Raw genomic sequence first — 57,105 nt, 5'->3', positions numbered from 1 at the left:
ATCCTAAGGCGCCAGATGCGGTTCTCCTGTGCAACAATGGGTTGCATGTCGAACTGGTATTTGACCGCACGCATGTCATTGGGGCGCACGATCAGGCCGGGTTGGCCGATGTGCGGCTGGAAAGTGCAGTTTCTGCAATCATGGATTGCGAAGATTCCGTGGCCTGTGTGGATGCTGAAGACAAGGTTCAAGCCTACAAGAATTGGTTGGGCTTGATGCGCGGTGATCTCACCGAAAGCTTCCAAAAAGGCGGGGCATTGGTCGAACGCAAGCTGAACGCTGACCCGGTTTATACCGGCGCGGATGGCGGTGAAATCAGCCTCAAGGGGCGCGCTTTGTTGCTGGTGCGCAACGTGGGCCATCTGATGACCAATCCGGCGATTTTGCTGCGCGATGGGAGCGAGATTTTCGAAGGTTTGATGGATGCGATGATCACCGTGATGATCGCCAAACATGACCTGGGCAAGACAGACGGGATGCGAAATTCGCACCATGGGTCTGTTTACGTTGTCAAACCCAAGATGCATGGACCTGAGGAGGTTTCCTTTGCAGACGAAACCTTTACCCGTGTTGAATCCGTTCTCGGTTTGCCTGCGAACACCGTCAAGCTCGGGATCATGGACGAAGAACGCCGCACGACGGTGAACCTCAAGGAATGTATCCGAGCGGCAAAATCACGCGTGGCGTTTATCAATACTGGTTTCCTGGATCGCACTGGCGATGAAATCCATACTTCGATGGAAGCTGGGCCGTTTTCGCGCAAGGATTTCATCAAACGCAAGGCTTGGATCGGCGGCTATGAAAACCGCAACGTCGATATTGGCTTGGAATGTGGCCTGTCTGGTCGGGCGCAAATTGGCAAAGGCATGTGGGCCATGCCCGACAAAATGGCCGCAATGCTAGAGACAAAGATCGAGCACCCCAAGGCAGGGGCAAACTGTGCTTGGGTGCCGTCGCCAACGGCTGCAACCTTGCATGCGCTACATTACCATAAGGTGAGCGTTTTTGCGGTTCAGGAGCAACTTCGCAAGGGGGGCCGCCGCGCCCATGTGGATACTGTTCTTGAGATTCCTTTGGCGACTTATCGCAATTGGTCCGAGGAACAAATTCGCCGTGAAGTTGAAAACAACGCACAGGGGATTTTGGGCTATGTTGTGCGCTGGGTGGATGCCGGTGTGGGCTGTTCCAAAGTGCCAGACATCAATGATGTCGGTTTGATGGAAGACCGGGCGACCTGCCGGATTTCCTCGCAGCATATCGCCAATTGGCTCCACCACGGGGTGATCTCACAAGAGGCGGTGATGGCGATCATGAAGCAGATGGCCGAGGTTGTGGACCGTCAGAATGCGGGTGACGCCAGCTATGTTGCCATGGCTCCTGCGTTTGATGGGATAGCGTTTAAGGCCGCCTGTGATCTGGTGTTTGAGGGCCGGGTTCAGCCCTCTGGTTACACCGAGCCTGTGTTGCACCGACGCCGGTTGGAGTTGAAAGCCAGCACCTAAAAAGCGGCACAGTCCGAGATCGAGGGCGACCACCGCGCGTGGCTGTGGTCGTCCTCAAATGTCAAAAGAACCAATATCTTCCATTCAAAACAAGGGGCTCCTTAAATGATTAGCTTGGAACAGGCTCGCGGGATTATTCGTGGCGCAATGGATGCCGGGGACGCGGCAGGAATGAAGCCGCTTTCTGTGATTGTGGTGGATGCTGGCGGGCATGTGTTGGCCTTTGAACGCTCTGATGGAGCCGCGCCGGGCCGGTATGAGATCGCGATGGGCAAAGCCTATGGATGTGTCATGCTTGGCATGGCCGGAACGGCTCAAATGGCGCGGGCAGAAGCTCAGGCCTATTTTATCGCAGCGGCAAATGGTGCCTATGGCGGACGGCTCATCCCGGTGCCCGGCGGCATTTTGGTGCGTGGCAGTGATGGAAGCGTGATCGGTGCCGTTGGGGTGACCGGGGACACATCGGAGAACGATGCCCTTGCCGGAACCACCGGGATCGAAGCCGTCGGACTAACTGCCGAAGCCTAAACAGGACTCACGCGCTGCGTTTCAAAAGAAAACGCCCTCCGGGATAGGAGGGCGTTTTTTGGTTTGCTTGGCAATAGGTTAAGGCAGATAGGCCATTGGGTCCGTGCTTTCAAAGCCCTTGCGGACTTCGAAATGCAAGAACGACGGATCGCCCGAGCGGACCTTGCCAATAGATTGTCCACGGCTGACGGCGTCGCCCTTTTTCACAGTGATATTGTCGAGATGGGTGTACACGGTGATCAGATCGCCGGGGTGACGCACCAGCAGGAATTTCACCCCTTCGGCAGTGGTGCTGATCGAGGCAACCTTGCCCGACGCGGCGGCTTTGACTGGGCTACCGGCGCTGGCCGAAATATCAATACCTTCGTTCCGCCCCTTGGCATAATCGCGGATAATGCTGCCTTGGACTGGCATCACCATGTCCGAACCTGAGGGTTTGGCCTCACCTACATCTGCGACTGGTTTTGCAGGTTTCGGATCAGGCTTGGTGACGGCGGTTGCGGCACCTGCCGCCGCTGTGGCGGGCGGCGGTGTCACATCTGGAAGCGGCTTGGACGCTGAAGGTGGGGTTGGCGTCGGCGTGCCTGTGCCGGGTTCGGGAATTTCGCGTGTCCTTGGGGCGGCCTCGGGCGCTTTTTGAACCACAGGGATCAACAGGAATTGGCCTTCGCGCACTGCGAAGCTTTTGTCGAGCCCGTTCCATTCGGCCAGCGAGCGCGGCGATACATCATAGAGCCGGGCAATCGTAAAGGCGGTTTCGCCACGAGCGACCTGGTGGCGAACGGGTTCAACACCGCTGATGCCATCTTTGACCACCGGCGTGGTCGAGGCCGCGCGCTCAATTGCGCTTCCGGCGAGGGTGGCAACATCAACAGTTGCAGCGGGTTTGATCGGGCCCGCGATGTCAGCGCCTGTCGCAGCCGAAGGTTCGGTCACACGGCGGGGCAGGGCAACCAATTCCCCCTTGCGCAGCGGGTCGTTGATTTTCATGCCATTATACTTGGCCAATTCGTCTGCTGGCAGGCCGATACGTTCCGCCAGACTGGCAAGCGTGTCACCGCGTTTGGCCAGAGCAACCTGATAATTCGGATAGGAAATAATGCCGCGATTGTCGGGTTTGGGCCGATTTTCAGTGGCTTTCAGGGCGGCTGCCGACGTGTCAACCGATCCGCCGATTTTGCCGCGCAAATCCAGATCAATGGGTTGGGAACAGGCGCTGAGCGCTATACCAAGGACGACGCCCAAGACGGGGGCCGATACATTTCGGGTTCTGGCTGTCATCTCGATTTCCTCATACGCGCCCCTTGTTGCCGGAGCGTCCTTTCACCGCCTTAAGCGATGGATCAGTCTTTGCCCAAACCTTCGACCAGCGGCACAAAACGCACTGGGCGCAACTCGTCGTAGTCAAAGCCGTCTTCGTGCCGCGTGACACGGATCAGGTGCTGGACGGTGTCCGACTGGCCCACCGGTACAACCATGATACCGCCAATCTTGAGCTGCGCCAAGAGCGGTCCGGGCGGGTCTTCGGCGGCGGCGGTCACTATGATGCGATCAAACGGGGCCTGATCGGGCAACCCAAAGCTGCCATCGGCCGTAAAGGCGGTGATATTGCTCAGCTCCATTTTGTCAAAAGCCTTGGAGGCGGCTTTGACAAGGCGGCGATGGCGGTCGACTGTATAGACCCGGCGCGCCAACAGCGCGAGCACAGCCGCCTGATAGCCCGAACCGGTGCCCACTTCGAGCACCTTGTCACGCGGTCCAACATTCAGCGCCTGGGTCATCAGGGCGACAACAGAGGGCTGAGAGATGGTCTGACCGCAGGCAATCGGCAGCGGCATGTCTTCATATGCGCGATCGGTGAAATAGCCTTGGATAAAATCGCCACGATCGACGCGTTCCATCACTGACAGGACTTTGTTGTCGGTCACCCCTTTGGATCGCAACGCAAAGAGGAACTGCATCTTGGCTTCGGCGTCGAAACTCATGCGAAGGCGTCTTTCAAAGCAGAGAGGGCATCGTGGGCGGTCAGATCTGCACGCATCGGAGTGACCGAGATATAGCCTGCCAAATTGCGCTCTGCATCGCTACCTGCATCGGATGGCGCGCGTTGATCGCCGCCCCGCACCCAAAGAAAACGTCGCCCGGACGGGGCGTTATGGGGTTCGACCGAGAAATTCGTATCAGCGCGCAGCCCCTGTGGGGCGATGGCAGTTCCTTTGACCTCAGAGGCCGGAATGGGCGGGAAATTAACGTTGTAGAAAAGCCGATAGCCGGTTTGATTTTGGGGATCAGCCGCAAGAATCTTGCGGACAACATCGGCACCGTGGATCGCCGCCGCCTCAAACGGGTTGTCCAATGTGCTGTTGTCGGGGCCATAATACTGCGACAAGGCAATGGCGGGCAGCCCCTGGAGGGCGGCTTCGAGGGCTGCGCCGATGGTGCCCGAATAGAGCGTGTTTTCCGCCGAGTTATTGCCTCGGTTCACCCCGGATAACACCAGGTCGGGCGGCGTGTCTTTGAGCACGTCGTGCACACCTGCCAGCACGCAATCGGCCGGGCTGCCTTCGGCGGCGTAGCGGCGTTCGCCCATTTGGGCAATCATCGTCGGGTGGGTGTAGGAAATGCAGTGACCCACGCCCGATTGCTCGAAAGCGGGGGCCACGGTCCAGACTTCTCCCTCCGGGCCTGCGATGTCTTGGGCGATAGCGTCAAGAATTTTGAGACCCGGCGCGTTGATGCCGTCGTCATTGGTGATGAGAATGCGCATGGGACTGCCTGTTTGGTGTTTGCTTCTCCATAGGCAATGATTCGCTGTGGGGCAAGCCTGCAAGGCCCAAGCGGCTCCTTCAAGTTGTCACCCGGATCGGGAAGCGTCTTTTTCAGACCGCAAGCTGTGATTTGCCCGCGCGGCTGTGTCACGACTTTGGCGCATCATTATCATTATCATCATTGAGGCGAGAGCGGATTTGTCAGCTATGGTGGCACATGAGGGCACAAGCGGAGACGCATGTCGCCCACACAGAGTGCAAAAACCTAAGGGATGGGTCTGCCTCTGCTCAGGCCTGCGCAGATCGCATGTGTGTGAGCAAGCGCTGCGCTTCGTCATGGGGAGAGGCCAGCGGTGCGCGATCTTCGCCGGGATGGAACCGGGCGCGCAGGGCTGTGGCCATAGGGGCAGGTTGCTGGATCACCACCCGAGGGCCGGTCTTCGCCGTTTCGGCCGCCCATGTTCGCGCCAGCGCCATTTGGGCGGTTTTGGTGGTGCCGTAATGACCGTAATACTGCTCCCCGCCATGCGGATCGTCAAAGAACATCGCGTGACCTTGGGTGCCCAACAAGGGCGCAACAAAGGGGATCATATGGGCCATGGCATCGACATTGATCGACAGGGATTTGGTCCAATCCTTTTGATCCATATGTGACGCAGGTGTCAGCGGTGCGGCGTGAATGGCAGTGTGGGCCCAAAGCGCAATTTGCCCCCAACGATCAAAGATCGAGCGGCACAGATGCGCCATCGCATCGCGATTGGTGATATCCATAGGAGCCAACGTCGCATCACCGCCTTTGGCCTTGATCCGGTCATCAAGATCTTCAAGACCACCAACGGTGCGGGCCACCGCGACAATATGATATTCAGGCGCAAGCGCTTCGGCGAGTGCGAAACCAAGCCCGCGTGAGGCACCGGTGATAAGGGCGATTTGTGTCTTTGGCTCTGTCATGCGCCGGGTTTGTCGCGCTTTGGCGCAAAGGTCAAGATGGCGCAATCACCACAGGCTAGGGCTTTGCAAAGCAGTCGCGTCGCAAAATTTGCAAGTTTTGCAGCCAATGGGCACGCTAACATGCCTCTGAGGGCCAGTGCTTGCCTTGACACCTGCCACGCCCGCCCGCATGACAGAGGGGTCTTTAATTCAAAGAAGGGGGCGCGCATGTCTAGCCTTTCTCACTCCGTTCTGGGCCAACAGTCTGTCATCAAACAGGCCGGGCTCGTTTTCGGTGCATCACTTTTCATCGCTATGGCGGCACAAATCAGCGTTCCAATGTTCCCGGTCCCAATGACCTTGCAAACATTGGCAATCTTGCTGGTTGGCTTCACGCTTGGCGCACGTTTGGGGGCCTTGGCTCTGATCACTTACCTTGCCGAAGGCGCGATGGGCCTTCCGGTTTTCGCAAATGCAGGTAACGGCGCGGCCTTCTTTGGTCCGACCGCTGGTTTCCTCGTTGGCTTTGTTGGCGTTGCGTTTCTGGCGGGCCTTGCGGCTGACCGTGGCATCGCCAAAGGCGTTGTTTCTACGGCGCTGGTTGCCTTGGCTGTCTCGGCTCTGCTCTATGTTCCCGGCATCGCATGGCCGATGGCCGTTGCCAAAGTGACGGGCCTCGAAGGCACATGGATCGGCAAAGAGTTCGGTGCTTACTACTGGGCCTATTTCATTCAGCCGTTCCTGATCGGTGACGCTGTCAAAGCTGTTTTGGCTGCTGTGATCATGGCCGGTGGCTGGAGCTTTCTTGCCAAGCGTTAATCGCTAAGCAGAGATCAATAATAGCGCCGTCCCATGGCTTTGGGGCGGCGTTTTTTGTGCGTCTCGCAATCGCCAGAGGTGGGCGGAAAGGGGGCGCGCCCTCTTGGCCCGATGCGCAAATTCGCCCAAAGATACCTATCGAAAGAAGAAACCTTTGGCACGTGTAGCCGAGAGAGACGTGCCAAGGGTTTGGACTTATTAATTATTCGGTCTCAGCAAAGAAAACTCTGTAAGGTCGGTGGTTTGCTTTCCCAAGCCACGATTTTGTCATGGCGAGGCGCGCGCGCCGCTGAGGTTGTGCCGTTGCCTTTGCCCTTTGGGGCGGCGCACAGTGAATGGGTGCTGGCCCTAGCCTTCGTCTTGGTCATGCAGGCGTTGCAGAGCGTCTTCGCAGAGGCCGTATTCGAGCCATTGGCAGCCCGCGCAAATCGTTGAAAGCGAGCCGGGCGGGACGTTATCTTTGATCCGGGTGAGGGCCTCATCCCAAGTAAGAACCTCGTGCGGTTTGAGATTTAGGGCCGCGGCGTGGGCGCGATCAAGCTGGGCGATGGATTGTTGATTTGTGCAAAGCCGACCCTGACGTTTGGGGCAGGGGCCACAGATGTCGTCGGCAAAACCAGTCAGCTTGATCTTGGTGTCTCGGCCTCCGGGTGCGCGCAGGCGGCCCATGACAATGGCGCGCATATTGGCTGTGAAGGCGTCCGAGTACCCTTCGCCCTGAAACCCGAGGGAACACAGGAAATGGTGGGGGCGAAAGCGGATCGGATCGTCTGACATATCAATCTTGGGTCAAATGCGGACGCAAGTCATTGCCTGCGGCGGCATAGATATCGAGCAACTCGTCAAACGAGATGCCATTTGCTTGTGCCTCGGCCAAATCCCCGTCGATTGCAGAGAGGGCGGGGCGCTCCGCCGGGGATGTTCCGGCCAAGGTTACAGCGGTCTGTGCGCTATCCTCAAAGCCGGGTAAAGCATTGGCCAAGAGGCCCTCGCCACCCGAAAAGGGTTTGGGATCAGCCCCATAAGTGGCGCTATAGGCCTGCACGGTGTCTTCTGAGACTTCGGCCCAGGGGCCAAAACTCATGTGATCGTCAGCACCGCGAACCGGTAGCGGCAAGACGCAGCGCAAAAAGTAGCGGCCATCAAAACGGCACATGTCGCTGTTAAGGGCATCGTCCCCCACTTGCACCACATCCTGATCCTTGCGCGGACCATGCGGCCAGTCATCCGGGTGGTCATAGCCAAGGTCGTAAATCCCGCTGAAGGATTGACCGCAGCAGGGGCATTGACGGGTGTCATCGTTGAAACGCCGCCAGCGGCTATCAAGAGCAAGAAGGGACATCAGATTACCCGCCTGTCAGTTTCAAATCGCCTAACCGGTCGGCGATGTCGAGAACCTCGCGGCTCGATAGCGGAATTGATGTCCTGTTCGACAATTTAAAGGCCTTTGAGCGCGTATGATGGTAATGCTTGATCAGTGTCTTGTCGGTCTTCACATAGGAAAAAACTGCGATTTCGCCTTTGGATGGCTGGTGCCGATATGCCTCGCAAAGGATAACAGCGACCTGATTGGTTCTTTTCTTTACCAGTTTCTGAACACCGATTTTGGTGCATGCTTTCTTGTAGGTTCGGATCTGCCCATCAAGATAGGCTTCGACTGTGCCGGACAAAGGCGTTTCAGCCGTGATCGCATAAAGCTGCGACCAGTTACTAAAACTCTCGCCTTTAGGGATGAATTCCAACAGGAAGAAGTTCGTACCATTCGCTGATTTGCCGTTTTGGCGTGCCGTCTCGAAATCTTTAGCCTGCTTTGCATCGAGGTCTCGCGAGTTGACCCATGGCGGTGGTCTGAACTGCGCAGTTTGACCAAACAAATCAACGACCATTTTGGGTTCGGCCATGGCGGCCTGCGTGGTCGCCATGGTCAAAAACAATGCTATCGTCAGGCTTTGGAAAGCAGCAAATCGTGAAAACATACGCGCCTCGTACAAATGGTGTGACCCAAGGGGTTACTCGGCGGCCTTCATCACAAAGCCCTTCTTGATCATATCCGCCGGTTCGACCGGATATTCGCCCGAGAAGCAGGCGTCGCAATACTGCGGGCAATCGGCTTTGCGGCCTTTGGCTTCGCCGACCGCGCGGTAGAGACCATCAAGCGAAATGAACTTGAGGCTGTCGACACCAAGATGCGTGCGCATCTCTTCTTCGGTCATTGTCGCCGCCAGTAGTTTTTCGCGTTGGGGGGTATCAACACCGTAGAAACAGGGCCAAGCCGTCGGGGGCGACGCAATGCGGAAATGCACCTCGGCAGCACCGGCATCAAGGATCATCTCCTTGATTTTGCGCGATGTTGTCCCGCGCACAACCGAGTCATCCACCAGGATCACCCGCTTGCCTTTGATCAGCGCGCGGTTGACGTTCAGCTTCAAACGCACCCCCATGTTGCGGATGTGTTCGGTCGGTTCGATAAAGGTCCGGCCCATGTATTGGTTGCGGATAATACCCATGCCGTACGGAATACCGCTTTCGTGGGCAAAACCAATCGCCGCAGGCGTACCGCTATCGGGCACTGGACAGACCAGATCGGCTTCTACCGGATTTTCGCGCGCCAATTCGACACCAATCTGACGGCGGGTTTCATAGACCGATTGACCGCCTATGATGCTGTCAGGACGCGAGAAATAGACGTGCTCAAAGATGCAGAATTTCGAGGGTTGCGGGCGGAAAGGATGATGGCTTTGAACGCCCTCATCGGCGGTGATCACCACCATTTCGCCCGGCTCAATTTCGCGCACATAGTCGGCACCAATGATGTCGAGCGCACAGGTTTCTGAGGCCAGACACCAGCCATCGCCAACTTTGCCAAGTACCAAGGGGCGCACCCCCAAGGGGTCACGCACACCGATCAGTTTGGTGCGCGTCATGGCGACGATGGAAAAAGCACCTTCGACACGGCGCAGCGCGTCTTCCATCCGCTCAGGGATGTTGCGCTGTAGGCTGCGGGCCATCAGGTGGATGATACATTCACTGTCCGATGAGGACTGAAAAATGGAGCCACGCTCAACCAATTCGCGACGCAGGGCATCGGCATTGGTGATATTGCCGTTATGGGCAATCGCCGCGCCCCCCATGGAGAATTCGCCAAAGAAAGGCTGCACATCCCGGATGGCGGCCCCCTTGGAACCGGCGGTGGAATAGCGCACATGACCGATGCCAATCGGGCCAGGCAATGTTTCCATAAGCCGTTGAGAAGTAAAGTTGTCCCGGACGTATCCAAAGCGTCGCGCCGAGTTGAAACCATGCTCTGGGTCGTGTGTCACGATCCCGCCAGCTTCTTGGCCTCGGTGTTGGAGGGCATGTAAACCGAGCGCCACAAAGTTGGCAGCGTCAGTCACGCCAACAGCACCGAAGATGCCGCATTCTTCTTTGAGTTTGTCTCCGTCGCTGTTTACAGCGTCGAAATCGAACGGGTGGGCGGGGGGCATTATACCGTCGGGCAAGGGCAGCTCCGAATCCTGTCGCGAGTGTTCGGCCCCGTCATAGGCGACCCTGAGGCTGGTGTCACGAAAGGATCACAATTCTTTCGGATAGGGTGCGGTTTTTCTGCACTGCAATATGGTGAATGCCTGTATTTAAGGGTTTTGCGGGTCTGTCTTAGGATTTTGAAGGACATCACCCCCCCCTGAGGACACGGCCCTTCGCCCCCACAAGAACAGGGGCTGTCGACAAAAATGGCCTGATGTGGGTCACAAAAAACCGGGGCCGGGTCAGGCCTTGCGCGGTTTGAAGGGCAAAAAGCTTGCCATCGCGTGGCCCCAATGGAGCGCACGACGATAGGGCAACGGGGGCAATACGGAAATTGGCAAGCAGAGGGGGGGGGCGTATCGGGCATGACAGCGTCGCGCATGAAAAAGCCTGCCGAGGTTTCCCTTGGCAGGCTTTGGACTGTTTTAGGGCCATGTTTTTGAGCTGTGTCGTTGGCCTGTTGGGGCTTACAGGGTTGGGGCGTCGCAGGTGCCGACGAGGCTTTCGTACTGGGCGGTGATCCAGCTGACGGCCTGTTCTGGGTCTTGCTCTTCGACCTTGTCGGTGAACTGGCTGAACACCGCAGCCGAGCGGCTGTCGTCGATCATGGGAATGTCTTGGGAGGTGATGGCGACTTCGTAGACAAAGAAGGCCACGGCCACCAAGACGATGCCACGGGCGACGCCAAAGAAGAAGCCAAGCGCCTGATCAAGGCCGCCGAGCACCGAGCGTTGCACCAGCGAGGCAAAGAACGGGTTGAACAGCGACAGGACCACAAGGGCGACTGTCATGATCGCAGCAAAGGCGGCGATGAGCGAGAGGATGCAATTGTCGCCGAGGAAGTTGCCGACAACGGGCACTTCTTTGACCAGCGGTTGCACCTGATCGACGAACATAAAGGCCAGCACCCCGGCGACGATCCAGCCGCCAATGGCGAGGCATTCGCGCACCAGCCCGCGTGAATATGCCAAAAGCGCTGAGAGGACGATGACCGCCACAACCACGCCGTCTACGATTGTAAAACCTTCCATGAGCCTGCTCGCCCCTTATCCTGTTCGCGCCTTATCCGGCGCCAAAAACCTCGCCCACGAATGTGGTTAAGTCGCCCATCCGGGTCAGCGCCATGTCCTTCGTCGCGGTGGCTTTGCCCCCGGTTGGAATGATTGCTTTGCTGAAACCAAGTTTTTGCGCTTCTTTCAACCGATTTTCGGTCTGTGACACCGGACGCAACGCCCCAGAGAGGCTTATTTCCCCAAAAACCACAGTTTCAGCCGGAAGAGAGGTGTCTTCGCGGGCGGAAAGCAGCGCAGCGGCGACGGCCAAATCAGCGGCAGGTTCGTTCACACGCATTCCACCGGCGACATTCAGGTACACATCAAGCCCGGCAAAAGGAATGCCACAGCGCGATTCGAGCACCGCGAGGATCATCGCCAAACGCGAGCCATCCCAACCAACGACCGAGCGGCGCGGTTGACTGTGGGGAGAGGGTGAGACGAGGGCCTGGAATTCCACCATGACCGGGCGGGTGCCTTCGATGCCGGAAAACACCACCGAACCGGGGGCCGGTTGGCCGCGTTCCGATAGGAACAGGGCGGACGGATTCGTGACTTCGGAGAGGCCACCGCCGGTCATTTCAAACACACCGATTTCGTCGGCAGGCCCAAAGCGGTTTTTGACGCTGCGCAGGATGCGGAATTGGTGGCCGCGTTCGCCTTCGAAATACAGAACCGTGTCGACCATATGTTCGACAACGCGCGGGCCAGCGATTTGGCCGTCTTTGGTGACATGGCCCACCATGATCACCGCCGAGCCGCGGCTTTTGGCAAAGGTGGTGAGCTCATGCGCGGCGGCGCGAACCTGCGAGACCGAGCCGGGGGCGCTGTCGACATTGTCGGCCCACATGGTTTGGATCGAATCGACGATGGCGAGATCGGGTTCTTCTTCGTCGAGGGTGGTGAGAATGTCGCGCAGGCTGGTTTCGGTGGCCAGTTTGACCGGCGCATCGGTGAGGTTGAGACGCTGGGCGCGCAGACGGACCTGGGCCGAGGCTTCTTCGCCGGAAATATAGATGACTTTGAGACCTGCTTTGGCAAAGGCCGCCGCCGCCTGAAGCAGCAGAGTCGATTTTCCGATGCCGGGATCACCGCCGACCAAAACAGCACTGGCAGGCACCAAACCGCCGCCCAAAACCCGGTCGAGTTCGTCAAGTTTGGAGGCGGTGCGCGGCGGCGGGGCCTCTTTGGTGGAGAGATCGGTCAGGGGGATGGCCCGGCCACGCATGGCCCCAAGCGACTTTTTCGACGGGCCTTGGCTTAGCGGTTTTTCTTCGACGATGGTGTTCCATTCACCGCAGGCCTCGCAGCGCCCAGACCATTTGGAACTGGAGGCACCGCAGGATTGGCACACAAAGGTTGTCGCAGATTTGGCCATGTCACGTCCTGTTTTGACACACCCCGATGGGTCAGGGCAGGGCGGTTATGCCTGATTGCGGCGGGCGCGCCAATGGGGGCTGGGGTTATTCCGCAGCGCGGGGCAGAACGGTGATGTTGTCGGTGGCCAGGGCCATGTCCACATCATCCTGTTGAAGCGCGGTTTCGGCCGAGTGAGACGTCAGCGCCGGTGCCGCAGCGGGGATGAAATCGCCATCAAGGGCGCGCTGCAGCTCTGGCATCAGGTCGGACAGCTCATCTTTGAGGCGGTCCAATTGGGCGCGGGCGATGGCTTCGTCCATCTCGACCTGTTCGCTCCAATTGCGGATTTCGATCGCGGCAGATTTGGCGCTGTCGAGGCGTTCATTGAACAGGGCGATCTCTTGTTGTCGGGCAATCAGGAAATCACGGGCGCGTGCAACTTTGGCGTCGGAATAGGTGATGGCCAATTCGCGACTGACGTGGCTCATCTGGGAGGCGAGTTCGAGAACCGAGGGTTCCAGATCGGCCAAATCCGGGTGATCGCGCAAAAAGGCGATGCGTTCGCGGATTGAATCGAACTCTCCCTTGAGTTCAAAAACGCCTTGGCGATCCGATTGGTGAGACAGGGCATAGGCCGAGGCGACGTCCTTCATGCCCATGTGAAAACTGCGATGGGAGGCTTCGAGCGTCATGATCCGGGCATTGGTCGGCAAGAAGAAACACAGCGCCAAAGCCAGCACGGACAGGCCGATTTGGATATATTTTCCAGCCTCCAGATAGATTTGATCGCCAAAGCCAAGGGGCAGTTCGAGCCAAGGTGCCAGATCAAAGGCACAGGCAATAGAATACCCTGCCAGCCCAAGTGCCAGAGCAATAATCAGTCCAAAAGCAAGGCGTTGCATGACATCACGAAACAGCCCTGCAACAGGGTGCGTGGTCGACATAGGATCAAAATCCCCCAAAATACTCACAATAGAGCGGCAGCTCATCGGCGAGTTTATGCCGATCCTGATAAAAAGGGGGAAATATTTGAGGGGAATTATTCTATTTAAGATACCTGTTTGATCGGCGCCACAGGTTTGCGGGCCTCAAAGGCACCCAAAAGGATTGATCCGAGGATGCAGGCGGTGAACAAATAGAGGCCCCAAGCGGTTTCGATTGTGCCAACCCCCATACCCTTGGACAGCGTGATGTAGAGCGCCACAAGGAAGATATCCGCCATGGCGAATTTTCCCAAAAGATTTAGGATTGGCAGGGTCTTGCGGTCTAGAAGGCTGAATTGGACCAGAGCCAAGCCGATGGCTTTGAGCATCGGTGCAAAGAGCGCAAACAGGGTGACGATCAGGGCCAGAAACACGTCGGTGCCCCAGAGAGACTGCAGGCCAGAAATCACACTGATTTCGGAAAGCCCAAAGAATGGTAGCAAGCCAGCGCGCAGCAGCGGCGCGAACCACGAGATCGGGTACAAGACCAACAGGAGAAGATTTAACCAACGCATGTCAGGCACTTAAGCGCAGGAGTGCCCGGTTTCCAGACCCTGTTTTAGTTTGTCCACCACCACAGGCCAAGAAGGATGGCCAGCAAGGCGATGTGAAGCACATCAAGCCAGCGCCAGCGCGCCCGCGGTGTCATGGTGCAGATCAGGAAAAGCGCAGAGGGCACCAAGAGAGCCGCCATGCCCCCGCCTTCGGCCATGAATTGCGCGGCAGAGACATAAAGATCGCCTTGGGCGATGCCTGCGGCGGGGGCAAAGATGGTGGCGATGCCGCCAAGTGACATCAGGAGCGCAAAGAGCGCGGGCCAACGCGCAATGCCAGGCCCAACGAGGACGCGAATGAGCGCAAGGACAGCAAGCAGTTCTAAAAACACGAACTTTTTGTAGAAGATGAAGGCGAGCAGCACCGGGCTTGGTTCGAAAAACGTCATTTTGTCACCCTTACCTGATGGCTTCGATCGGGCCTTCGGCGCGGCCCGAGATGAATTGCTCAACAAACGGATCACCGCTTTGGTCGAGGTCGGTGACCGGACCGGTCCATTGAATAACCCCGTCATGAAGCATGGCGACATGGTCGGCGATGGCGCGCACGCTGGTCATGTCATGGGTGATGGTCATGGCGGTGGCGCCCATTTCAACGACAATCTCGCGGATCAAATCGTTGATCACGCCGGACATGATGGGATCGAGGCCGGTTGTTGGTTCGTCGAAAAAGATGATTTCGGGTTCGGCGGCGATGGCGCGGGCAAGGCCGACACGCTTTTGCATGCCGCCCGAGAGTTCGGCGGGGAAGCGGTCAGCCACATCCGGTTTCAGGCCGACGCGGCGCAGCTTTTCGATGGCGATGTCGCGGGCTTCGTCCTTGGGGCGTTTGAGCGAGCCGCGCAGCAGGCGAAAGGCGACGTTTTGCCAGACCGTGAGGCTGTCAAAGAGCGCGCCGCCCTGAAAAAGCATGCCAAAGCGCGCCAGAAATGCGTCGCGGTCGCCGGTGGTGACGTCTTGGCCATCCAGCGTGATCACACCGGCATCTGGGCGCACGAGACCAAGGACAGATTTGAGCAAAACCGATTTGCCGGTGCCTGATCCGCCGATGACGACCATCGATGATCCTTGTTCAATCGTAAGATTAACCCCGCGCAATACGTGGTTCGCCCCAAAGGATTTTTCGACGTGGATGAGATCAATCATAGTGAGAAAAACGCTCCGGTCAGCAGGAAGTTGGCCGCAAGGATTAGGATGGCGGCGGCTTCGACGGAGCCTTTGGTGGCGCGGCCCACGCCTTGGGCTCCGCGACCGGAATGCATGCCGTAATAGCAGCCCATCAACGCCGCGATGCCGCCAAAGACGCAGCCTTTGACCAGCGACGAGATGATGTCGAGTGCCTCAAGAAAGTCGACGGTGTTTTTCAGATAGGTGGCGGGGTTAAAGCCGAGCGAGCCAGTGGCGACGATCCAGCCGCCAAAAATGCCGATGGTGTCACCGACGCCAACCAACACGGGCACGACGATGAGCGCCGCAAGAACGCGCGGGGCCACGAGGTATTTCATCGGGTTCGTCGACAGGGTGACAAGCGCGTCGATCTGTTCGGTGACCTTCATCGTAGCGATTTCAGCGGCGATCGAAGAGGTGACGCGCGCCGCGATCATCAGGCCGACAAGCACCGGCCCCAATTCGCGCACCATGCCGATGCCAACGATCTGAGGCACCACGGCTTCGGCGTTGAAGCGCGCGCCGCCGGAATAGATTTGTAAGGCCAAAGCCGCGCCAGTGAAAATTGCGGTGAGACCAACAACAGGCAAGGACAGCCAGCCGATATTGAGCAAGGCCAGCGCAAATTCGCGTCCGTAAAACGGCGGGCGGATGATGTGGAACAGCGCCTGAAACGCAAAGATCGACACCCGGCCAATGGCGGCCAAGCTTTGCAAAAAGGCGCGGCCCAAGGCTCCGATTGGATGCAACAAAATCATGCGGGCAGATAGCGGCGTTTGTAGCGCCCGCCCAAATTCGTGAGGATCTCATAACCGATGGTTCCGGCCCAATCTGCAACAGAATCAACACCTTGGCGTGAATTTAGCAGGTCGAGCGCGAGAGGTTCTTCGTCGAGATCGGTGACGTCAACGGCGATCATATCCATGGAGACGCGTCCCAAAACCTTGCAGCGCACATCACCAGCCCAGAGCCAGGCATCCTTGCCAATGGCGCGAATGATCCCATCGGCATAGCCTGCGGCAATGGTTGCGACGCGGGTGGGTTTGTCGGCGGTCCAGGTGTTGGAATAGCCAACGGTTTCGCCGGGCATCACGTCGCGGGTTTGAATGACCGGAACCGAAAGGGTCGCGACCGACCGGGCATCGGTATAGGGCAAGCCGCCATAGAGGCCAATGCCGGGGCGGGTGAGGTCAAAATGGTATTCTTCGCCCAGCAAAATGCCACCCGTCGCCGCAAGAGAACGCGGTGCGTCAATCTCATCGGTCATGTCGACAAAGTTTTGCAGCTGATGGCGGTTCATCGGATGGGCCGGGGTGTCGGCGCAGGCCAGGTGGCTCATCACCAAGGCCGGGCGTTGGGCCAACGCGATGTCGCGCAAGGCGCGCCATTCGGCGTCTTCCATGCCCAACCTGTTCATGCCGGTGTCGAGTTGGAGGCCGAAACTATGGCCCGGCAGAGCCTCGACATGGCGCAGCATTTGGTCGATGGAATTGAGCAGGGGCGTCAATTTCGCATTGCGGATCAGATCGGTGTCGCCCTCCATATGCCCGGAGAACACAAAAATCTCGGGCCCTGAGCCGAGAATGTCGCGCAGGGCGGAGCCTTCTTCACAGGCGGCGACAAAGAATTGCCGCGCCCCGGCCTGAGCCAGAACGGGCGCCACCTGTGCCAAGCCAAGCCCATAGGCATCCGCTTTGACCACCGCGCCGGTGTCGAGTTGCGACAGGGAAGAGAGCGCGCGCCAATTGGCACAAAGCGCCCCGAGATCGATTGTAAGTTCTGCAACAGCCATGCCCCTGTCTTTGGCAGGTCGGGCGGGATGGTCAAGTGAAAATGACGCAAAGTTGCGCTTCCCCAGCGGGTTCTGGCGCAGGTTTTGGTTGCATGTGGGCGGATGGAAAACAAAGATTAACACCTGCGCCGCTAGGATGAGCGCCCAAGGAGGATAAAATGACCCCTGCGTTGCGTCTGGAAGGGCAGCTGTTTCAACTGGCGGTGCGGTTCCTGACAAGTCTGCCGGTGTCGCACGACTTGCCTGAATCGGATGATTTGGGGGTCCGGGCGAACAAGTATTTTCCGCTGGTCGGTGGGCTGGTCGGGGGGATTGGGGCCGGTGTTTTCTGGCTGTGTTGCCTGTGGTTGCCGCAATCGGGCGCTGTGATTGTGTCGCTTATTGCGACGCTTTTGGTGACCGGCGCCTTTCACGAAGAGGGGCTTGCCAATGCCATTGAAGGCATCAGCCGGGGCTCGGGGCGGGGGCAAGTGCTTGAGATGATGGCGCAGCCGGGGCTTGGGCTGTTTGGGGCCTTGGCGGTGGCACTCACCCTTGGGCTCAAGCTGGTGTTGTTGGCACATTTGTCGGTTGAGGTGGCTGGCGGGGCGCTGATCTTGGGGCATATGATTGGGATGATGGCGGTCGTGCATATCATTGCGACCACCCCCTATGCGCATAGCAACGGATTGCAGGTTGCGGCCCCCTATATCACCGGTGACGGCTACCGGTTTGCCCTTGCCACTGCGGTTTTGGTTCTGGTTGTTTCTGGCTATTGGTTTGGATTTTGGCCGCCCGTTTGTGCGCTGTTTGGCGGCGTGGTGTTGGGGCAGATGTTTCGATCTGCCATGCTGCGCAAGCTGGGCGGGTATAATGGCGACTGTTTGGGCGCGGTTATGCAGCTTGCGGAGCTTGGGGCTTATCTTGGGCTAACCATTTGGTTCTAAACAGTTGTATGGTGCGCCTTGGGGGCAGGGGGCCAGGACTTAGTAGTCGTCACCGCCACCCTGCCAGGTTTTCGCCAAGTTGCCAAAGCGGGTGAATTGCGCTTCGAAGGACAGCTCAACCGTGCCAATCGGACCGTGACGCTGTTTGCCGATGATGACCTCAGCTTTGGCATGCAGGCGCGACATGCGTTCCTGCCATTCGGCCATGCGATCCAGCTGATCTTCTGAAGGTTTTTCACGTTCCGCGTAATATTCTTCACGGAACACGAACATAACCACGTCGGCATCCTGTTCGATTGATCCCGATTCACGCAGGTCCGAGAGCTGAGGGCGTTTATCGTCACGGCTTTCCACCTGACGCGACAGCTGGGACAGGGCGATGACCGGGATGTTGAGCTCTTTGGCGATGGCCTTGAGGCCCATGGAAATTTCGCCGATCTCTTGAACCCGGTTGTCGGATGTCCCGCGCAGCAGTTGGAGATAGTCAACGATAACAAGGTCTAACCCATGGGTCCGTTTCAAACGGCGGGCCCGCGCGGCGACCTGCGAAATCGGCAGGGCGGCGGTGTCGTCGATATAAAGCGGGCAGGCTTCGAGCGTTTTGGCGGCTTCGACAAACTTGCGGAATTCGGCTTCGTCCATGTCACCTTGGCGGATTTTGTGGGACGAAATTTCCGACGCTTCGGCGAGGATACGGCTGGCGAGCTGTTCGGCGCTCATTTCCAAGCTATAAAACGCGACGATGCCGCCATCAACGGTGCCCTCGGTGCCATCGGGGCGGATGCCCTTTTTATAGGCTTTGGCGACGTTAAAGGCGATGTTGGTGGCCAGCGAGGTTTTGCCCATCGACGGACGCCCCGCGAGGATGAGCAAATCCGACGGGTGCAAGCCGCCCAATTTACCGTCCATGTCGATCAACCCGGTGGAGACCCCGGCTAGGCCACCCTCCCGCTGGTAGGCGGCGTTGGCGACGTTCACCGCATCGGTGACCGCCTTGAGGAAGGAGACAAAGCCGCTTTCGACCTGGCCTTGTTCGGCCATATTATAGAGCGCCTGTTCGGCTTCGATGATCTGCTCTTTGGGGTTGGATTCGACATCCACCTTGGCGGCTTTGGACGAGATGTCCTTGCCCAAGCGGATCAAATCGCGGCGCACCGCGAGATCATAGATCATCTGAGCGTATTCACGCACCGCAAAGCTGGAGACCGAAGAGGCGGCGAGGCGGGCCAGATAGGCGGGGCCGCCGAGTTCCTTGAGGCCTTCGTCGTCTTCCATAAACGCCTTGAGCGTCACCGGAGAGGCGAGGTTGTTTTTGGAGATTCGGGCGGCGGCGACTTCGTAGATGCGGGCATGAACCGGGTCGTAGAAATGCGAAGCACCGATGATGGCGGTGACTTTGTCAAAGACCTCGTTGTCGGTCAGAATCGCGCCCAGAAGCTGTTGTTCAGCCTCAATAGAATGCGGCATCGTTTCTGCTGCTTCGACCTGAATTCCGGTCGGATTTATCGTAGTCACTTCGTTCATGCCGTCCCCCAACTGCCCCGAATATTTCCTAAGCGCGCTTGGTAACAACAAGCGCGGCCAAGGGGAAATTGTATGTTTTTGTGGATAAGCTGTGGGCCGATCCAGTTGCTCGATAGTGTGGTAAGTGACGAACGCCTGTCAACATGTAGTGTCCATTCGAGCACTGAGTGACAGGAGTACAACAGGCAAGGCAAAGCCTGCCTGATCTATACCGATGCGTGGTGATTTAGGTTTTGTTGGCGTCTTGCCACTCACGCGGGGCCTTCATGAAGGCTTCGACCTGCGCCAGTTTCTCGTCCGAGAAGGTGCCCATGTCGCGCGCGGCTTCAAGCACATCCCACCATGTACACAGGTGATGCAGCGCAACACCGTGATCGCCCAGAGTTTTGATCGTTTCGGGGAAAATCCCATAGTAGAAAATCACCGCGGTATGGGCGCAGGTGGCACCGGTTTCGCGGATCGCGTCGACAAAGGACAGTTTGGAGCCGCCATCGGTGGTCAGATCTTCGACCAACAACACGCGCTGGCCTTCGCTCATCAGCCCTTCGATCCGGGCATTGCGGCCATAGCCTTTTGGCTTTTTGCGCACATAAGTCATCGGCAGAGCCATGCGCTCTGCAACCAGCGCACCAAAAGGAATGCCCGCTGTTTCGCCCCCTGCAACGTTGTCAAAAGCCTCAAACCCAGCATTGCGCATCACGGTGACAGTCAAGAAATCCATCAAAGTGCTGCGAATGCGTGGAAAAGAGATCAGCTTGCGGCAGTCGATGTACACCGGCGAGGGCAGACCCGAGGCCAGTTGAAACGGCTCATCGCCCATAAAATGCACCGCTTCGATTTCCCACAACATGCGGGCGGTCAAACGGGCCATTTCTTCGGCGGATGGATAAGACGTCGGAATCATCGGGCAGCACTCCTGATTTTGGGCGGGGTTTAGCGTGAAACCGGGCGAGGCAAAACCCCGCCCATGTTTTCTTTGGGCCTAAAATTTGGTCGAATTGGGCGGCTGGCCACTTAGGGCGCGACCGACCAATGCAGTGGCATCATCGGATCAAAAACCGTGACATCCCCGTCTGGCGTTTCAATCTTGGCCGGGTACGTGACCGGGTCGCCCTTGGTCAAAACCATCCGGGCCTCATTGGGCGCAAGGCCGTAGAACTTGGGGCCATAGAGCGAGGCAAAGCCTTCGAGCTTGTCCAAAGCGCCTTCTTGTTCAAAGACTTCGGCAAGAATGCTCATGGTATTGGTGGCGGTGAAACAGCCCGCACAGCCACAGGCGCTTTCCTTGAGCGGATCCACATGCGGGGCGCTATCGGTGCCAAGGAAGAAGCTTGGATCGCCGGAGGTCGCGGCGGCGCGCAGGGCAAGCCGATGCTCTTCGCGTTTGGCAACGGGCAGGCAGTAATAATGGGGTTTGATGCCGCCAACCAAAATGGCGTTACGGTTAATCACAAGGTGATGCGTGGTGATTGTCGCGCCAAGGTTGTCGCCACCAGAGCGGGCGTAATCCGCGCCTTGTTTGGTGGTGATATGTTCCATGATCACCCGTAAATCCGGCACAGATTTGCGCAGCGGATCAAGCACACGGTCGATAAAGACGGCTTCGCGATCAAAGATGTCGATGTCAGCATCAACCACTTCGCCATGCACACAAAGCGGTAGGCCAATCTCGGCCATGGTTTCTAACACGTTGCGGACATTGTCAAAATTCGCAACTCCAGAGGCGGAATTGGTTGTGGCACCAGCGGGGTAGAGCTTGACCGCACTGATCAGGCCTTCGTCCTTGGCACGTTTGACATCGCTGGGATCGGTGTCTTCGGTCAGGTACAAGGTCATCAGCGGTTGAAAATCGCTGCCCTTGGGCAAGGCGGCTTGAATCCGGCTTTTGTAGGCCGCCGCGTCGTCGCGGGTGACGACGGGGGGAATCAGATTTGGCATGATAATCGCACGGCCAAAATGGCGCGCGGTTTCAGGGGCAACGGCGTTCAGCATTGCGCCATCGCGCAGATGCAGGTGCCAGTCATCGGGGCGGCGGAGTGTGATCTGTTGCATGAGGCTGCGCCTAGCATGCGTCGCGATGGGATTCCAGTATTTCCGGCGCTTATTCGCCAGAGCGTTCTTCGGGCTGAGCCCCGGATGGATGCTGTGCCTGAGGTTTGGACGCCTGAGGTTTGGGCGCCTGAACTCTGGAAGGATGTCGAGCTTGATCGTCTTGGGCTTCGAGCTCGGCCAGGCGGCGACGGAACCGAGGCGCATGCATCCGCGACACGACGTTTTGGCACAACAGCCGGGACAGATCAGTGCGACCGTCCGCATCGAGACGGGCCAAAAGGCGGCGCAGGTAGGGCGGATGATTGCGGCGCGCCCGCATCATTTGTGCAAAGCTGAGGGAGGTGAGGCGATCTTCGGCGACGGCTGTCAGCAACGAGGGCAGAAGATCGAGCGCGATCATGTCTGTTTGCAACGCACCGCCCATAAAGGGCAGGCGGTGGCGGCTGACGTTGCGACGTTCAAACAGGGCTGAATGCATGGCGTCCATGCGTTCGCGCGGATCATAGAGCACATGGGCGTGATGCGCGGCTTCGATCATATCGGGGGCAAACCCATAGCGTGTGGTGAAATCACGGCGGCGCAATTCGGGAAACCGGTCGTCCCATTCGGTGACGCGCGGATCGAGCGTGGCTTGGGGTTGCAGCATCAGGACACGGGCACCGGGCGCTGCGACGGAATAGGCGGCGGCGGCGTAGCCACAGGGGCCCGCGCCATAAAAGATGACGTTTTCGAATTCGTCAAAGAAGCCATCGTCCAGGATTTGGTCGAAGAAGGCAAAGACGCGGGGATCGCGGAACCATGTGTCGCCGTGGCTCAGAACCGACAGGGATGACCATCCATTGCTGCGCACCATGTCAAAGCCAATCGGTGTGCGGGTTGGGGACAGGGCTTCGATCCCGGACACGGATTCGAAACTGACCAGCAAGGTGTCGCCGTCTTCGATAAAGATGCCGGCATGGTGTTTGCCCAAGGGTTCGGAAAACCCCTTGTTGTTCCCGATGTTGCGCAATTGCGCCAGCCATTCGCCGCGCGACAGCTTGCTTAGGTCTGGGGGAAAACTGGTTTTCGTTTGTGCCATGCCCGTATGTCCTCATTGGCGCTGTACCCTGATCAGGGGGTTACGGCGCTTATTTTGAAGCAAATTTGACCGGCATTTTGGGCAAAATTGTGGTTAAGGCAGGGTCATAATGCGCAAGTTTTGCAGTTTGCTCTTGTTCGTCTAAGGCATTTGTCTGGGCGATTGTCTGGGCAAAGATCTGGGCGATTTAGTTTTGCTGATTGGAATTGGCATTTGCATTGGGGTTGGGCACGCGGTTGGCGTGGGCGGCGAGAAATTTCGCCGCTTGGTGAGAGACTGGCCGAGCGGGGGGCGTCATCAACAGGCGGGCAAAGAGCGCGCGATAGGGTTCTTGTTCGAGCAGGGTGTCAAAGCGGGCTTTGCGCCAATCAACGGCAGTTTGATGGAGCTCGGAGAGCGTCGGATCAGAGCCAAGGTCGGCGCGATGCTTGGCTGTCCCGGAGAGTTTTTGGATACTGTCATCGTGATCGTCGCACCAGTTGCGTTCGACCCAGTAATCCATGCCAAGCACATGGTCTGAATGGACGGCACGGCCGCGATCAGCCTTGAGCACATAGCTCTCCATGGCCCCAAGCGGGTAGTGGTTGAGCTGGGCCAAGCCGTAATTGGGCCGACCGTAGTTGGAAAAGATGCGGCGATTGCGAAATTGCGGGCCAAGGGCGCGCGCCTCACAATCAAACCAGGCGGCCGTGTCGACGCGGTCAGGATCAGGGTTGCGCGGGCGGTGAACGCCGAGTTTGCGGTAGATTCCGTTGTTTTTATAGAGCGTTTTGAACATGGCGGCGCGCCAGGGCCAATGCATGATGGTGGGGGCCGCTTGGGTGAATTGCTGGGGGATCGGGATGTCGTCGTAGCGAACAACTCCGGCATTGCCAAACAAGCGCCATGTCAGTGTGATGGCGTCGGCATCGGGCAGCGCGGCGATCAGATCGGGCAGGGTGCGGGCACCCGTGTGGATGTTGACGAACTCATCAATATCCAGCGCCAGCAACCAATCGGCCTGTTTCACAGCGTCATGTTTGTCGGCGATTTTCAGGCCGGTAAACTGAATGCCACCTTTGTCATAAGGGCCATTGTTGCGAATATGGGTGACGTGGCCCATCTGTTGCAGCCGATCCAGCATCATGTCTGTACCATCGTCGCAATCATTGCTGATGGCCACCACATGGGTGACCCCGCAGGCAAGATGATGGGCGAGCCAATCCAGCAGAAAGGCGGCTTCGTTGCGAACACAGAGGATGGCGGTGATGTTCATGGCGCGCGTTTGATCCCGTCTGGGCGGCGAATTTTCGGCGAAAATTCTATCATCACCAGTCTTTTCGGAAGGTGACAACCTTGGCTTCTGAGGCTTTGGGGAAATAGGTCAGACCGGCCTTGTGCATGGCGTCAAACACCTGTTGCACACCGGTTTGACCAATCCATTGCGGGTGCAGTTCAATGATTGCGGCGCGCAGGCCGGTCCAATCCGCAGCGGGCAAGAGCATCGCTTCGGCCCCTTCGATATCACAGACCAACACATCGGGTTTCAGATCCTCCAAAACCGGGGAGATGGCGTGTTGCGGGATTTGGGCTGTCTCTGTCACGGTCGCCGGTTCGGCGTTGTAATCCATTGACGAACCTAGAAAGTTTTCACGAATATAGAAATTGACCGGCTCCCCCGCGGTGGGTGACAACAGGGCGTTGCGTACCTCAACATTGGTGACATTATTGGCGGCGTGAACCGAGTGGATATAGGGAATGAGCGCCGGATTGGCCTCATATGTGACGACCTTGGCGACTTGTTTCTTCACCGACAAAAGCGTCGACATATAGCCCAATCCGCCGCCCAATTCCAAAACCCGGTCGCCTTTTCGCACGATGCGCATCACCGCGTCGCATTCTTTGCGCTCATATGTCCCTTCGCGCAGCGCGCCCCGCACCCGGCCCGTGGTCAGTTGCGGATGTTTGGGGATTTTCAATCCGCGCGAACGGATGAAGGGTTTGCGTTCCGTCACAGCACTTGCGTCCATGTCAGTTCTCCATATCGAGCGCGAGAGCATAGGCCACCCGCTCGGTTTCTGTCAGGTCAAGTTTCAGGGCCTGTTGATACAGGTCTTCGAACTCCGGCATTGCGTGTAATTCAACGGCCTTGGCACGGTGCCAATCGACACCGAACTGATGCCATTTCGACAGCTCAGCATCGGCCATAAACCGATCGAATTCGGCGCGCAGCCGTGGAAGATTGCGTTTGATTGTCAGGTCGCGATGCACCGACCAATCCATGCGAATCCAATAGTTTAGACCGATTGAGCGATCCACATGCAGCGCCCGGCCACGTTGGCGTTTGATCAGATAGCTTTCGGCGCTGCGCAGTGCATAATGGTTCAGCTGGATCAGATCATAGCCAATGGTTTTCTTGGAACTGCGCCAGCCATTTTTCAACGCGTCCGAGGTCATATCCTGCCCCGATCCGTTGATCCATTTCACTTTTTTCTCGGCCCCTTTGGTCAGCTTATTGGGCCGGTGGCAGGAGATTTTGGCATAGGCCCCGTTGTTCTTGAACAGGGTCTTAAAGCCCCAGACCGTATGTGGTTTGGGGCAGAATTTCGGGGCGCAGGTGTCAAATTGTTCCAGCACAAATTTGTCGGCCAGGCGCGTGACGCCATTGTGACCAAACAACCGCCAGGTCATGGCAACATTGGTGGCATCTGGCACGCGGTCAAAGAAATCGTCCAACGTTCCATTGCCACAGCGAATGTTCACAAATTCGTCGACGTCAATATGGGCGATCCACGCGGCATTTTTGATCACAGGTTCTTTGAGCGAACTGTCGAGCGCAAATTGTTGCGGCGAGTTGCCGGTCCAGTTTTCATTGCTGCGATGCTGGAGAATGCCCATATCTTGCAACCGATCCAGCAGCTCGGTTGTGCCATCGGCGCAGTCATTGGTGTAAATGATGAAATTATCGAACCCGACAGCGCGATGATAGGCGACCCATTCGAGGATATAGGGGGCCTCGTTTTTCATGCAGCCAACGATCACATTGCCGCTTGATCCCTTGGACAACTTGCGCGGGGTGAGGGCGGTATAGGGCGCGGCCAGCTCGTCTTCGGTGACACGGCCGAGTTTGTTATGGGGCGCAAAGGTGGAGTTTTGCAGCTTGGCAAAATTCTGAATGGCGAGGGGCGGTAGAACGCGGCGCGCAGTGGCGGAGAGTTGCGATTTTGTGCGCTGGTCTTCGGCGGTTTCCTCTGGCGACTGGCCGTTCAATTGGGCCAAATCCTCGGCCTTGCTGGCCAGTTCTTCTGTGGTCGCCTGATTGATACGCCAGCGAAAGGCCATCAGGTATTGCGTCGCGCGAAAGCCGCGGGTTGGGTCGGTTTCCTGCCAATCGGCGCGGGCCGGGTTTGGTGCGATTAAGTCGGGGTTCAGGCCGGGATGCGCCGCACATAGCGCAGCAATATCAGCGGCGAAATCTCTGGACAAGGCGTGGAGGCTGCCTGGGTCAATGGGGTCACCGGGCACTTTGATTTCGCCGAGAAATTTGCGCCATAATTGCCGGGGCAAGATCACGTCTTTTTTGGCCAACAGCCGCAGGGTTGCATCGTTGAACAGGCGCGATCTGGTTTGCCATGCGGCGGCGGGCAGGCCGGGGATGTCTTCGGGGGTGGCCTTGCCGATTGTGCTCGAGATGTCGAAAGCTGCGCGCAGCTCGTCGGTGGCTGTTGGGCCGTAAAACAGCGGCATGTCGATGCTACGAAACCGCATTGCTTGGGGGCCGAACGTGTCTTGCCAAAAGCGCTGAAGGCGTTTGTAATCAAGCCAATAGGCCGCGCCTTGGATTTCGCCAAACTGCCCGGCCTGTGGGTCAGGGTCGGGGCGGGTGGCGAGGGCTGCGGCCCAAAAATCCGGCGCTTTCAGGCAATCGAGTTCTAGGTGTAACGAGCGGCTGCGCCCTTCGATCAATTGCCCGGCATAGCGCCGGATCAGCATGCGGGCTGGATCATCAATATGGGCGACGATGCGGATGTCCGTTGAGAAGGGGGCCAGGAGGCTGCGCAGGCGCTGTAGCTCAGACGGGCTGCACAAGGAGGAGCCGAGTTGATGCGCTGATAGGATCAGAACGTCGGGGCTGTGCCGGGTGATTTCAGCCTGCAGTTTTTGTTGCACATCTTCGCGCAGAACCTGTTGTTTTTCGGCGGAAATATAGCCGCGATTGTAGCGCAGGCTGTCGATGTTGTCAGGATCGGTGAGGGCGAGAAACAGGCGGGTGTGATTGCGCGCACCCGGTGTGCGGGCATAAAGCACACCCTTGCCCAGCATCTGATCGCGCTTGGCATCCAACACACGCTGGAGCCTGTCGCTGCTGGCGGCGTCGGGGCCGATATGAACGTAAATCCGCATCACGTTGGCCCCGAAGATGTCGTGTCGTGAGATGTCGTGTCGTGAGACGTCGTGTCAAGTGAGGCTGCGTCATCCCCGCCTGTGTTGACGTTCATTTTGCCCCACCATGGCAGTTCCAAACCGACATGCTCTGAGAGGCGGTTTTGCGCATCCGCATCCGCCATTGGAAGTTCCAAATATCGTGGATCATCGCCGAAAATGTCGCGCAGCATGTCATAATGGCCTTGGATCCAACGCACCCGCTGGGCATCGGTTTGACCATAGCCCATTGGCAAGCCGGGAATGGCCCCAGTCGGGAGACGATCCGTGCCAAGATTGTTCCAACGCCGCATGCTGTCCGAGGTGTCCTGGGCCGGGCGCCATGTGGCGATAAACAAAAGATCGGGCCGCGCCAGGCGCATGGCTTTGATCAGCGCATAATCGCATTGCGGCCAAAGCGACGTCTCGCCCTTGAGCACACTGATTTCTGACAACGCATCATAGAGGTCGAGGTATTTGAACGGGTCACCTTCGAAATAGCCGTTGTAGAGCTGACGTCCGACGAAGGTCCCGCCGAGGCCGGGCGGGGGCTTGTGGGCGCGCCGCAATTTGTGATCGGCCACCAGCCATCCCGCCTGTTCCAAGGCATAGGCCAGCGTTGTCGTACCGGTTTTGGGCAGGCCCAGATTGACGCATTTTACCCCGCTCATAGGGTCAGTTCCTTGTCCAATCCCAGCTCGGTCATCAGGTCGAATTCTCCCGGCGGGTAGGGGGGCAGATCACGTAAGTGACCGTAAAGGCCGGCATAAGTCGGGTCTGTCATCAGCTGATCGCGTTTGTCGCGATGCAGGCGCACGCAGGTGTCATGCAGGGGGCCAAGCACCGGATCGGCGCGCAGATCGGCGATGGCTGCGTTGAGCTGGGGCAGGTAGCGCAAGATCGAGCGATCTTCGTAGGAGCGATCATTGCGCTCCCTCCAATAGGTATCATCAAAGTTGCGATTTTCGCGATTCACATCCCCCCGGTCATTTTTGACCAGATAGCTGTCGAGCGAGCGCAGGGCGTAATGGTTGAGCGTGGCGAAGGCGCGTGCGCCATGGGCCGGGAATTTGCGGATGCGGCGCGGGTTGGCGGCGACAAGGAATTTATGCGGCACAGGACGGCCCGCGCCATCGCTCCAGCTTGGGCGTTTACGAGGCGGGAGCTTTGCGCGGAAAAACGGCCGATGCGCCCCGTAATATTGCAAAGGAAAGTCGTTTCGGACCAGCGTTTTGACCTCAATCGCGGTTTCCGCGCACCACAGATCGGGGTTGTGGCTATGGGTGAATTGTTCGATCACCGGCCGATCTTGGAAGTCCGCCACATCGCAATTGGCAAAGAACTGAAAGTTGACGGAAATGGCGTGCGGGGACTGGCAGGCGTCGATCAGCGCCGGAATGGTGTGATCGCCAACATGGATGTTGAGAAATTCATCAACATCGGCGACCCAAACCCAATCAGCTTTTTTAACCACGCTTTGATGGGCGGCGTTTTTGAGCGCCTCCATCTGGTAATTGCGCCCCTTGGCCGGGTTTGGAAGATGTGTGACCCCTCCCTTGTCTGCCAACGCGTCCAGAAGCCTGTCGGTGCCATCGGTGCAATCATTTGAATAGAATAAGAAATCCGTCACACCCAAGAGACGGTTAAAGGCGACCCATTCCAACAGAAAGGGCCCTTCATTCTTGACGCATGTGATCGCGGTTATGCGCATAACCCGGCCCTTTTTGACTGCCACGCGCGCAAGATAGCGCATCCTCGCAAATCAGAGGTTACGATCCTGCGGATTTCATCCACAGAGACCCGCGCGACCACATCGTGCGGTTGTGTCTTGTTCACTGGCATGTCTGCTCACTCGCCATGGATCCGGTTTTCCCGGTTTTTGTTGGTCGAATCATCGCATCCCCCACCGCACCCGTCAATGCAAAGCCCATGTTTTCGGATGCTTGTGCGACTTTGGCGCTATTGACCACCGCCGCTGGGCCGGGCATCCGAAGGGGGCGAGGGAGATTTATCATGGCGCTACCAACATCTATCGACGAGGTGCAAACCCAATTGGCCAGCACGGGCTATGTCTGCGGGCGGGCCTTGGCCACGGTTGTGTTCTTGTCATTGCGGCTTGGACGGCCCTTGTTTCTGGAAGGCGAGGCAGGCGTCGGCAAGACCGAGATCGCCAAAGCGCTGGCGCTGATGCTCGGCCGCAAGCTTATCCGGCTGCAATGTTATGAAGGGCTTGATGCGTCCTCGGCGGTGTATGAATGGAACTTTCCGGCGCAGATGATCGCCATCCGCACCGCCGAAGCGCAGGGGGGTGCCGACCGTGGCGCGCTGCAGACCGAATTGTTTTCGAAAGATTTTCTGATCGAGCGCCCGCTGCTTGAGGCGATGCGCCCTGATGAAAACGGCGCGCCTATCCTGTTGATTGATGAACTGGACCGGACGGATGAGCCGTTTGAGGCGTTCCTGCTCGAAGCCCTGTCGGATTTTCAGGTTACAATTCCCGAGATCGGTACGATCAAGGCCCCTGAACCGCCCATCGTGATCTTGACCTCAAACCGGACCCGCGAGGTGCATGACGCGCTGAAACGACGCTGTTTGTACCATTGGGTTGATTACCCAGATTTCGCCCGCGAGGTTGAAATTTTAACCGCGCGCGCGCCCGAAGTTGCCGAAACCCTATCGCGTGAGATTGTGAGTTTTGTGCAAAAGCTGCGCACCGAAGACCTGTTCAAAAAGCCCGGCGTGGCCGAGACGATTGACTGGGCCAAGTGCCTGTTGGCGTTGGATGTTGTTGATCTGTCGCCGGAAGTGATCAGCGACACTTTGGGCGCGATCCTGAAGTATCAGGACGACATTGCCAAGATCCAAGGGTCGGAAGCCAAACGGCTGTTGGACGAAGCCAGTGCCGAACTGGAGCCCGCATGATCTTGTTTCGGCCAACAGGGTTGAGGGAATTGCAGTTGGTTCGGGATTTGGCCTGGAAGGGCTGGCCGCCGCGCCTGCCTGATCAGCCGATCTTTTACCCCGTCACAACGCAAAGTTATGCGGATAAAATCGCACGGGATTGGAACTCTGTTCTCAAGGCCCCTGACAATCTTGGGTTTGTGACCCGGTTTGAGGTTAACGCAGAGATGGCGGCCAAATACCCTGTGCAGCAAGCGGGGGGCAAAGATCACGAAGAGCTTTGGGTACCTGCCGAGGAGCTTGCTGAATTTAACTCCGGAATTGTTGGGACAATTGAGGTCGTGGCCGGGTTCAATGATGGCAAGACGATGGACGCGCAGACGCTTGGCGCGACGTTGGAGACGATCTGATGCTTCGTCTTGTCCAAAAGGGTTCGGGGGGTTTGGGCCCCAAGCCGTGCCCATGCGGGGCCCATATCGTGCCCATGCGGTGCCAAAAGGGTGATTAATGGCTGAACACATCCCTTTGGACATTCCCGAAAATCCACGTCTGGCGCAGAATATTATCCATTTCGCGCGGGCGCTGCGGCGGGCCGGTCTGCCGATTGGGCCGGGGCGGGTGATTGATGCGATCCGGGCGGTCGAGGCCGCTGGGTTTTCGGACCGAATGGATTTCTTTTGGACGTTGCATGCCTGTTTTGTGAACCGCCCCGAGCATCGGGTTATTTATGCGCAGGTTTTCCGGCTGTATTGGCGCGATCCGCGATATCTTGAACATATGATGTCGATGATGTTGCCAGCGGTGCGCGGCGTGCAGGAAGACAAGCAGGCGCAATCGGGGGAAAAGCGGGCGGCGCAGGCGTTGCTGGGCGATGAGATGCCCGACATTCCCGAGGCCGAGCAAGAGGAGGACGGCACGCAGATCGAAGTTGATGCGTCGATGACCATCAGCTCTGAGGAGCAATTGAAATCACTGGATTTTGAGCAGATGTCGACCGAGGAAATCGCGCAGGCCAAGCGGATGCTGGCGCGCTTGACCCTGCCTGTGAAGCCTTTTGCATCGCGCCGGTCTGTGGCGTCGGCCCGAGGGGCGCGGACGGACTACCGCAAGACAATGCGGACGGCATTGCGGCAAGGGGGGGAGATCAGGGCGATTGCCCATGCCAAGCCACGTCTACGTTGGCCGAACCTTGTGGTGTTGTGCGATATTTCCGGGTCAATGAGCCAATACAGCCGGATGGTGCTGCATTTCCTGCATGCAGTGGCCAATGAAAAGGGCGCGGGCTGGGCCAAGGTGCATGCGTTCACCTATGGCACGCGGCTGACCAATATCACCCGCCATTTGGCGACGCGCGACGTGGATGCGGCGCTCAAATCCGCCGGGGCGGAGGCACAGGATTGGGAAGGCGGGACGCGGATTGGCGATTGTTTGCATGAGTTCAATCGCGATTGGTCGCGCCGGGTGATGGGGCAGGGCGCAGTGGTGCTGTTGATCACCGACGGGTTGGATCGTGGAGCGCCTGCGGATTTGGCCCATGAAATGCAGCGGCTGCACCTGTCGTCGCGACGGCTTATCTGGCTGAACCCTCTGTTACGATGGGATGAATTTGCCCCCAAAGCGACGGGGATCCGCACCATGCTGCCCCATGTGGATAGTTTCCGAGCCGGACATTCCATTCAGTCGCTGGAGGATTTGGCCCTGGCGATTTCAAAGCCCGATGACGCCGGTGAAAAGGCCCGATTGATGGCGATGTTGTAGCGGGCGGGGGGCGCGGGCTGGCATGACCAGAAGCGAAACGGCTGGGTTAACCTCTTCTGGCAAAAGTGATTTGCCGAACTCTTGGCAGGAATTGGCACGGCGGGTTGTGCGTCATGGGCCCATTCGCGCGTAAGGATTTGTGTAAGCCCTATGAAGATATCGCTGTTCTGCACCGGGCGGAAAGCGGTAGTTCGCGGCAGTTGCAAAGGTAGCACTTCGCCCAGGTTAAAGCGGCCATTCAAGCCCTATCGGAGCGGATCCCACTTACTGCGCCGTGCATCAAGGTCCACAATGCGCAGGGAGCGGAATTTGCAAAGTCGGCCCCACGCCCTAGAAGTTAACCGGAGTATGCTGCGTCGCGGTGTAAGTACCGGTCATTGGTGAAGGTTGCAGCGAAATTCTAGGATGAAGGGCTGCCGAGCGAACTCGGGAATGTCCGCTCATCGAAAAGAGTACTTACTTTTTTGCCCCAGCTTGGGGTTCTTCGAGGGCGTGATGGTCAACGAGGTTCCAAGGCAGTCCTATGTTTCTGAAAATCCGCTTGCCCTTATTTGGGTAATCACCAACGTCATGGGCTAGACGTTCACCTACCACGATGCATCGCAGGGTTTTTGATCCAGTATTTCTTATCGAATGCGCAAACCCACCCCTACGGTAGCCTAAGAAATCCCCGGGCCCGATCTGGATCGCCTCGTTACCGATCAGCGCGGTTGCATTGCCCTCTAGCACATAGACGCATTCATCTTCGTGATGGTGGACGTGATGCTCAGTGGTGTCTCGTCCTGGCTCTACTTCAATGATGTGAAACCCGAAGCCGGTGAGACCGGTGAGATCTCCTAGACTTTTGTTTATTCGTTGCGCGTTCGGATTCAGAAAATGCTTTTTTGAGAGGCCCTTCTCTGAAGCAATCTCGGCGGCGGTGACCAAATAGCGATTGTTATCTTCTGAGACAGACATTGCATTCCTTTCAATGGTATATGGTTTCACTATAGCCCCGACATGTCGTCGGAGGCTACCCTGAGATAGCGGACACTCGCGCAAACAAGCAGCATTGGTCACTTTAGGCTCAGACCGGTCATCTCAGGCTGAAGCGAACGGCCCTGGGCGAACTTGGATCGTGCGTAGGTCCGGTTGGCGCAGGTAGTGGAGTTTGCAAAGTCAGGCCAGAACTGGAGGAGTTCGGAGGTGACGACCTAATCTAGCTATTTTCGAAGGCTAAAATGCAGCGCTGAGGCTTCACCGAAGCAGACATCAAATACCCTTAGCAACAGCTCGATCAATTGACAGCAAACATTCCTCGAAGCAATGAGTTGTTTTACCGAACTGGAGATGGGCTGAGACGATGGGGCCCAGCCCATTTAAGTCAAAGGATGAAATCCGTGTTTAACAGTTCGAATCCCACACCGACGTCTTCGAGTACGATTACAAAGTCACCGGAATCGTCGCCATTAACATCACCGTAAATATAAACGTCGTTTCCGAAAACACTGTATCGAAGCGTTGCGTCTCCCGAGGAACCATGTGAGGCTGTTCCGATAAACTGGAACGATTGTTCACCGTTAACGTTGATATTGGCATCCATATTCGAAAGATCAATTTTATCGACACCAGATTCAAAATCAGTGATGCGTTCGACCGTTGAACTGCCTTTAGGCGCATCGGACGGATCGTCAAACACAAATACGTCTGCTCCGGTGCCGCCTGCAAGTCGATCAATCCCTGCATTACCATTCAGGATATCATTCCCGGTCCCACCAATGATCGTGTCATTCCCGGTTCCACCGGATAGCGTGTCGTGATCGTTACCCCCCCTAAGGAAGTTATTCCCTGCCCCGCCGTAAATGACGTCATGACCTTGATTCCCATTATACGAGTCATCGCCGTTTACCCCGTTGAACGTGTCATTGCCGCTACCCCCGGTGACCGAGTCATGACCATCGGAACCCGTGTCAGCCGTGTCATGAAACACATCCGCACCGTCACCAAGTGAGACACTATCGTTGCCGGTTCCGCCCCAAATAGTGTCATTCCCATTGCCGGCATCTATCGAATCGTTGTCTCGGCCTCCGCCGATGTCATCATTACCGTCTCCACCTACAATGTGGTCCGTTCCCCATGATCCTCGAAGGCTATCATTGCCAGCTCCTCCATCGATAAAATCAGCGCCGTTACCACCAAACAACGCATCGTTTCCGGACCCAGAAGTTATAGAGTCGTCGCCATCTTTTCCATAATAGGTGTCATTCCCTCCGGCACCAGTAAACGTGTCGTTTCCAGCGCCACCATCGACCCAGTCTTGTCCATAAATCCCGCCCTGATCAGTGTCGACAAACAGGTCGTTTCCAGCATCCAAAAATATGCTATCACTCCCGTAGCCGCCCTGGACAGTATCATTACCGGCACCGCTTATAATGGTGTCCGCTTGTCCTCCTCCATCAAGTGAGTCACTGCCTGATCCGCCTTCAAGGCTGTCTTCTCCATCGTTGCCGATGAGAGTGTCGTCGTTGATAGTTCCAATGAGTGTGTCGGTGGATGCATTTTGGTCATCACCAAAGAGATAGACGCCGGTACTGGAAAGCTCATTTGTAATAACAATCTGGATCAGCTCGTAGTCGTCCAGTATGATGTTGGCTACAGCGTCCGTGGTCACTCCGTTTGTTAGGCTCAGGTCTAGGCCTAACTGCCCAGAAGTTTCGTGGAAGATCTCTCCCTTACCGTAATACGAAGTGTGATCATCGCCTTCCATACTCAACCGCGTAGCATAGACATGGGAGTTTGCGTCAATTAGACCAGATAGATCGGCAGTAATATCAAGGTCTTCACCAATTCCGGAAGTAAAATAGATTACCGTTTGGTCTTCACTCTCAAAAACCATTGAATAACCTTGGTGAACCCCGGCCGAGTCTTCCAGTTTGAAACTCGAGATTTGAGTGTGCAGGTCTTTGCCAATTACGTTTTGCGAAAGCATCCGGTAGAGGTAACCAGTTGGAGTGAGTTCCAGCGGATTGCCCCTCGTAGTTAAGGACTCTGCTCCATTTCCGGGAGAGATAGCGGTCCAAAACGTAGCCGTATCGACACCGTTTTCGATCATTTCTGCAAAGGTTCGCAAAAAAGGAGCATTTCGCATTAAGCCCGGTAACGACGTGTTATCCGGCCCATTCGCACCGACATTCCATTCCGAAACTAGAATCGGAGTGTCCTCACCCCAGACTTCGGAGATATTTTCCAATCGATCTTGGATACCTGAGCCAGATCCCAATGGATTTCCGCCACCGAAGATTGCTGGATTGTGACCGCCGGAGTTTGTCGTATAGAAGTGGGTCACAACTCCATCGACATCAGCGAGCCCTTGATCATCGAACGCGTCCTTTATGTCCCGTGTTAAATCGACGCCATCCTTAGGTTTCACGTTGCTGGATTGAACAAAAATCTTCGGGTCGATCCCATTCTCGACATACTCATTGATCGAAGATTGGATAGCTTTTACAACCTCATTCGCGAACTCTCCGTATTGACTGGCACTCCATTCGTACTTTTTGTCATACCACTCATTACCGATTTCAAACCCCGCGATTTTAACAGCACCGCTAGTAACCAAAGTGTGGTTAATTACATATTCCACAAAATCTTGAATCAATTTCTTGTTTGCGTCAGAAATTTTTCCGGGTTCTAATGCGTCAAAATATCGATAGGTCGGAATGACGATAACTAGCTCGGAACCTGTTTCCGCCGCGTATTCAAACACGTCGTCAAGGGGGGTGAGATTAATACTTTCTGATTCCCCTGATGTCAGCGCTTCGCCTTCAAAGAAATCCATTTCCGGATTGGAAAGGTTCGGATTATCGGGGTCAAAAAACTGTTCAGTAATGGTTCCACCAGGGTAGCGGATCACATTGGTGACAACACTATCCGCGACGATCTCGTAGTCGGTATCGATGTCTTGATTTCCGTTCACTTCGTCCCGGTGGAACAGTAAATTGAGACCAAAGTGACTTTCATTTACGGATACGGTTTCAGTTGTCGCTGTGTATTCGAAGTTCACACTCGCCATGGATACAATCCTTCCATCGAATCAAATCATTATTGCCAGACATTCAATCCTTAACAAAGTATGTACAAGGTTAATCGACTGAACCGTTGCGTGCGTTCCGGCATAATTCAATGCATTCCCTGAGGTAACTTCGATGGTTGATTACCCTAATAAATTTGCATGCTCCCCCTTCCAAAAGGCGAAAATATTGTAGTCTCACGATGATCGCATTTTAAACCTCAGCCTCAATTAACGCGTCACACGCAAGCGGCTTGCAAGAGCAGTCGCGGAAGCGAATGTGAACGCCGGCTTTCGACAAATCTCGAGGAATGACCGCTTTGACCTGCAACCTTTGCAAACGAGACTAACGGCTGAATCCCAAATCAAAGCTTCCCAGTGCTGCACTTCACTCTAATGTCGTTATTGGGCTGACAACAGTCACCTCAGGCTGAAGCGAATGGCCCTGCGCGAACTTGGATCGTGCGTAAGCCCGCTGGGCGCAGTCAGGGGGCTTTGTAAAGTCGGGCTATCCCGCTGACAACCCGACTTTGCCACGCTGCAACGCCGCAAAAAAACCGGCCATTGGTGTGCTTTGCAGTGATGACTTTGGTTGGAGTGTTGCAGAGCGGACATAGCGCCACTTTGTTACATACCCGCGAAGATCGGCTTTTGATCACTTCATCAAGGTAGTTTTATTGTGTCCATGTAGCGTCAGCCTACCAAGACACCGTCGCCTATGAGGAGTAAGACTTTCTGTACCTATTTCAGGGCCTTGAACTCTTCGGCAACTATCGTGACAGTACTAGGTAATCCTGCCACTGGTTTCGGTGCACTGCCGCCGATTAAGCCCAGTCGCAGCCATTCGGCTGGCCCTGGCTTTCGAAGAAATGGCTGCAATTGGTTAGGTACCAAAACGCCACAGAACCAATTTGCACCCAAATTTATCTGGCACTTTGCCCAAGCCTTTACCCCCTGCCTAAGAAATCACTGTCTTTGAAACCAGGTATCCCGTTCTCACGGCAATAACGCTCGAGTTCGGCGACGATGCCTTTTGGAGTATCGTCGGCACCTTCTTCAGGCCAAAAAAAAAGACCGTTTTTTTGCGGGTGAGGTTTAACTATTTGATCAAAATGCCGCCCCCACGCTTCGTTTTCTTCTTCGGTTTTGGCCCGATCATTCGATATGTCATCAATGAACTTCAAAAATTCTGATTTAGTGAATTGATTGAGTTGATATTTTCTAAGAGCTTCAATCATTTCTGGTCTTCTCGATATGTGCTTTTGGTGTCATGATTTCGAGATTGTCGACATCATACACATCTCCACCGCGAATGAGAGGGTCTATGTGATCGAGCTCAAATTTACCCCGATTTCCGACTTGCTCATGGGGCGGTTAAAACGGGGCCCGGCCGTTCGCGATTCTTGTTTGGTTTGAAGGGCGAAACTGCCGCGCCAGTTCAGGATCCGTCGCGACTTCTTTCCAGAAGGCTTCGCGAAAATCGTCAAAGGTTTCGAACTCCCTACAGCTCAACCTTTCAGCGATTCGATCCGGTATTGGTGCGCCACCGTTGATTACACCCAGCCGCATCCAATCAGCCCCAACCGGCTGACCTAAGCCCATATCAGGAATAGGCGTCGATATAACATTCAACCCTTCGATGACTGGCGTGTCATGACCAGTATTATTGGGTGGGCCCAAGTTCTGAGCTGGACAGGTTTCCAACCATTGCTCGATCTATTCCAGCGTGAAAGCGGGGAGTTGCCCCAAGCGACGCTCATCTTCTGTCAACTCGGGGAACACCTCGGCCCAACCCTGCGCCTTTGGGGCGGCAATTTACTCTCAACGGTTAAGCTGAGGTGGCAAGGACACCTTTTGGTCGTTCGAAAGGCGGCGAAAGCCCAGTGTTCCGGTATGGAAACTCCGAGATTTTGCCCAACCAAAACGGCGCATTCTGGGGCTGACAGTTGGGCATAGAAAAGGGGGGGCCTTATGGTCGGATCAGTGCGAGCGTTGCCAAGGTTCGAGTGGGCTTAAGCGACGGGGCCTGAGGTCATACTGCGCTGCCGCCACTGTTGGGCCGAGCAGCAGAGCCGGGAGTAGACTGGGCCGGGGAAGGCGGGCGTTGAGTTAAGATGTTTTGAAAACGGTATGACACGGGGCGCGCGGCAAAGTAATCGGCCGTCCATGTCAGGGGTGCATGTCAAAATAGTCAGCGCCGCGACGCCCCTCAGAGGCGCGCGGCGCGGGTTGTTTCAAGATCATGCGAAATAGCCTGCAAAAGCCTCGCGGCTGATGGTCGAGAGCTCTTCCAAGGGGGCTTCGGAGCTGCCGAATTTCACCGTGTCGCCGGTGAATTTCCCGACGGAAGTGAGCGGCACACCGGCCTGACCTGCGGCCATCATCAGGGCTTCGGCCTGATCGAAGTTACAAGCGACCAGATAGCGGCCCTGATCTTCGCCGAACAGTTGCGCGGTGTCATCTGTGTCGAGCTGAACGCCGACGCCCGAGGCTTGGGCCATTTCGAATGCAGCCAGCGCCAGACCACCATCAGAGAGGTCAGAGCAACATTTGATCAGGTCACGCTGGGCGCGGACAAAATCGCCATTGCGTCGCTCAGCCGCGAGATCGACAGATGGGGCGTCGCCGTCTTCGCGGTTAAAGACCTCGGCCAGAAGGGCGGATTGACCCAGATGCCCTTCGGTTTCACCAATGAGCAAGGCAACATGACCGTCGCGTGCATAATCCAGGATTGGGTTTTCGTCGGCGGCAATCAGACCAACGGCGCCAATGGTTGGCGTGGGCAGAATGCCTTGACCGTCGGTTTCGTTATAGAGCGAGACGTTGCCCGACACGATCGGCATATCCAGCGCGATACAGGCCTGACCGATGCCGTCCAATGCGCCGACAAACTGGCCCATGATTTCGGGCTTTTCGGGATTGCCAAAGTTCAGGTTGTCGGTGGTTGCCAAGGGTTTGGCCCCGGTGGCGCAGAGATTGCGAAAGGCTTCGGCGACGGCTTGTTTGCCGCCTTCAACTGGATTTGCTTTGACATAACGGGGAGTTACGTCGCTGGTGAAGGCCAGCTTCTTGTCGGTGCCATGCACGCGGATCACGCCAGCGCCATAGCCGGGCACGCGCACGGTGTCGGCCATAACTTGGCTGTCGTATTGCTGGTAAACCCATTCGCGGCTGGAATAGTTGGTCGATCCGATCAGAGCTTTGAGTGCGTCGATCCCATCAATCTGGGGCACGTCTTCGAGCGGATCTGCCGCCGGAGTGGCCACCCACAGGCGGTCATATTCGGGGGCAGTTGAGCTGAGCTTCGACAGCTCCATATCTGCTTTGACTTCGCCGTTGTGCACGATGAGGAAGCGGTCTTCGGCGAGTGTCTCGCCAACAACAGCAAAATCGAGATCCCATTTGACAAAGACAGCGCGGGCTTCGGCCTCTTTGGCGGGGTCGAGAACCATCAGCATCCGTTCTTGGGATTCCGACAGCATCATTTCATAGGCGGTCATGTTCTCTTCGCGCTGCGGCACGTTTTCGAGATCAAGGCGTACGCCCAGTTTGCCCTTGTCGCCCATTTCGACGGCCGAACAGGTGAGGCCAGCGGCCCCCATGTCCTGGATCGAAATTACTGCGCCGGTTTGCATCAGCTCAAGCGTGGCTTCCATCAGGCGTTTTTCGGTGAAGGGGTCGCCGACCTGAACAGTGGGGCGCTTTTCTTCGATGCTTTCATCAAATTCAGCCGAGGCCATGGTGGCCCCGCCAACACCGTCACGGCCGGTTTTGGCGCCAAGATAAACAACGGGGCGCCCGACGCCCGAGGCGGCAGAGTAGAAAATTTTATCGGCATCCGCGAGGCCGGCCGCAAAGGCGTTGACCAGACAGTTGCCATTGTAGGCGGGGTGAAAGCGCACTTCGCCGCCGACGGTCGGAACACCAAACGCGTTGCCATAGCCGCCGACACCTTCAACAACACCGTGGACGAGGCGGCGGGTTTTGGGGTGGTCTTTTTCACCAAAGCTCAGCGCGTTCATAGCGGCGATGGGGCGGGCCCCCATGGTGAAGACGTCACGCAGAATGCCACCAACGCCGGTCGCGGCACCTTGGTAGGGTTCGATGTAGGATGGATGGTTGTGGCTTTCCATTTTGAAAACCACGGCCTGACCGTCGCCAATATCAACCACACCGGCGTTTTCGCCGGGGCCACAGATGACCTGAGGGCCATCGACAGGCAGTTTTTTCAGATGCAGTTTTGATGATTTATAGGAGCAATGCTCGTTCCACATCGCCGAGAAAATCCCCAGCTCTGTGAAGGTCGGCTCGCGGCCCATGATCTCAAGAATGCGGTCATATTCTTCGGCGTTGATTCCGTGGGATTCAATCAGCTCTGTGGTGATGGCCGGTTCTTGCATGGATATCCCCTATATATGGCGTCAGCAGGCGTTGCGCGCTCTTTACGACACGTCTGCGCAAAGGGGAAGGGGGGTGCGGGGGATACCTGTCTGTTCGGGTCTGTTAAGGGCGGGCGGCCTCGCGTTGTTCCAGTGTGAGAACGGTTGGTTCGACGATTGGGGCCTTGTTGGCATCGAAAAACGGAGTGTTTTTACCGGTGCCCGTGAGAGCGGATTTGGCGGCGCGAAAGAACAGGCTGTAGATTGCGCCGACAACGCCGCGCTGTCGGACTTTGACAGAGGCGGCTTCGGTGTTGGCATAGGCTGAGATGCGGCCAAAATGATCGTGACCGGTGGGAAGAACCACGCCGACAAAGGGCAGGGTCGGAGCCGGTAGTGTGTTGGCGATCGGGGTGTTGCAGCATTTCGCGTACCATCGCAATAGCCCCTTGGGGCCTAGGCGCATCAGAGCCAATTGATCCAGCCCATCGTCAAACACAAAGTCAGAGGGAAGCGTTTGAAAAATCTGGGTGCCGCCGTTTTTCAGATAGCTATCTTCTTGATGCAGATGGCGGATTTCGGATTGGCAATCGGCACAGTAACACATGACATGACGTCCCTGCGCTCCGTCATTGATATGCCATTTCATGGTGCCACATTGGCATTCAAATGAACATTTTGGGGCCATTGTTACGGATTCCTATGCTTTTGCGGGCCTATGGTTTCACAGGCCTATAATTTGAGAGGCCTATACTTTGACAGCCCTGTCCAACCGTGGGTGTCCCGCGAGGAGCCATGGTTATGTTGTCGGGCCGTTGGGGCGTGACAGAACATACATGGCCGCGCCGGACAGGCAGATTGCCTGAATGATCAGCACATGGGCGGGCAATTGCAAGGCGAGGCTTAACAAAAAGGCAGCGAGCATCATCACTGCTGCCATTTTCTTGTGTTTGGGGGCGATTGCACCATGCTCTTCCCAGGTTAAAATCGGGGCGCCAAAGGTCGGGTGAGTTTCAAGCCAGCGGCGCAAACGCGGCGAGCCTTTGCCAAAAAAGAACGCGGCCAGAAGGATAAACGGGGTGGTCGGTAAAATCGGCAGCACAATGCCAATGACGCCAAGCCCAAGGCTTAGACCGCCAAGCAACACCCACAAGGGGCGGGCAATTTTGTGATGCACTTTGTCGGACACGCGAGACGGCCTTTGATTGCTTCTTGGCAAGATGGCCCATCAGTGTTTGATTGCAAGGGGCTTACGGCGGTCCCCTCAAAAGAAAAAAGGCCGAGCTCAAAGCTCGGCCGAAGTCCAACAGGGAGGTGATGGTGCTGCTATTGCTAGCGCGTCACCATCATGTGCTGAATATGGCATCGGTTTATAAACGATCAAGAATAAATATGTCGCAACTGCAGCATTGCCGCTATGCGTTGTGTGCATACCACACTGTGACTTTCCCGCATCGGTTGTATTCTTGTTAGCTCGCCTCGATCATTGCGCGCAAGGAGCGGCGGTGTTCGGTGATTTCTTCCTGGATAAAATCACGGAATGCAGAAACGCGCTTAGATTGACGCAATTCCTCAGGATATGCCAAAAAAACAGGCACTTCTACGGATTCGACATCTGGCAGGACCCGAACGATCTGGGGGTTCCCGTCGATGATATAGTTGGGCAAAACGCCGATTCCGAGATTGGACTGCACCGCTTGCAGCACACCGAAATAGTTGTTCACCGTTAGTGTCGTCTTGACCACAGCCAAAAGCTGTTGGTTCAGCTGCATACCGGCGCTGACCTGCGCGGATTGTGGATTTTGGCAGATCAAACGGTGATCTTGCATGTCCTCGATGCTGGTCGGCATGCCGTTCGCTTTGATATAATCGGGCGACGCATAGAGCCGCATGCGAATGGCCATTAGGCGTTTGCGGATCAGATCGGCCTGGCTTGGTTCCTTCATCCGAATGGCGACATCTGCTTCGCGCATGGGAAGGTCCAACACGCGTTCTTCGAGCATCAGATCAATCTTAAGATCCGGGTATTTTTCGTAGAGGCGGGCCAAGCGCGGGGCGAGCCACATGGCCCCAAACCCATTTGTTGTGGTGACGCGCAATTCGCCAAACACTTCTTCTTCGCTGTCATGAATGCGGGCGGTTGCGGCTTCGATCCGTTTGATCATCGCCGAAGTGGCGTCAAACAAAAGCTCTCCCTGCTCGGTCAGAATCAATCCGCGCGCATGGCGATGAAACAGGGTTGTCTTGAGAGATTCCTCAAGCGCCCGGATCTGTCGCGACACCGCAGATTGCGACAAATGCAAGGAATCACCCGCATGGGTGAGGCTGCCTGCATCGGCGACCGCATGAAATATTCGTAGCTTGTCCCAGTCCATAATCGCAACTTTCGACTTTGTTAGCGCTGTCTTTACGACATACCCTCATAGATTAAGGAGAACATAACGTAACTGGTGAAAATCACAAAAAATTCCCTATACAGGTCAGTAATTATGACCTAATATTGAACGAAGATAAGGTATACTTCGGCGAAGGGAGGCGCGCGATGAGCACTCAAAAAGTTTCACTGAACGACAAATTTGACCTCACAAAAGATCAGGTTTTGCTAAACGGCACACAGGCTTTGGTGCGCCTCATGTTGACGCAATCGGCCCGTGACAAGGCGGCCGGGCTCGACACGGCGGGCTATGTGACCGGGTATCGCGGATCCCCCCTTGGGGCGGTTGATCTGCAAATGAGCCGGGCCGAGAAGGTTTTGACCAAGGCCAATGTGACGTTCCAAGAAGGGCTGAACGAAGATTTGGCGGCCACGGCACTTTGGGGCGCGCAACAGGCCGAGCTTCGCGGAGAAGGCAAACATGACGGCGTGTTTGGCCTTTGGTACGGCAAGGGGCCGGGTGTTGATCGCTCGGGCGATGTGATGCGTCACGCGAATATGGCCGGGTCATCGCAATATGGCGGTGTGCTGATGGCGATGGGCGATGACCATACGGGCGAAAGCTCGACCGTGTTGCACCAATCGGAATGGGCGTTGGTCGATGCCTATATGCCGGTCGTGTCGCCCGCCGGGGTCCAAGAGATCATTGATTATGGCATCTATGGTTTGGCGCTTTCGCGCTATGCGGGTGTCTGGGTCGGTTTGAAAACCATGAAGGACACGGTGGAAGCCACCGCTGTTATTGATGGCCGTCCTGACCGGATGCAATTGGTTTTGCCCACGGATTTTAACATGCCTGAGGGCGGGTTAAATATTCGACTTGGCGATACACCGCATGCCCAAGAGGCGCGGATGATTGACTACAAACGCTACGCCGCCGAAGCGTTTAGCCATGCCAACAAAATGGACAAACGCATGTGGGGCAAGCCGGGGGCCAAGATTGGCTTTGTCTCGGCTGGCAAGAACTGGCTCGATTTGCAACATGCGCTGTCTTTGCTGGGTATTGATGAGGCCGAGGCCGAGCGGCTTGGCATCACGACCTATAAGGTTGGCCAGACGTTCCCCTTGGATATGAAGGGGTTCAACGATTGGGCTGATGGCCTCGATCTTATTGTTGTTATTGAAGAAAAGCGTAAGCTGATCGAAGTTCAGATCAAAGAGGCGATCTTTGACAACCGCAAAGGACGCCGGGTTTACGGCTGGTACAAGGGCGGCACCGGCAATATGGGCCGTGAAGAGCTGTTCCCGACCCGCGGTGCGCTTGACCCGATTTGGATTGCTCAAAAACTGGGTGACATTCTTATCGAAGAGGGGCGTGGCACCGACGCAATCCAAGGCAGCATGACCCAATTGGCCGAAATCACCCGCGCCGATAACGCAGAGGAAATCGCCACGCGGACACCGTGGTTTTGTTCAGGCTGTCCGCATAACAGCTCAACCAAAGTGCCAGATGGCAGCCGCGCTTATGCGGGGATTGGGTGTCACTATATGGTGCAGTGGATGGACCGCGAAACCTCGGGGTTTACCCATATGGGGGCCGAAGGGGCGAACTGGGTTGGCGAGGCACCGTTTTCAAAGACGGAACATGTGTTCCAGAATCTGGGAGACGGGACGTACAACCATTCCGGGTCTTTGGCTATCCGTGCGGCATTGGCTGCGGGCACTACAATCACCTACAAAATCCTCTATAATGACGCGGTCGCAATGACGGGCGGTCAGCCCAATGAAGGCGGGCTTACCGCGCCTCGGATTGCTGCTGAAGTGATCGCAATGGGCGTGCCGAACGTTGTGGTCGTTTACGACGAAAAAGAAGACGTCGATCAAAGCCAGTTCCCCAAGGGGATGGAGTTTCTGGAACGTGCCGAGCTGCCAAATGTGCAGGCGCGGATGGCCAAGACCAAGGGCGTGTCGGTCATTCTATATATCCAGACCTGCGCGGCTGAAAAACGGCGTCGTCGCAAACGCGGATTGTTCCCTGATCCTGACAAGCGGGTGTTTATCAACACGGATGTCTGCGAAGGGTGCGGCGATTGCGGGGTGCAATCCAACTGTGTGTCCATCGTCCCAGCCGAGACCGAGTTGGGGCGCAAGCGGGCGATTGATCAGTCGTCGTGCAACAAAGACTTCTCCTGCGTCAACGGATTCTGCCCGTCTTTTGTCACGGTCCAAGGCGGTACGGTCAAAAAGGCTGCGACCCGCGAATTGGAATTGCCAGCGCTGAGCGCGCCGACTTTGCCGGCGATCAGTGGCACACATAATATTGTCATCACGGGTGTCGGTGGCACCGGGGTTGTCACCATTGGGGCGGTTTTGGCACAGGCGGCGCAGGTCGACGGTAAAGGTGCCGCGATGATGGAAATGGCCGGTTTGGCGCAAAAGGGCGGTGCGGTGCATATCCATTTGCGGCTGGCGGAAAAGCCGTCTGATATCAGCGCGGTCCGTGTCGCGACCGGGGAAGCCGATGCGCTTATTGGCGGTGATTTGGTGGTTTCGGCGGGGGCAAAAACCCTTGGGTTGACCAGCTCAGGCCGCACCGGCGCAGTGGTGAACAGCCATGAAATCGTCACCGGCAAATTTACCGAAGACCCCAATTTCGCTTTGCCGTCCGACCGTTTGCAATTGGCGCTGAAGGCCCGGATGCGGGAGCGGGTGGCGCTGTTTGATGCCTCGGACCTGGCCAAAGCGACTTTGGGCGATAGCATCTTTTCCAACATGATGATTTTGGGCGCGGCATGGCAGCGTGGTCTTGTTCCGCTGAGCCACGAGGCCATCACCACGGCGATTGATCTCAACGGGGCGGCGGTTGAAAAGAACCTGCGTGCCTTTGAAATCGGTCGTTGGGCCGCGGAATTCCCGGCCGATGCGGATGCGTTTTCGACGCCGAATGTGGTGGCGAAACCGAAGTCACTGGACGAGAAAATCGCCTTCCGCCGCAATCATTTGGTGGCTTATCAAGGCAATGGTCTGGCCAAGCGCTATGACCGCCTTTTGGCTCAGGTATCGGGTGATGCTGCGCTGAAAGAGGCCGTTGCGAAGGGCTACCACAAGTTGCTGACGTATAAGGATGAATACGAGGTGGCGCGTTTGCATCTTGAGACCGAGGCCAAAGCGGCTGAGGCCTTTGATGGCGATCTGAAAATGACCTTCCATCTTGCGCCTCCCTTGTTGTCGAAGACCGGACCAAACGGTCGCCCGGCCAAGAAAGAATTCGGGATGGGCATGATGCGCGGGTTTCGGATATTGGCAAAGCTGAAGGGCTTGCGCGGCACGCCGTTTGACCCGTTTGGCCGCACAGAAGAGCGCAAAATGGAACGCGCTCTGATCAAGCAATACGAGGCCGATATGGCGGAATGGTTGCCCAAAGCGGCGTCGGTTGATGGCGATGCCTTGGTGGCGCTGGCCGAACTGCCCTTGCAAATCCGGGGCTTTGGTCCGGTGAAACAGGCCAATGAGGCTAAGGCCGCCAAGCGCCGCGAAGAGATTTTGGCGGCGTTGAAACAAGGGCCGGAGGTACGGGCGGCGGCGCAATAGCGCCACGCCGAATGACCCAACCAAAGGCTAAAATTTGGACTGCCCCCTAGTTGGGGGCAGACAACACACGCAGCGCTGCGATGGACCTAGTTGTTGCGATGCCAATCGCGATGCGCCTCTTCGCCATCCTTTTTCATCTCATCCAATGGGTTTGTATGGGTGACATGGCGCCTGCCTTTGCGATCCGTCCATTCCCAGTTCCCGCTGTCGAGCTGTTTCAGGGTGGATTGAATTTGGTGTTTCTTGCGCAGGCGATAGATGACAGCAATGACGATAAAAGCCAGCGGCGAGAAGGCCAATACTTGTAACCAAAGTGGTTCTTCCATGGCAAAACCCTTTATATCTTTAAAATAACAATTGGCTTGAGGATGGCAGTCCTTGGTTGCGGAGGCTAGAATTATCTGACGCCGCCCCATTTGTGGTTGCCCTGAGGTGGTGGGGCGCTTGGCCTTGGTGTCACAAATCTTTTACCAAAATTTCAGATTATTGACGGTCAGGGCTCTTTCTGCCGCTGGTCGTTGCACAAGCGATGCCGTAAGGAGCCGCCAGACGTAGAGGCTCAGAATGAAACACAATCGTCATATCGCGCGCGACATTTCCTATGCCTATTCGGCGCAAAGCAAACCGGGCCGCGCCATGATCCGGTTGATGGAAAATGCGACGGGGCGGCTTGGGGTGATCAAGCGTGCCAGCGGATATCAGGACGAAGTCGCGCAGGGGCGTGACTTTTGGCAGGTCATGGTTGAGCGCTACGGTCTTGAGCTAGAGGTGATCGGCGGCGCGCTTGCTCATATTCCCAAGGATGGTCCGCTGATCGTGATCGCCAACCACCCCTATGGCATTCTGGACGGCTTGATGATGGGGCATATCCTATCGCAGGCGCGCGGTGATTTTCGGATTTTGGCCCACAGGATTTTCCGCAAGGCTGAAGAACTCGACAAGATTATTTTGCCGGTGAGCTTTGACGAAACACGTGAGGCTGTTCAACAGAACCTTGAGACCCGCAAGGATTGTCTGAAATATCTAGGGCAGGGTGGCTGCGTCGGGATCTTTCCCGGTGGGACAGTGGCGACGGCGGAAAAACCCTTTGGGCCGCCGATGGACCCTGGTTGGCGGACGTTTACGGCGCGGATGATTTCGAAATCAAACGCAACGGTGGTGCCGATCTATTTTGACGGGCACACATCGCGGCTTTTCCAACTGGCCAGCCACATGCATACGACGTTGCGCATGGGCTTGCTGATCAAGGAATTTCGCAAACGGATCGATACGCCCGTGCGCATTTGTGTCGGTGAGCCGATCGCCCGGGCGGAAATTGACACATATAGCCGCGATGCGCGCGGATTGATGGATTTTCTACGCAAATCAACCTATGATCTTTCCCCGAACCCAAGCCAAACCTATGACTATGGGTTCGAGTTTGAGGAAAAACACAAGATCCGCACTTAAAGCAGGGTCACAGGCAGAGGGTAGTATAATGGCAGTGGGTATTTTCGATTCCGGGCTGGGTGGTTTGACGGTTCTGGACGCGGTCTCCAAAGCGATGCCGGAGGTGCCATTTGTCTATTATGGCGACAATTCCCATGCGCCTTATGGGGTGCGTGACGCGGATGATGTTTACAACCTGACCACCGCTGCGGTTGAGCGGCTTTGGGATGAGGGCTGTGATCTGGTCATTCTGGCCTGCAACACCGCATCGGCGGCGGCGCTGCGGCGGATGCAAGAAAGCTGGATCCCGGCGGATAAGCGTGTTTTGGGGGTCTTTGTGCCGCTGATTGAGGCGCTGACTGAACGCCAATGGGGGGATAATTCACCACCGCGCGAAGTGGCGGTTGAGCATGTGGCGCTGTTTGCCACACCGGCGACGGTGCGCAGCCGGGCGTTTCAGCGCGAATTGGCGTTTCGCGCCATCGGCGTTGATGTGGAAGCACAGGCCTGTGGTGGGTTGGTTGATGCCATCGAAGAGGGTGACATGATCCTTGCCGAAGCCTTGGTACGCAGCCATGTCGACGCCCTAAAACGTAAAATGCCCGAGCCTCAGGCCGCGATTTTGGGCTGTACCCATTACCCATTGATGCAAGACATTTTCCAAGATGCATTGGGTGCGGATGTTAAGGTGTATTCGCAAGCTGATCTGGTGGCGGCCTCGCTTAAGGATTACCTGAAACGCCATCCTGCGATGATCGGAGCTGGCGAAACAAGCACGTTTTTGACCACCGGTGAGGCCAAGAAAGTATCGGATCACGCAACGCAGTTTTTACGCCGTAAGATAACCTTTGAAACGGCCTAACCTGTTGTTTTCAAATATGGATGTCGGGCGGGGTTAGAATTCCTGCCCGATATCCTCAATCCACCAGGTTTGATCACCATCCAAGGCCACTTTGATGCGGCACCCCGTGGGGTAAGATTCCATCTTGGTTTCAAGATGCCGCATGCTTTCACCGTCCTGCCCGTCTTCATCTTGCCACTGCAAACGCGCCATTTTTCCGTCTTGGGTTGGTGGCCAATCGGTCTTGACGCCGGTCACCGTGGCGTCAAACCACCGCCCCTTGGCACGCGCTCGCAATGCGGAACGTGTGCGCAGAATTGGCGCGACCAAGGTGGCCAGTATCAAAATGAGAAACCCCAAGTTTATGACCGATAAGGCTTTCATGCCGGCGCTGATCGGGCTGAAATCCAATTCTGAAATTGTCGGATCGTTGCGGAAAAACCAAATCGGCAAGGTCTCTCCATCTTTGATCTGATCGAATTTTGCCTTATCGACCGGTTGCAGCACGCGCGCGGATTGGGTGGCGCTGGTATGGAAGGTCAAATCCAGATTGTAGATAATGGCCGGTTTGTCAAAGACCAGCCCTTCACGCACCACATGCCCAATCACTGTGGCGGTGGTGGATGTCATCTGAGCCGCGACCCGGCGCTCCTGCACAAACACAAGAATCGACATTACGAGCGTCGCGACCCAGATACCCGCAATAAAGATCGGGATAATCCCGCCAAGTCTTTTGAAAAGGGTCCAGGGTGGGACGGGCGAAAAATAGTCTGTGTTACTCATGCGCGCACCTTGTCGCAATGCTTGGAGGGACTCAACCAGAAGCTTTATCACCAATGGGTTCACAAAATGCAAAACGCCCGCCGGTTTAGGGCGAGCGTCGCGGTTATGTGTAAGGTTTTCCGGCGTTACATGTCTTCGCGCAGCGCATCTTCTAGGATTTTCTCGTTGCGGGCTTCTTCGATCCGGTTCAGGCGATCAGAGTTCATACGCATGTCAAACTTGTATTTCACTACGTTGATCAAGCTGATGGTCAGCAAGATGATCCCCATGGCCCAATAGCCTTTGGTCGAGAGGGGCACATCAACAGACAGCCACAGCGAAATGCCGAGCAATATATAGGCCAGCGCAACGCCTGCCATATTGATGAACATGATCATGCCGTTTTCTTTGTATTCGTTTTGCATGGGTCTCTCCTAATGTATTGAATTTTATAACGGTTGTTGGATTTGAGTGTGGTGGGTCAGGTCATTGATTTGATGCGGTTCAGCACATCATTTGCAGTACTTTTGGACGCGGTTCCAAAGCCTTGGGCGGCCATGCGATCCGCAACATCGGACTGGTTCAATCCGGCGTCGATTTCCTTGAGAATCTGCCCTTGTTCAAAAGGGTCATCCTTTTGCAAAACGCGGGCGATCAGGTCTTCGGCCTCTTCAAAGGAGGTGTCCTTGGCAATATGCGCGTTCAGACGTTTTTGGATTTGTTGCTCTTTCTTGGCGGCACGGGCGGCGATGGCCCCCTGCTTGAGGTCGATAATCCGGCGGTTGGCCGTGTCGACGGAATGGCGCAGTTGCAGGATGCGCGTTTCGAGCCGCTGCACGGTTTCGCGACGCAGGGTGAGCTCATTTTCCATTTGGGCGATGGCTTGGGCGGCCTCGGTTGCCAAGTCTTCGCGCTCAGCCTTCAATGCCTCTGTGGCGCGGGTCATCAGATCATTGACCTTGCCTTCAAGTGTTGCGACCTGACGGCTTTCGGCCCGTTCACGTTGCATCAAACTTGCGAGGGAATATTTGGCGGCTTTGAGGCTTGCCTCAGCTTCGCGGATTTTTTGATCAATTAATTCAACGCTGTAATGATCACGAACGTTTTCTTCGGCCCGTGCATTTGCGCCTGCAATCAGGGTTTTCAAAGTTCCAAACATGTTGCTCTCCAACTTCACTTCAGTGCATGAACGCTGTTCATGAAATTGATATAGAAGAGTAGTGAACGGCGTTCAAGGAGAGACTTGAACACCGTTCATCTGACGTCGCGTCACTGAATGCGGGACAGAACCTGCGCAATCATGATTTCGATTTGATCAAGAGGAACGCCAGAAATCCGCTTCTCCAATCCGAGCAGCACAATCCCATGCACCGACGAAAACAGCGCGCGGGTCATCAGATCGAGCTCTTGTTCAGGCATGTCGGGAAACATATCGGCCAGCGGTTCGGCGATATAGGAGAACAAGCCGCCAAGCGCATCCAGATACCAATGCGGGACGGGGCCGTCGATCGACATCTCAACATCAAAAAGTGCGCGCCACAGGCTCAGTTGATCGTCGGCAAAATGGAGATAGGCATGCGACATGGCAATCAAACGGTCGCGCGGGGGCTGGTCGGCGGCTTGTTTGACCGACTCGGCAACCGCAGTGCCCAACCGGCGAAACGTGCGCCCGTTGACTTCGAGGATCAGCGCGTTGAGATCGTCAAAATGTGTGTAAATCGCCCCCACAGCACAGCCGGCCTCTTTGGCCAGGCTGCGCGCGCGCAGGGATGACAGGCCTTCTTTGGCGATTTGGGCCTCGGCCAGTTCTATGAGTTTCTCGCGCAGGGCGGCTTTGCGGGCTTGGGTCGCTTCTGACATGGGGGCCTCGTGGTGTTGAACGCGGTTCATCCTCTAGCAGCATAGCGGACGCGGCAAAAGGCCAAGCTGGCTTTGAACCTATGCGCTGCAAACCCATTGAATTGTGCCGCTTGCGCGGGTATATCACCGACAAAGGAGATCATTCATGCCTGACTATGGCGTCCCATTCTTGCGACGATGATTTTGGCACACGGGGTTTTGCAACCCCGCATTGATCTGTGATTCCTGACCCGATTGCCGGGCTATCCCCTATAAATACGAGACCTCTTATGTCGCATTCTATCGCCATCATCGGCGCGTCGGGCTACACCGGCGCTGAACTCATCCGGCTGATTGCCACGCATCCGAGCTTTGAAATCAAAGCCTTGGCCGCCAATTCCAAGGCGGGTCTTCCCTTGGCCAAAGTGTTTCCGCATCTGCGTCACCTTGATTTGCCAGATTTGGTAACCTGGGAGCAGATCGATTATGATCAGATCGACCTGTGCTTTTGCGCCTTGCCGCATAAAACCAGCCAAGAGGTGATTTCGAAATTGCCCAAGTCGGTGAAGATCGTCGATCTATCCGCTGATTTCCGGCTACGCGATCCGGCGGAATATGAAGCGTGGTACGGAAACCCACATTCAGCCATCGAGATGCAGTCAGAAGCGGTTTATGGCCTGACCGAATTTTACCGCGACGAGATTTCCCAAGCGCGGTTGGTTGCTGGAACCGGGTGCAACGCGGCGACGGGGCAGTTTGTGTTGCGGCCGTTGATTGCGGCGCATGTGGTGGATCTGGACGACATCATCCTCGATCTGCAATGTGGTGTGAGCGGGGCAGGGCGGTCTCTCAAAGAGAACCTGTTGCATGCGGAGCTGAGCGAAGGCACCAACGCCTACGCGGTTGGCAGCACCCATCGGCATTTGGGCGAATTTGATCAAGAGTTTAGCGCGATTGCAGGCCGTGAGGTGAAAATCCAGTTCACTCCGCATCTGGGGCCATTCAACCGTGGCATTCTGGCGACGGCCTATGTCAAAGGCGATGCCGACGCCGTCGACGCGGCGCTGCGCACGGCTTATGCAGATGAGCCCTTTGTAGAGGTTTTGCCGATGGGCGAAACGCCGTCGACGCATCATGTTCGAGGCTCTAACTTTTGCCATATCGGCGTGGTTGCGGATCGGCTTCCGGGCCGGGTGATTGTGGTCGCCGCGCTTGATAACCTGACCAAAGGAAGCTCGGGCCAAGCGTTGCAAAACGCCAACCTGATGCTGGGCGTTGAGGAAACCGACGGTTTGATGCTGGCCCCGTGTTTCCCGTAAACGCGTTGTGAGCCATCACATTTGCGCAAAGTCAAGGAAGCCAATTCGGGGCCATGGCATAGGGTGTGACAATTGGGGACTGCAAATATATATCTGTGTCGCCTATATAAAGACTGTCTGACATGGCTGGCGGATCGGAATAGAAAATGGCTTTGAAAAATCTCAAGAAAAAGCGGCGGGTGCAGGTTATCGCATTGGCCGCAGTGGCGTTGATCGCTTCAACCGCCTTGATTGGCTATGCGATGCGCGACGGGATCAACTTGTTCCGCTCGCCGTCGCAAATTGCCGAAGAGCCGCCAGCCCCAAACGAAACGTTTCGCATTGGTGGATTGGTCGAAGAGGGGTCGTTGATCCGCGGCCAGGGCCAAGACATCACCTTTAGCGTCACGGATGGCGGCGCGACAATCCCTGTTGTGTTCTCAGGGGTGTTACCCGATCTGTTTGCAGAGAACCAAGGCATGGTCGGCACGGGGCGCTATGTGAATGGGGTGTTTGAAGCCTCTGAAATTCTGGCGAAACATGACGAAAACTACATGCCCAAAGAAGTGATCGACGCGCTCAAAGAGCAGGGCGTTTATCAAGAGCAGGAAGAGGGCGACACTTAGGTTCCCGATTGGGCTTAGTCCGCGGCGTCCTTGATCTCAGGTAGCAAGATCATCACATGCAAACCGCTGGGCAAAGCATTATCGAGCACCAAAGCCCCACCTGATTGGCGCGCAAACCCTGCGACAGCAGAGAGCCCAAGGCCAGTGCCCGCACCGACCCCCTTGGTGGTGTAAAATGGCTCTGACAGTCTGCTTAACGTTTCATCCGACACACCCGGCCCCGCGTCTTGGACATAGATGCCAATATATGGGGGCTCGGCTTCGGGCTGGGGCAAACCTGAGCCGGGCCGACTGAGAACGCGCCGAGCGCCGATCTGAATCTGACCGTTGCCAGACATCGCATCCTGCGCATTCAGACATAGCTGAATAAGGCAGGTTTCCAGCATGTCACGGTCAACATCTGCAATGAAATCGTGGTAAGCAGGTCGGATTTCGAGGTCGATATTGGGCTCTAGCAAGTCGGTGAAAACCGGGTTCAGGTCTTGGAGAAACTCCGAGATATCCAAGGCGACACGCTGTAAACGTGTGCGACCACTGGAGGCCACCAATTGTTGGACTGTCAGCGCAGCACGGTCCGCTGCAATCCGGCATTGCTGCATTGCCGATTGTCGTTCGCTCGGATTGTCGAGCAATTCGAAGAGTTCAAGATTGCCCATAATGGCAGTGATTTGGTTGTTGAAGTCGTGGGCGACGCCCCCAACAAATTGGTTCAGGGCCCGCGCCTTTTGGGCCTGCGCATAGCGCCGTTCAGCCACGCGCCGCGCCTGTTGTCGCTGTTGCTCCACCTGTTGGGCGCGAAAGAACAGATAGGTGACGACGGCGCAAAGGACGCATAAGGCGTAAAAGCTTATCGAGTGAAGGAAGTGGGTTTGCGCAATAAAAACGGACCAGAAAGAACAAATGGCAAAAAATGACGTGTCGATCGCAATCACATCACGGGTCGGATTGGCGCGCTGTAATGTATAAATCGCAGTGCCAACCAGTGCAAAGGCCGCAGGCATGAATATCATTGGATCTTCATGGCTCACAAAATAAAGAGGCACAGATAGAAAAATTGCCACACCCAATACATATAGGGTCAAAGCCAATCGAAAGCGGAGGCCGATATTGTCCCGATTGTGCGGGTCCAATACTCGGAGAAAGAGGACCTGTTGAACAAGAAAGAGACCAAGCCACAAAAGCAATATCCATTGCCCAGTCGCGACACACATTGTAATGGTCGCCAGACTTGCGCTGCAAATACGTACAACGACTTCGGGTTTTGTTCCGAATTCCGCTCGGTACATCTTTATTAGTCGTGTGGCAGTCTCACTGGGCATCGGTCGGGTGTTCTTGATTTTCGCTATCCGTGCTCTGTGCTTATTGGCTTCACCGTCTTCGGACAAGATGGGCATTTGGACCAAAGGTATAGAAGCCTATAGCATTTTGAAACAATGGTCTCGTTGTCCCTATTTTGTAGCAAGTTTGGATCTAATTACATTAATCACCGCTCCCAATCCAGACAAATTTTCATCCGGCTAGGGGGAGCTCTGATAATCAATATGGAGATAAATTTCGCGCCGGTGACGCTATAGGTTGTGTGGGATAGGCGGCGTGGTTGTGGTGATGCGCAAAACGCTGCCTTGGTCAGATTGCAGAAAAAGTAAGGAACTGTTTCGCAGGCTTTCCGTATCGGTCATTTTTAAAAATAAACTCCGACGGCCTGTGTTTCACCCTTTCCAAAAATAACGTCTCTCATTCATTTTCGACCCGGGGCAGGGGTGCGGCACTCGTATGGATGCAAAAAAGGCGGCCCCGCAAGGCCGCCCATTTCCAAAATATATCCTTGCTTATTTAAGGATAGAACGGCCCGCATACTCAGCGGTTTCTTCCAGCATTTCCTCAATACGGATCAGCTGATTGTATTTCGCCAGTCTGTCGGAACGGGCCAGCGAACCGGTTTTGATCTGGCCGCAATTGGTGGCAACCGCGAGATCTGCAATTGTGGCGTCTTCTGTTTCACCAGAACGGTGCGACATGACATTGGTGAACTGGGCACGATGGGCCATGTCAACGGCCTTCAATGTCTCGGTCAGTGAACCGATCTGGTTGACCTTGACGAGCATCGAATTGGCACAGCCGCGTTCGATACCTTGGGCCAGACGTTCCGGGTTGGTGACAAACAGATCGTCGCCCACAAGCTGAACCTTGTCGCCAATCGCGTCCATCAAGGCTTTCCAGCCGTCCCAGTCATCTTCGCCCATGCCATCTTCGATCGAGATGATCGGGTAGTCATTGACCAGCGCCTGCAGATAGGCGGCGTTTTCTTCGGAGCTCAGAGTTTTGCCTTCGCCCGACAGGACATATTTGCCGTCTTTGTAATACTCGGTTGCAGCGCAGTCCAAGGCGAGGTGCATGTCATCACCCGGCTTGTATCCGGCTTTTTCGATGGCCTTGAGGATGAAATCCAAGGCTTCACGGGTTGAGGCGATGTTTGGCGCAAAGCCACCCTCATCGCCAACACCCGTCGCGAGACCGGCGGCGGAGAGCTCTTTCTTCAGGGTGTGGAACACTTCGGAGCCCATGCGCACGGCGTCGCGGATGTTGTCCGCAGCGACCGGCATGATCATGAATTCTTGAATGTCGATGGGGTTGTCGGCATGTTCGCCGCCATTGATGATGTTCATCATGGGCACAGGCAGAACCCGCGCCGAGGTGCCGCCGATATAGCGATACAAAGGTTGGCCTGTGAAATCAGCAGCGGCCTTGGCCGTCGCCATGGACACGCCCAAGATGGCATTGGCACCAAGTCGGCCTTTGTTTGGCGTGCCGTCCAGTTCGATCATCGACATATCAATGGCAACCTGCTCGGTCGCATCAAAGCCGAGGATGGCTTCTGCGATTTCGCCGTTTACGGCTGCAACCGCTTCCAAAACGCCTTTTCCCATGTAGCGGGATTTGTCGCCATCGCGGCGTTCAACAGCCTCATGGGCACCGGTTGAGGCCCCCGATGGGACAGCTGCGCGGCCCATTGAGCCGTCTTCGAGCGTGACGTCAACTTCTACGGTGGGGTTGCCACGGCTGTCGAGAATTTCGCGGGCGTGGATATCAATGATGGTGCTCATGGGGGGTCCCTCAGGCATTGAAATTTGCTTGTCTCATAACAGGCTGGGCAGGAAAGGCAACGGAATCGTTACCGCTAACAGGGCTTCTTGGCCGCGGGTTGCGCTAACGTATTGCGCTAACAGAAAGGATTTTTGCGTGGTCATAGTTGCAAACCAGAACGAGAACCGAACCGATTGGCGGATTGACGCGCGGATCGTAGCGGTCAGTCGGTGTTTTGCAGCAGTTTACGTTCCCGTAGAAAGCTGTAAATCCCGGCTGCAAGCACCAAGCTTGCCCCAATTAGTGTCGGCCCATCGGGGCGTTCACCAAACACCAGAATGCCAAGGCTGGTGGTAAACAGGAGCCGGGTATAGCGGAACGGGGCAACAATCGACACCGGTGCCATGCGCATGGCTGCTGTGACTGCCAAATAGCCAAAGGTGGTGAAGAGGATCGCTCCGAGGATGTGGATCAATGCAATCGGCTCGGCCGTGAGGGGCATGTCTTCGAACATGTACACACAAAGACCAACGGGAATGGTGGCTGCAAATCCCCAGGTCGACAAGGTCAGCGCCGGGATATCAGAAGGGGCCAATCGGGTAACCAAATCGCGGCCTGCCAAACCAGAAACGCCGAAAACGGCAAACAGCTCCCAGCCCGAGAAACTTGCGCCAAAGGGGCGGATGACAATGAGCATACCGGTCAGGCCAACCAAAACGGCCGCCCATCGCCGCCAGCCAACATGCTCCCCCAAAAACAGCGCCGCGCCAAGAATGGTGATCAGCGGTGCGACCTGCATAATGGCGGCAAAGATCGACAGGGGCACCTTGGAGATGCCGATGATCAAGCCAATTGCGCCGATGATTTCAAAGCCATTACGGACCAAAACCATCGGGTGCCAAAAGTCGCGTGACCAAATCAGCACCCCCCGCATCCGGGCCATGGCAATGAAAAGAACGGTTCCGCCGGTGCTGAGCAGAAACATGGTCTGACCCATTGGCGCGCGTAGGCTAGACAGTTTGATAAACGCATCGCTGAGCGCCAAGAGCGCCATCGATGCAACCATGATGGCGATTGCGCGCAGGATCATTTAGGTGATCACGGTCGGGCGCTTGCGGCCCGTGCGTTTTACAATCATCGCCAGTTGATCCGCCGCTTTGATCACCGCATCCAAGGCTTCTTGGGCGTCGCGATCCAGCACGTCGGTTTCATAGGT

General features: G+C 56.3%; 53 protein-coding genes and 1 pseudogene (2 of these 54 running past the window's edge). 12 read left to right on the top strand and 42 right to left on the bottom strand.

Translation table 11 applies throughout. The features are described from left to right. Together ACRBB0_RS01880 and ACRBB0_RS01875 are read left to right on the top strand one after the other, a co-directional pair. On the top strand, window positions 1-1,502 hold the 3' portion of the coding sequence (locus ACRBB0_RS01880; RefSeq protein ID WP_431372695.1) for a malate synthase G. The gene continues 646 nt to the left of window position 1, outside the view; 1,502 of the gene's 2,148 nt are visible here — the last part of the coding sequence; its start codon lies off the left edge, out of view; it ends in the stop codon at window positions 1,500-1,502. 105 nt (window positions 1,503-1,607) lie between these two features. Then, complete coding sequence (locus ACRBB0_RS01875; RefSeq protein WP_431372694.1) at window positions 1,608-2,030, top strand: GlcG/HbpS family heme-binding protein; 423 nt, start codon at window positions 1,608-1,610, stop codon at window positions 2,028-2,030. A gap of 78 nt (window positions 2,031-2,108) precedes the next feature. On the opposite strand, the gene ACRBB0_RS01870 is transcribed toward ACRBB0_RS01875, so the two are convergent. From ACRBB0_RS01870 to ACRBB0_RS01855, 4 genes are all read right to left on the bottom strand, one after another. Continuing rightward, window positions 2,109-3,311 (bottom strand): peptidoglycan DD-metalloendopeptidase family protein, encoded by a 1,203-nt coding sequence (locus ACRBB0_RS01870; RefSeq protein WP_431372693.1) that lies wholly within the window; start codon window positions 3,309-3,311, stop codon window positions 2,109-2,111. 62 nt (window positions 3,312-3,373) lie between these two features. Further along, window positions 3,374-4,015, bottom strand: a complete 642-nt coding sequence (locus ACRBB0_RS01865) for a protein-L-isoaspartate(D-aspartate) O-methyltransferase (RefSeq protein ID WP_431372692.1) — start codon at window positions 4,013-4,015, stop codon at window positions 3,374-3,376. Next, window positions 4,012-4,797, bottom strand: coding sequence for a 5'/3'-nucleotidase SurE (gene surE, locus ACRBB0_RS01860; protein ID WP_431372691.1), 786 nt, complete (start codon window positions 4,795-4,797; stop codon window positions 4,012-4,014). Before surE ends, ACRBB0_RS01865 begins: the two co-directional genes overlap by 4 nt. A 289-nt stretch (window positions 4,798-5,086) precedes the next feature. Next, complete coding sequence (locus ACRBB0_RS01855; protein WP_431372690.1) at window positions 5,087-5,749, bottom strand: SDR family NAD(P)-dependent oxidoreductase; 663 nt, start codon at window positions 5,747-5,749, stop codon at window positions 5,087-5,089. A 207-nt stretch (window positions 5,750-5,956) separates the two neighbouring features. Here ACRBB0_RS01855 and ACRBB0_RS01850 point away from each other — a divergent pair, with 207 nt between their 5' ends. Next, window positions 5,957-6,547: a biotin transporter BioY gene (locus ACRBB0_RS01850; protein ID WP_431372689.1), complete on the top strand. Its 591-nt coding sequence runs from the start codon at window positions 5,957-5,959 to the stop codon at window positions 6,545-6,547. 348 nt (window positions 6,548-6,895) lie between these two features. Here the strand turns inward: ACRBB0_RS01850 and ACRBB0_RS01845 are convergent, their stop codons facing one another. From ACRBB0_RS01845 to alr, 12 genes are all read right to left on the bottom strand, one after another. Continuing rightward, window positions 6,896-7,324 carry a DUF1284 domain-containing protein gene (locus ACRBB0_RS01845; RefSeq protein ID WP_431372688.1) on the bottom strand — a complete coding sequence of 143 codons (429 nt, stop codon included), beginning with the start codon at window positions 7,322-7,324 and terminating at the stop codon, window positions 6,896-6,898. A gap of 1 nt (window position 7,325) precedes the next feature. Then, complete coding sequence (locus tag ACRBB0_RS01840) at window positions 7,326-7,889, bottom strand: DUF2199 domain-containing protein (RefSeq protein ID WP_431372687.1); 564 nt, start codon at window positions 7,887-7,889, stop codon at window positions 7,326-7,328. A 4-nt stretch (window positions 7,890-7,893) separates the two neighbouring features. Further along, the gene (locus ACRBB0_RS01835) at window positions 7,894-8,523 is read right to left on the bottom strand and encodes a hypothetical protein (protein WP_431372686.1); all 630 of its coding nucleotides are present in this window, start codon (window positions 8,521-8,523) and stop codon (window positions 7,894-7,896) included. A gap of 33 nt (window positions 8,524-8,556) precedes the next feature. Continuing rightward, entirely contained in the window at window positions 8,557-10,032 is a 1,476-nt protein-coding gene (gene purF, locus ACRBB0_RS01830) for an amidophosphoribosyltransferase (protein WP_431372713.1), read from the bottom strand. A gap of 507 nt (window positions 10,033-10,539) precedes the next feature. Continuing rightward, on the bottom strand, window positions 10,540-11,103 hold the full coding sequence (locus tag ACRBB0_RS01825; RefSeq protein WP_431372685.1) for a CvpA family protein: 564 nt from the start codon (window positions 11,101-11,103) through the stop codon (window positions 10,540-10,542). 31 nt (window positions 11,104-11,134) lie between these two features. Continuing rightward, on the bottom strand, window positions 11,135-12,502 hold the full coding sequence (gene radA / locus ACRBB0_RS01820) for a DNA repair protein RadA (RefSeq protein WP_431372684.1): 1,368 nt from the start codon (window positions 12,500-12,502) through the stop codon (window positions 11,135-11,137). A gap of 85 nt (window positions 12,503-12,587) precedes the next feature. Continuing rightward, window positions 12,588-13,427, bottom strand: a complete 840-nt coding sequence (locus ACRBB0_RS01815) for a DNA repair protein (protein WP_431372683.1) — start codon at window positions 13,425-13,427, stop codon at window positions 12,588-12,590. Window positions 13,428-13,531: 104 nt separating this feature from the next. After that, a complete protein-coding gene (locus ACRBB0_RS01810; protein ID WP_431372682.1) occupies window positions 13,532-13,981 on the bottom strand; it encodes a paraquat-inducible protein A in 450 nt (149 codons plus the stop codon). A 44-nt stretch (window positions 13,982-14,025) separates the two neighbouring features. Beyond that, on the bottom strand, window positions 14,026-14,409 hold the full coding sequence (locus tag ACRBB0_RS01805; protein WP_431372681.1) for a hypothetical protein: 384 nt from the start codon (window positions 14,407-14,409) through the stop codon (window positions 14,026-14,028). A 10-nt stretch (window positions 14,410-14,419) separates the two neighbouring features. Beyond that, entirely contained in the window at window positions 14,420-15,166 is a 747-nt protein-coding gene (locus tag ACRBB0_RS01800; protein WP_431372680.1) for an ABC transporter ATP-binding protein, read from the bottom strand. Then, complete coding sequence (locus tag ACRBB0_RS01795) at window positions 15,163-15,945, bottom strand: MlaE family ABC transporter permease (protein WP_431372679.1); 783 nt, start codon at window positions 15,943-15,945, stop codon at window positions 15,163-15,165. The genes ACRBB0_RS01800 and ACRBB0_RS01795 overlap by 4 nt, the downstream gene beginning before the upstream one ends. Beyond that, complete coding sequence (alr, locus tag ACRBB0_RS01790; protein WP_431372678.1) at window positions 15,942-16,979, bottom strand: alanine racemase; 1,038 nt, start codon at window positions 16,977-16,979, stop codon at window positions 15,942-15,944. Before alr ends, ACRBB0_RS01795 begins: the two co-directional genes overlap by 4 nt. Before the next feature lie 158 nt (window positions 16,980-17,137). Here alr and ACRBB0_RS01785 point away from each other — a divergent pair, with 158 nt between their 5' ends. Continuing rightward, window positions 17,138-17,905 (top strand): adenosylcobinamide-GDP ribazoletransferase, encoded by a 768-nt coding sequence (locus ACRBB0_RS01785; RefSeq protein ID WP_431372677.1) that lies wholly within the window; start codon window positions 17,138-17,140, stop codon window positions 17,903-17,905. A gap of 39 nt (window positions 17,906-17,944) precedes the next feature. Here ACRBB0_RS01785 and ACRBB0_RS01780 read toward each other — a convergent pair whose 3' ends face one another. The 9 genes from ACRBB0_RS01780 to ACRBB0_RS01740 all read right to left on the bottom strand — a co-directional run bounded on the left by ACRBB0_RS01780 (window position 17,945) and on the right by ACRBB0_RS01740 (window position 28,671). Next, on the bottom strand, window positions 17,945-19,429 hold the full coding sequence (locus ACRBB0_RS01780; protein ID WP_431372676.1) for a replicative DNA helicase: 1,485 nt from the start codon (window positions 19,427-19,429) through the stop codon (window positions 17,945-17,947). Window positions 19,430-19,655: 226 nt separating this feature from the next. Beyond that, a complete protein-coding gene (locus ACRBB0_RS01775; RefSeq protein ID WP_431372675.1) occupies window positions 19,656-20,333 on the bottom strand; it encodes an orotate phosphoribosyltransferase in 678 nt (225 codons plus the stop codon). A 110-nt stretch (window positions 20,334-20,443) separates the two neighbouring features. Further along, window positions 20,444-21,481, bottom strand: coding sequence for a dihydroorotase (gene pyrC / locus ACRBB0_RS01770; RefSeq protein ID WP_431372674.1), 1,038 nt, complete (start codon window positions 21,479-21,481; stop codon window positions 20,444-20,446). Window positions 21,482-21,530: 49 nt separating this feature from the next. Further along, a complete protein-coding gene (locus tag ACRBB0_RS01765; RefSeq protein ID WP_431372673.1) occupies window positions 21,531-22,559 on the bottom strand; it encodes a phosphoadenosine phosphosulfate reductase in 1,029 nt (342 codons plus the stop codon). Window positions 22,560-22,746: 187 nt separating this feature from the next. Beyond that, entirely contained in the window at window positions 22,747-23,814 is a 1,068-nt protein-coding gene (locus ACRBB0_RS01760) for a glycosyltransferase family 2 protein (RefSeq protein ID WP_431372672.1), read from the bottom strand. Window positions 23,815-23,866: 52 nt separating this feature from the next. After that, entirely contained in the window at window positions 23,867-24,568 is a 702-nt protein-coding gene (locus tag ACRBB0_RS01755) for an FkbM family methyltransferase (RefSeq protein ID WP_431372671.1), read from the bottom strand. Between the two features lies 1 nt (window position 24,569). Then, window positions 24,570-26,942 (bottom strand): glycosyltransferase family 2 protein, encoded by a 2,373-nt coding sequence (locus tag ACRBB0_RS01750; protein ID WP_431372670.1) that lies wholly within the window; start codon window positions 26,940-26,942, stop codon window positions 24,570-24,572. Then, on the bottom strand, window positions 26,942-27,631 hold the full coding sequence (locus tag ACRBB0_RS01745; protein WP_431372669.1) for a hypothetical protein: 690 nt from the start codon (window positions 27,629-27,631) through the stop codon (window positions 26,942-26,944). Before ACRBB0_RS01745 ends, ACRBB0_RS01750 begins: the two co-directional genes overlap by 1 nt. Then, window positions 27,628-28,671 (bottom strand): glycosyltransferase family 2 protein, encoded by a 1,044-nt coding sequence (locus tag ACRBB0_RS01740; protein ID WP_431372668.1) that lies wholly within the window; start codon window positions 28,669-28,671, stop codon window positions 27,628-27,630. Before ACRBB0_RS01740 ends, ACRBB0_RS01745 begins: the two co-directional genes overlap by 4 nt. 302 nt (window positions 28,672-28,973) lie before the next feature. Between ACRBB0_RS01740 and ACRBB0_RS01735 the strand changes: the two genes are divergently transcribed. The 3 genes from ACRBB0_RS01735 to ACRBB0_RS01725 all read left to right on the top strand — a co-directional run bounded on the left by ACRBB0_RS01735 (window position 28,974) and on the right by ACRBB0_RS01725 (window position 31,619). Beyond that, window positions 28,974-29,882 carry an AAA family ATPase gene (locus tag ACRBB0_RS01735; protein ID WP_431372667.1) on the top strand — a complete coding sequence of 303 codons (909 nt, stop codon included), beginning with the start codon at window positions 28,974-28,976 and terminating at the stop codon, window positions 29,880-29,882. After that, entirely contained in the window at window positions 29,879-30,271 is a 393-nt protein-coding gene (locus ACRBB0_RS01730; RefSeq protein ID WP_431372666.1) for an ADP-ribosylation/crystallin J1, read from the top strand. The genes ACRBB0_RS01735 and ACRBB0_RS01730 overlap by 4 nt, the downstream gene beginning before the upstream one ends. Before the next feature lie 97 nt (window positions 30,272-30,368). Further along, entirely contained in the window at window positions 30,369-31,619 is a 1,251-nt protein-coding gene (locus ACRBB0_RS01725; RefSeq protein ID WP_431372665.1) for a vWA domain-containing protein, read from the top strand. Window positions 31,620-32,075: 456 nt separating this feature from the next. Here the strand turns inward: ACRBB0_RS01725 and ACRBB0_RS01720 are convergent, their stop codons facing one another. The 8 genes and pseudogenes from ACRBB0_RS01720 to ACRBB0_RS01685 all read right to left on the bottom strand — a co-directional run bounded on the left by ACRBB0_RS01720 (window position 32,076) and on the right by ACRBB0_RS01685 (window position 42,421). Then, window positions 32,076-32,576: a cupin domain-containing protein gene (locus tag ACRBB0_RS01720; protein ID WP_431372664.1), complete on the bottom strand. Its 501-nt coding sequence runs from the start codon at window positions 32,574-32,576 to the stop codon at window positions 32,076-32,078. 406 nt (window positions 32,577-32,982) lie between these two features. Further along, on the bottom strand, window positions 32,983-35,670 hold the full coding sequence (locus ACRBB0_RS01715; protein ID WP_431372663.1) for a calcium-binding protein: 2,688 nt from the start codon (window positions 35,668-35,670) through the stop codon (window positions 32,983-32,985). Window positions 35,671-36,614: 944 nt separating this feature from the next. Beyond that, entirely contained in the window at window positions 36,615-36,905 is a 291-nt protein-coding gene (locus ACRBB0_RS01710) for a bacteriocin immunity protein (RefSeq protein WP_431372662.1), read from the bottom strand. After that, window positions 36,898-37,269: pseudogene (locus ACRBB0_RS01705) on the bottom strand (HNH endonuclease signature motif containing protein). The gene ACRBB0_RS01710 and the pseudogene ACRBB0_RS01705 overlap by 8 nt, the downstream one beginning before the upstream one ends. Before the next feature lie 638 nt (window positions 37,270-37,907). After that, on the bottom strand, window positions 37,908-40,067 hold the full coding sequence (gene purL, locus ACRBB0_RS01700) for a phosphoribosylformylglycinamidine synthase subunit PurL (protein ID WP_431372661.1): 2,160 nt from the start codon (window positions 40,065-40,067) through the stop codon (window positions 37,908-37,910). Window positions 40,068-40,170: 103 nt separating this feature from the next. Continuing rightward, window positions 40,171-40,734, bottom strand: a complete 564-nt coding sequence (locus tag ACRBB0_RS01695; protein ID WP_431372660.1) for a DUF6151 family protein — start codon at window positions 40,732-40,734, stop codon at window positions 40,171-40,173. 111 nt (window positions 40,735-40,845) lie between these two features. Beyond that, a complete protein-coding gene (locus ACRBB0_RS01690; protein ID WP_431372659.1) occupies window positions 40,846-41,235 on the bottom strand; it encodes a YbaN family protein in 390 nt (129 codons plus the stop codon). 280 nt (window positions 41,236-41,515) lie between these two features. Beyond that, the gene (locus ACRBB0_RS01685; RefSeq protein WP_431372658.1) at window positions 41,516-42,421 is read right to left on the bottom strand and encodes a LysR family transcriptional regulator; all 906 of its coding nucleotides are present in this window, start codon (window positions 42,419-42,421) and stop codon (window positions 41,516-41,518) included. A gap of 167 nt (window positions 42,422-42,588) precedes the next feature. Here ACRBB0_RS01685 and ACRBB0_RS01680 point away from each other — a divergent pair, with 167 nt between their 5' ends. Continuing rightward, window positions 42,589-46,011 carry an indolepyruvate ferredoxin oxidoreductase family protein gene (locus ACRBB0_RS01680; RefSeq protein WP_431372657.1) on the top strand — a complete coding sequence of 1,141 codons (3,423 nt, stop codon included), beginning with the start codon at window positions 42,589-42,591 and terminating at the stop codon, window positions 46,009-46,011. 86 nt (window positions 46,012-46,097) lie between these two features. On the opposite strand, the gene ACRBB0_RS01675 is transcribed toward ACRBB0_RS01680, so the two are convergent. Beyond that, window positions 46,098-46,337 (bottom strand): hypothetical protein, encoded by a 240-nt coding sequence (locus ACRBB0_RS01675; RefSeq protein ID WP_431372656.1) that lies wholly within the window; start codon window positions 46,335-46,337, stop codon window positions 46,098-46,100. 238 nt (window positions 46,338-46,575) lie between these two features. Between ACRBB0_RS01675 and ACRBB0_RS01670 the strand changes: the two genes are divergently transcribed. Next, the gene (locus tag ACRBB0_RS01670) at window positions 46,576-47,460 is read left to right on the top strand and encodes a lysophospholipid acyltransferase family protein (protein WP_431372655.1); all 885 of its coding nucleotides are present in this window, start codon (window positions 46,576-46,578) and stop codon (window positions 47,458-47,460) included. Window positions 47,461-47,488: 28 nt separating this feature from the next. After that, the gene (gene murI, locus ACRBB0_RS01665; protein WP_431372654.1) at window positions 47,489-48,301 is read left to right on the top strand and encodes a glutamate racemase; all 813 of its coding nucleotides are present in this window, start codon (window positions 47,489-47,491) and stop codon (window positions 48,299-48,301) included. A 33-nt stretch (window positions 48,302-48,334) separates the two neighbouring features. Here the strand turns inward: murI and ACRBB0_RS01660 are convergent, their stop codons facing one another. From ACRBB0_RS01660 to ACRBB0_RS01645, 4 genes are all read right to left on the bottom strand, one after another. Continuing rightward, entirely contained in the window at window positions 48,335-49,063 is a 729-nt protein-coding gene (locus ACRBB0_RS01660; RefSeq protein WP_431372653.1) for a hypothetical protein, read from the bottom strand. 125 nt (window positions 49,064-49,188) lie between these two features. Then, a complete protein-coding gene (locus ACRBB0_RS01655) occupies window positions 49,189-49,467 on the bottom strand; it encodes a hypothetical protein (RefSeq protein ID WP_431372652.1) in 279 nt (92 codons plus the stop codon). A gap of 56 nt (window positions 49,468-49,523) precedes the next feature. Further along, the gene (locus ACRBB0_RS01650; protein WP_431372651.1) at window positions 49,524-50,201 is read right to left on the bottom strand and encodes a PspA/IM30 family protein; all 678 of its coding nucleotides are present in this window, start codon (window positions 50,199-50,201) and stop codon (window positions 49,524-49,526) included. A gap of 110 nt (window positions 50,202-50,311) precedes the next feature. Further along, window positions 50,312-50,902 carry a TetR/AcrR family transcriptional regulator gene (locus tag ACRBB0_RS01645; RefSeq protein ID WP_431372650.1) on the bottom strand — a complete coding sequence of 197 codons (591 nt, stop codon included), beginning with the start codon at window positions 50,900-50,902 and terminating at the stop codon, window positions 50,312-50,314. Between the two features lie 269 nt (window positions 50,903-51,171). Between ACRBB0_RS01645 and argC the strand changes: the two genes are divergently transcribed. Together argC and ccmE are read left to right on the top strand one after the other, a co-directional pair. Next, complete coding sequence (argC, locus tag ACRBB0_RS01640; RefSeq protein WP_431372649.1) at window positions 51,172-52,200, top strand: N-acetyl-gamma-glutamyl-phosphate reductase; 1,029 nt, start codon at window positions 51,172-51,174, stop codon at window positions 52,198-52,200. Window positions 52,201-52,346: 146 nt separating this feature from the next. Then, window positions 52,347-52,805, top strand: coding sequence for a cytochrome c maturation protein CcmE (gene ccmE, locus ACRBB0_RS01635; protein ID WP_431372648.1), 459 nt, complete (start codon window positions 52,347-52,349; stop codon window positions 52,803-52,805). 14 nt (window positions 52,806-52,819) lie between these two features. Here the strand turns inward: ccmE and ACRBB0_RS01630 are convergent, their stop codons facing one another. The 4 genes from ACRBB0_RS01630 to ACRBB0_RS01615 form a co-directional block, all read right to left on the bottom strand. After that, window positions 52,820-53,815: a sensor histidine kinase gene (locus tag ACRBB0_RS01630; RefSeq protein WP_431372647.1), complete on the bottom strand. Its 996-nt coding sequence runs from the start codon at window positions 53,813-53,815 to the stop codon at window positions 52,820-52,822. An 819-nt stretch (window positions 53,816-54,634) separates the two neighbouring features. Next, window positions 54,635-55,909, bottom strand: a complete 1,275-nt coding sequence (gene eno / locus ACRBB0_RS01625) for a phosphopyruvate hydratase (RefSeq protein WP_431372646.1) — start codon at window positions 55,907-55,909, stop codon at window positions 54,635-54,637. A gap of 203 nt (window positions 55,910-56,112) precedes the next feature. Next, entirely contained in the window at window positions 56,113-56,979 is an 867-nt protein-coding gene (locus ACRBB0_RS01620; RefSeq protein WP_431372645.1) for a DMT family transporter, read from the bottom strand. Further along, window positions 56,980-57,105: the end of an alpha-D-glucose phosphate-specific phosphoglucomutase gene (locus ACRBB0_RS01615; RefSeq protein ID WP_431372644.1), read on the bottom strand. Its footprint extends 1,500 nt past the window's final position; only the last 126 of its 1,626 coding nucleotides appear in the window; the start codon falls outside the window, past its right edge — the gene reads right to left on this strand; the stop codon is at window positions 56,980-56,982.

The sequence above is a fragment of the Pelagimonas sp. genome (assembly GCF_050633425.1).
GTDB lineage: Bacteria > Pseudomonadota > Alphaproteobacteria > Rhodobacterales > Rhodobacteraceae > Pelagimonas.
Note: the sequence above shows the minus strand (reverse complement) of the source record. Positions and strands in the feature narration are given on the sequence as shown.

Coding starts and splice junctions, on each gene's coding strand:
- purL (WP_431372661.1), bottom strand. CDS start 40,067: ATGCAAGAACCGGCCATCACCACAGAGCTGATTGAATCCCACGGAATC.
- ACRBB0_RS01805 (WP_431372681.1), bottom strand. CDS start 14,409: ATGACGTTTTTCGAACCAAGCCCGGTGCTGCTCGCCTTCATCTTCTAC.
- ACRBB0_RS01815 (WP_431372683.1), bottom strand. CDS start 13,427: ATGTCGACCACGCACCCTGTTGCAGGGCTGTTTCGTGATGTCATGCAA.
- alr (WP_431372678.1), bottom strand. CDS start 16,979: ATGGCTGTTGCAGAACTTACAATCGATCTCGGGGCGCTTTGTGCCAAT.
- ACRBB0_RS01685 (WP_431372658.1), bottom strand. CDS start 42,421: ATGGACTGGGACAAGCTACGAATATTTCATGCGGTCGCCGATGCAGGC.
- ACRBB0_RS01875 (WP_431372694.1), top strand. CDS start 1,608: ATGATTAGCTTGGAACAGGCTCGCGGGATTATTCGTGGCGCAATGGAT.
- ACRBB0_RS01655 (WP_431372652.1), bottom strand. CDS start 49,467: ATGCAAAACGAATACAAAGAAAACGGCATGATCATGTTCATCAATATG.
- ACRBB0_RS01645 (WP_431372650.1), bottom strand. CDS start 50,902: ATGTCAGAAGCGACCCAAGCCCGCAAAGCCGCCCTGCGCGAGAAACTC.
- ACRBB0_RS01840 (WP_431372687.1), bottom strand. CDS start 7,889: ATGTCCCTTCTTGCTCTTGATAGCCGCTGGCGGCGTTTCAACGATGAC.
- ACRBB0_RS01735 (WP_431372667.1), top strand. CDS start 28,974: ATGGCGCTACCAACATCTATCGACGAGGTGCAAACCCAATTGGCCAGC.
- ACRBB0_RS01620 (WP_431372645.1), bottom strand. CDS start 56,979: ATGATCCTGCGCGCAATCGCCATCATGGTTGCATCGATGGCGCTCTTG.
- ACRBB0_RS01845 (WP_431372688.1), bottom strand. CDS start 7,324: ATGTCAGACGATCCGATCCGCTTTCGCCCCCACCATTTCCTGTGTTCC.
- ACRBB0_RS01810 (WP_431372682.1), bottom strand. CDS start 13,981: ATGCGTTGGTTAAATCTTCTCCTGTTGGTCTTGTACCCGATCTCGTGG.
- ACRBB0_RS01695 (WP_431372660.1), bottom strand. CDS start 40,734: ATGGCCCCAAAATGTTCATTTGAATGCCAATGTGGCACCATGAAATGG.
- purF (WP_431372713.1), bottom strand. CDS start 10,032: ATGCCCCCCGCCCACCCGTTCGATTTCGACGCTGTAAACAGCGACGGA.
- ACRBB0_RS01785 (WP_431372677.1), top strand. CDS start 17,138: ATGACCCCTGCGTTGCGTCTGGAAGGGCAGCTGTTTCAACTGGCGGTG.
- ACRBB0_RS01740 (WP_431372668.1), bottom strand. CDS start 28,671: ATGCGCATAACCGCGATCACATGCGTCAAGAATGAAGGGCCCTTTCTG.
- ACRBB0_RS01670 (WP_431372655.1), top strand. CDS start 46,576: ATGAAACACAATCGTCATATCGCGCGCGACATTTCCTATGCCTATTCG.
- ACRBB0_RS01835 (WP_431372686.1), bottom strand. CDS start 8,523: ATGTTTTCACGATTTGCTGCTTTCCAAAGCCTGACGATAGCATTGTTT.
- argC (WP_431372649.1), top strand. CDS start 51,172: ATGTCGCATTCTATCGCCATCATCGGCGCGTCGGGCTACACCGGCGCT.
- murI (WP_431372654.1), top strand. CDS start 47,489: ATGGCAGTGGGTATTTTCGATTCCGGGCTGGGTGGTTTGACGGTTCTG.
- ACRBB0_RS01760 (WP_431372672.1), bottom strand. CDS start 23,814: ATGAACATCACCGCCATCCTCTGTGTTCGCAACGAAGCCGCCTTTCTG.
- eno (WP_431372646.1), bottom strand. CDS start 55,909: ATGAGCACCATCATTGATATCCACGCCCGCGAAATTCTCGACAGCCGT.
- ACRBB0_RS01855 (WP_431372690.1), bottom strand. CDS start 5,749: ATGACAGAGCCAAAGACACAAATCGCCCTTATCACCGGTGCCTCACGC.
- ACRBB0_RS01660 (WP_431372653.1), bottom strand. CDS start 49,063: ATGAGTAACACAGACTATTTTTCGCCCGTCCCACCCTGGACCCTTTTC.
- ACRBB0_RS01715 (WP_431372663.1), bottom strand. CDS start 35,670: ATGGCGAGTGTGAACTTCGAATACACAGCGACAACTGAAACCGTATCC.
- ACRBB0_RS01630 (WP_431372647.1), bottom strand. CDS start 53,815: ATGATATTCATGCCTGCGGCCTTTGCACTGGTTGGCACTGCGATTTAT.
- ACRBB0_RS01865 (WP_431372692.1), bottom strand. CDS start 4,015: ATGAGTTTCGACGCCGAAGCCAAGATGCAGTTCCTCTTTGCGTTGCGA.
- pyrC (WP_431372674.1), bottom strand. CDS start 21,481: ATGCAACAGATCACACTCCGCCGCCCCGATGACTGGCACCTGCATCTG.
- ACRBB0_RS01745 (WP_431372669.1), bottom strand. CDS start 27,631: ATGAGCGGGGTAAAATGCGTCAATCTGGGCCTGCCCAAAACCGGTACG.
- ACRBB0_RS01780 (WP_431372676.1), bottom strand. CDS start 19,429: ATGAACGAAGTGACTACGATAAATCCGACCGGAATTCAGGTCGAAGCA.
- ACRBB0_RS01750 (WP_431372670.1), bottom strand. CDS start 26,942: ATGCGGATTTACGTTCATATCGGCCCCGACGCCGCCAGCAGCGACAGG.
- radA (WP_431372684.1), bottom strand. CDS start 12,502: ATGGCCAAATCTGCGACAACCTTTGTGTGCCAATCCTGCGGTGCCTCC.
- ACRBB0_RS01755 (WP_431372671.1), bottom strand. CDS start 24,568: ATGGACGCAAGTGCTGTGACGGAACGCAAACCCTTCATCCGTTCGCGC.
- ACRBB0_RS01680 (WP_431372657.1), top strand. CDS start 42,589: ATGAGCACTCAAAAAGTTTCACTGAACGACAAATTTGACCTCACAAAA.
- ACRBB0_RS01870 (WP_431372693.1), bottom strand. CDS start 3,311: ATGACAGCCAGAACCCGAAATGTATCGGCCCCCGTCTTGGGCGTCGTC.
- ccmE (WP_431372648.1), top strand. CDS start 52,347: ATGGCTTTGAAAAATCTCAAGAAAAAGCGGCGGGTGCAGGTTATCGCA.
- ACRBB0_RS01725 (WP_431372665.1), top strand. CDS start 30,369: ATGGCTGAACACATCCCTTTGGACATTCCCGAAAATCCACGTCTGGCG.
- ACRBB0_RS01675 (WP_431372656.1), bottom strand. CDS start 46,337: ATGGAAGAACCACTTTGGTTACAAGTATTGGCCTTCTCGCCGCTGGCT.
- ACRBB0_RS01795 (WP_431372679.1), bottom strand. CDS start 15,945: ATGATTTTGTTGCATCCAATCGGAGCCTTGGGCCGCGCCTTTTTGCAA.
- ACRBB0_RS01775 (WP_431372675.1), bottom strand. CDS start 20,333: ATGATTCCGACGTCTTATCCATCCGCCGAAGAAATGGCCCGTTTGACC.
- ACRBB0_RS01850 (WP_431372689.1), top strand. CDS start 5,957: ATGTCTAGCCTTTCTCACTCCGTTCTGGGCCAACAGTCTGTCATCAAA.
- ACRBB0_RS01720 (WP_431372664.1), bottom strand. CDS start 32,576: ATGTCTGTCTCAGAAGATAACAATCGCTATTTGGTCACCGCCGCCGAG.
- ACRBB0_RS01825 (WP_431372685.1), bottom strand. CDS start 11,103: ATGGAAGGTTTTACAATCGTAGACGGCGTGGTTGTGGCGGTCATCGTC.
- surE (WP_431372691.1), bottom strand. CDS start 4,797: ATGCGCATTCTCATCACCAATGACGACGGCATCAACGCGCCGGGTCTC.
- ACRBB0_RS01765 (WP_431372673.1), bottom strand. CDS start 22,559: ATGGCACAAACGAAAACCAGTTTTCCCCCAGACCTAAGCAAGCTGTCG.
- ACRBB0_RS01710 (WP_431372662.1), bottom strand. CDS start 36,905: ATGATTGAAGCTCTTAGAAAATATCAACTCAATCAATTCACTAAATCA.
- ACRBB0_RS01730 (WP_431372666.1), top strand. CDS start 29,879: ATGATCTTGTTTCGGCCAACAGGGTTGAGGGAATTGCAGTTGGTTCGG.
- ACRBB0_RS01650 (WP_431372651.1), bottom strand. CDS start 50,201: ATGTTTGGAACTTTGAAAACCCTGATTGCAGGCGCAAATGCACGGGCC.
- ACRBB0_RS01800 (WP_431372680.1), bottom strand. CDS start 15,166: ATGATTGATCTCATCCACGTCGAAAAATCCTTTGGGGCGAACCACGTA.